Here is a 57671-nt window from a genome sequence, read left to right on the forward strand (position 1 = left end):
CTGTATGATGCAAGCCGTTTTCACGCCACAGGCGACCGGGAGGGTCACGACATGGAACAAGATCTGCTAGGGACCAGCGTTGCGCTGGCCGAGCGTCTGCGCGCGACCCTTGGCGACATCGTCCTGACCGGCGCGGAAATGGCGGAATATTGCCGCGACTGGCATGGCGATGTCCAAAGCGGCGCGGTTGCGGTGCTGCGTCCGCGCGATACTGCCGAGGTCTCGGCCGGCGTCCGCGCCTGCGCCGAACTGGGTCTGGGCATAATCCCGCAAGGCGGCCGCACGGGCCTCGTGCTGGGGGGCGTCCCCGATGCGCCGGAAGATCAGGTCGTCCTGACGCTGGAGCGCATGACCCGCATCCGCCAGATCGACGCCGATGATTTCTCGGCAGTGATCGAGGCGGGCGTCGTGCTGGAGGCTTTCAAGGACGAGGCCGCGAAACAGGGCCTGTTCTTCCCGCTGGCGCTTGGCGCGCAGGGCAGCTGCCAGATCGGTGGCAATGTCTCGACCAATGCGGGCGGGGTGAACGTCCTGCGCTATGGCATGACACGCGAACTGGTGCTGGGATTGGAAGTCGTGCTGCCCGACGGCTCGGTCTTTGACGGGCTGTCGAGCCTGCGTAAGGACAATCGCGGCATCGACCTGAAGCAGCTTTTCATCGGGGCCGAGGGGACGCTGGGCATTATCACCGCCGTCTCGGTCAAGCTGCTGCCGCAGCCCGAACACGTCGCGACCGCCCTTCTGGCGCTGAACTCGCTGCCCGACGCGATCGAGCTTTACCGCCGTGCCCGCCGCCAATGCTGCGACCTGATGTCGGCCTTTGAATTCATGCCCCCCCTCGCCTTCCAACTGGCGCAGGAGGGCATCCCCGATCTTCAGCTGCCCATCGCGCCGGAGCATCCGGCCTATGCGCTGGTCGAGATTTCCGGCTCGGGCCTTGTCGATATCGACGACCTGATGGCGCGTTTCCTTGAATCTGCGATGGAGGACGGGCTGGTCGTCGATGGCGTCATCGCCCAATCGCAAGCGCAGGCCAAGAACATCTGGCTGATCCGCGAGGGCATGAACGAAGGCCAAGCCAAACGCGGCAAGCATATGCGGACCGATATCTCGGTCCCGCTCTCGCGCCTGGCCGATTTCGTGGCCGAGGCCGAGGCAGCGGTTCTGGCCGAAATGCCTGGCGCGGTTTGCGTGTCCTACGGCCATGTCGGCGACGGCAACGTCCACCTGAATGTGCTTCCCGACCTCTCGCTGGGTGAAGACAGCGTGGACGCCCAGATCCTGAAATCGAAGAAGCTGGTGAATGCGGTATTGGACCGCTTCAACGGCTCGATCAGCGCCGAACATGGCATCGGCCGCCTCAAGAAACCCGATTTTGTCGAACGTCTGCCCGAGACGCGGCGTCAGCTATTGCTGGCGATCAAGAATGCCGTCGATCCGCTCTGGACAATGAATCCCGGTTGCCAGATCGACCGGACCTGACAAAGCTCGGGGCAAAAATTGGGGGGAGAAACCATGGTTCAGGGATTCAGGCAGATCGCGCGGAACGAGCATCTGCCCGCGCGCATCGCCGCGCAATTCGCCGAGCGCATCCATCGCGGCGACATCAAGCCCGGCGACAAGCTGCCGACCGAGCACGCTCTGTCGCAGACTTTCGGCGTCAGCCGCACGGTCATCCGCGAGGCCATCGCGCAACTGCGCAACGAAGGCCTTGTCGAAACCCGTCAGGGCATCGGGGCTTTCGTCATCGAACGTCAGGCCCGCCATATCCGGTTGGGCGATGGTGGGCAGATGGACAAGCACGCCTTCACCGATCTTTACCAATTGCGCGTGCCGCTGGAGATCGAAGCGGCAGGCCTAGCTGCATTGCATCGCTCGGACGAGCAAATGCAGATGCTTGACGCGGCGCTGGCCAAGATGAATTCCTCGATCGACTGGAACACCGAAGGGGTCGCGGCGGATCTGGAATTCCACCGCATCATCGCACTGGCGACCGGCAATCACTACTTCGACCAATTCATCAGCGCCGTCGCCGACCGCGTCGGCCATGCCATCGTGACCGCCCGCGAGGCGATCATGTTCGACGAGATCATGGCCATCACCATCGAAGAACACGGCGCGATCCGCGATGCGATTCTGACCCAGGACGCCCACGCGGCCCGCGACGCCATGCGCCGCCACCTGAAAGGATCGGCCCATCGGGTCGGGTTGGAGCTGGAATTCTTCGGCTGAATCCGCAGGTTAATTAATCAGATAATTAATTCCACCGCCCGCCGATTTGTCTGTGGACAGAAAAGTTCCCTGCCGTTAATCATCGGGTCATAATGTTGTCTGACACCATGACGTGTCGGCGCGGCGCGTGGAGGCGTCGCGAGAGAATGGGAGGTTGCATTGACTTCAACTCAACTGTTGAAGGCGGACGGTATTCTGCCCGTCGACGCCGAAAACGCAGTCCTGATCGGTCGGGTCTGGTCGAGTGCGGCAAACGGCCCCTGCCCCGTCACGCTGAAGAATGGCCGCGTTCTGGACCTCAGCCAGATCGCCGCCACGGTCTCGACCCTGCTGGAACGTGACGACCTGCTAGCTGTGCTGGCCTCAAGCGATCTCCCCGATCTGGGCGCGCTCGACGACTTCCTGAACGGCTCGGCCGGCCGCCTTCTGGCCCCGATCGACCTGCAGGCCGTCAAGGCAGCAGGCGTGACTTTCGCCGACAGCATGCTGGAGCGCGTGATCGAGGAACAGGCCCGCGGCGACAGCGCCCGCGCCAACGAAATCCGCGCCCGTCTTGCTCCGGTCATCGGGGAAAGCCTGCGCGGCGTCGCCGCCGGGTCCGAGAAGGCCGCGCAAGTAAAAGCCTTGCTGCAGGAAATGAACCTGTGGTCGCAATATCTGGAAGTAGGCATCGGCCCCGACGCCGAGATCTTCACCAAGGCGCAGCCGATGTCCTCGGTCGGCTGCGGCGACAAGGTCGGCCTGCACCCGATTTCCGAATGGAACAACCCCGAGCCGGAAGTGGTCATGGTCACCCGCTCGGACGGCACCATCCTTGGCGCGACCTTGGGCAATGACGTGAACCTGCGCGATGTCGAGGGCCGCTCGGCCCTGCTGCTGGGCAAGGCCAAGGACAACAACGCCTCGTGCTCGATCGGGCCGTTCATCCGACTGTTCGATGGCGACTTCACCCTTGCCACGGTCGAGCAGGCCGTCGTCACCCTGCTGGTGCAAGGCGAGGACGGGTTCGAGATGACAGGTGAAAGCCCCCTTGCCGCGATCAGCCGCAAGCCCGCCGATCTGGTCGGGCAGATGCGCAACCGCTCGCACCAATACCCGGACGGCGCGGTGCTGTTCCTTGGCACCATGTTCGCGCCCGTCAAGGACCGGCGCGGCGCGGGGCAAGGCTTCACCCATGAGATCGGCGACCGCGTCGAGATCGCGACCCCGAAACTCGGGCGTCTGGTGAACTGGGTCGACCGTTCCGACGTTTGTCCGGAATGGGTCTTCGGGACCCGCGAACTGCTGCGCAACCTTGTGGCGCGCGGCCTGGGAGAGAAGGTCTGACAATGGTCAAATCCGCGATCGACCTGTTCTATCGCCTGCTCGACATCGTGCTTGTCGTCTTGATCGGCGGGATGGCGGTGATGGTCTTCGTCAATGTCGTCATGCGCTACGCCATGAACTCGGGCATTCCGGTGACCGAGGAGCTGTCGCGCTTCTTCTTCGTCTGGCTGACCTTCATCGGTGCCGTCGTGGCCCATCGCCACAACCTGCATATGGGGATGGAGACCTTTGTCGCCATGCTCGGCAAGGGCGGACGCAAGCTGATGATGGGGCTGTCGGACCTGATGATCATCGGTTGCTCGGCAGTGTTGTTCATCGGCACCTGGAAGCAGCTTCCGATCAACAATTCGATGACCGCGCCGGTCTCGGGCATCCCGATGTCATGGGTCTATGGCACGGGTCTGTTCACCGCGACCTGCATCATCCTAATCACCGCCGAGCGTCTGATCCGCCTGATAACGGGCAATGTCAGCGACGCCGAGATCGCCGCCTTCGCCGGTGAGCGCCATTCCATCGAAGAACTCTCGGAGCGGGCGCTATGACCCTGATCGTCTTTATCGTCTCGCTCATCGGCGCAATGTCCATCGGCGTTCCGGTTGCCTTCGCGCTGATCTTCTGCGGCGTCATGCTGATGACCTATATGGGCATGTTCAACACCCAGATCATTGCCCAGAACATGATGATCGGCGCGGATACCTTCACGCTGCTGGCCATTCCCTTCTTCGTCCTCGCGGGCGAGCTGATGAATGCGGGTGGCCTCTCCAAGCGCATCATCGACTTCTCGATCGCTTGTGTCGGCCATATCCGTGGCGGCCTTGGCTTCGTGGCGATCTTCGCCGCAATCATCATGGCCTCGATCTCGGGTTCGGCGGCTGCTGATACCGCGGCGCTGGCCGCGATCCTGATCCCGATGATGGCCAAGGCGGGCTATAACGTGCCGCGTTCGGCGGGCCTGATCGCTGCGGGTGGCGTCATCGCGCCGGTCATTCCGCCCTCGATGGCCTTCATCGTCTTCGGCGTTGCTGCGAACGTCTCGATCTCGAAACTGTTCATGGCGGGCGTCGTACCGGGCATTCTGATGGGCGTTGTCCTGATGATCACCTGGACCATCGTCGCCGGTAAGGACAATGTCGAAACCCTACCGAAGGCCAGCTGGGCCGAGCGTGGCCGCGCCGCGTCCCGTGCGATCTGGGCGCTTGGCATGCCGGTCATCATCCTTGGCGGCATCAAGATGGGCGTCGTCACCCCCACCGAGGCCGCCGTCGTCGCCGCCTTCTACGCGCTGTTCGTGGGCCTGTTCGTGTACCGCGAACTGAAGCTGTCGCAACTGCCCGCCGTGCTGCTGTCAGCTGGCCGGACCACGGCAGCGATCATGTTCCTTGTCTGCGCGGCGCTGGTTTCGGCCTGGCTGATCACGGCGGCGAACATCCCGAACGAGATCACCAAATATATCGAGCCGCTGATCGACAATCCGAAGCTGCTGATGGCTGCGATCATGGTCCTGATCCTGATCGTGGGCACCGCGCTGGACCTGACGCCGACAATCCTGATCCTGACGCCGGTGCTGCTGCCGATCGTCGTCAAGGCCGGCATCGACCCGATCTACTTTGGCGTCATGTTCATCATGAACTGCTGCATCGGTCTGCTGACCCCGCCCGTCGGCGTGGTGCTGAACGTGGTCAGCGGCGTCGGCAAGATCCCCTTAGGCAAAGTGATCACCGGCGTCTGGCCGTTCCTGATCGCCGAAGTACTAGTCTTGTTCATCTTCGTGCTGTTCCCGGAACTCATCACCGTTCCGGCAAGCTGGCTCTACTAATCACTGCTTTTCCATCATCTGGGAGGAAACCAAATGAAAAGCTCTGCACTCAAGGCCGTGTTGCTGGTCTCGACCGTTCTCGGCGCCGCCACCCCCGCCATGGCCGAGTTCCAGGACCGCAACTTCCGCGTCTCGAACGGCATCAACGAGGACCACCCCGTCAATAACGGCATGAAGGCCATGCAGGTCTGTCTGGACGAAAAGACCGGCGGCAAGATGAAGATGACCGGTTTCTGGGGCGGCGCGCTTGGCGGCGACCTGCAAGCCACCCAAGCCCTGCGCTCGGGCGTGCAAGAGGCGGTCGTGACTTCCTCCTCGCCGCTGGTCGGCATCGTCCCGGCATTGGGCGTCTTCGACCTGCCGTTCTTGTTCCGCAGCAACGAAGAAGCCTACGAAGTCATGGACGGCGAGTTCGGTGATTTCCTGAACGAGAAACTGGACGCTGCGGGCCTCGTGAACCTCGCCTATTGGGAAAACGGCTTCCGCAACGTCTCGAACTCGAAGTTGCCGATCACCAAATGGGAAGACTTCGAAGGTCTGAAACTGCGCGTGATGCAGAACAACATCTTCCTCGACAGCTTCTCTAACTTCGGCGCGAACGCGACGCCGATGGCCTTTGGCGAGGTCTTCTCGGCGCTGGAAACCAAGGCGATCGACGCGCAGGAAAACCCCTATGTGACGCTCGACACCTCGAAATTCTACGAGGTCCAGTCCTACGTCTCCGAGACCAAGCACGCCTACACGCCGTTCCTGTTCCTGTTCTCGAAGGCGATCTTCAACACCTACTCGCCCGAGGAACAGCAAGCCCTGCGTGACTGCGCCGCCGTCGGTCGCGACGAAGAGCGCAAGGTTATTCAAGAACTGAACAAGGCCTCGTTGGCCAAGGTCGAAGCGGCTGGCCTCAAGTTCAACACGATCACGCCCGAAGAACAGGCCCGCATGCTCGAGAAGTCGCAAATCGTCTACGAAAAGCACAAGGCCGAGATCGGCGAGGACGTTGTCGACAACGTGCAAAAGAAACTGGCCGAAATCCGCGCCAAAAACTGACCCTGTCGGCCGCGCGACCCAAGGTGGCGCGGCCAATGCATCGGCGCGGTTGAATGCCGTGCGTTTGCCCCTTGTCCCTTCCCCCCGACTTGTCGGGCCGCCTTGTCGGCCCGACCTTTTTTCGGGAGCCTCCCATGAAAATCACCGCCATCCGCACGTTCCGCTGCGACGAATTCTCGAACGTGCTTTGGGTTCATGTCGAAACCGATGCGGGCATTACCGGTCTGGGAGAGACGTTCTACGGTGCCGAAGCCGTCGAGGCCCATATTCACAACACCCTGTAGATCCGGCTGCTGGGTCAGAACCCGCTGGATATCGAGCATCTGAACAAGGAAATGACCAACCTGCCGATGGCACAGGCCTCGACCGGAGTCGAGTTTCGCGCGACATCGGCAATCGACATCGCGCTTTGGGACATTCTGGGCAAGGTTTGCGGCCAGCCGGTCTGGCGTATGCTGGGCGGGCAATGTTGGGACAAGGTCCGCATCTACAACACCTGCGCCGGAACGCGCTATGTCCGCAGCAACAACATCCGTCCGGTTTCGAACTGGGATCTGAAGAGCGGCGAATGACCGTTCGAGGATCTGGACGCCTTCATGAGCAGGCCCGCCGAACTGGCCGAAAGCCTGCTTGAAAGCGGGATCTCGGCGATTAAAATCTGGCCGTTCGATCCCCATGCCGCCGAGTTTCGCGGCCAGCATATCAGCGCCGAAGGAATGCGCACCGCGCTGCGTCCATTCGAGGAAATCCGCAAGGCCGTCGGCGACCGCATGGAGATCATGCTGGAAATGCACAGCCTGTGGAGCCTGCCCGCAGCCAAGCGCATCGCCATCGAGGTCGCCGCCTTCAATCCGACATGGTTCGAAGACCCGATCCGGATGAACAACGCGCAGGCTCTGGCGGAATTCGCTTCCACGACAAATGTCTGGACCTGTGCCTCGGAAACTTTGGGCACGCGCTTTGCCTATAAGGACTATCTGGACCGCGATGCGACACATGTCGTCATGGCCGATCTTTGCTGGACTGGCGGACTGACCGAAGGTCGCAAGATCGCAGCCATGGCCGACACCTATCACCGCCCCGTCGCCCCCCATGACTGCATCGGGCCGGTCGGGTTCGCCGCCGCAATCCAGATGAGTTTCAGCCAGCCGAACACCCTGATCCAGGAGTCCGTCCGTGCATTCTATCGCGGCTGGTATCTGGAACTGGTCACCGAGCTACCCAAGATCGAAAACGGCTATGTCTATCCGACCGAGGCCCCAGGCCTAGGCCTTGAGTTGCAGAAGTCGTTTTTCGAACGCCCGGATCTTTCGATCCGGGAGAGCAGGCTGTGATCTGATCAGGCCAGCGCCATCTGCGCCTGAATGATGGCTTCCAACTCGCGCCGCTCGGTTGGGGCCAGTTTCGGGACACCCGGCAGACGAACCGCGCCGACCTCGTGGCCAAGGATCGCCAACGCCTCTTTGACCACCGTCACGTTCGAGCCGTTGCGGTAATGCGTGCGCAACTCCTCGAAACCGGCGAAACGGTCGATCAGTTCGCGGGCGGCGGGGTAATCGCCGCGGGTCAGGGCAGCATGAACCGATAGGGAAATCTGCGGGAATACGTTCACGAAGCCCGAAGTGAAGCCCTGCGCGCCAATTGCGTAAAACGCCGGAGCCCAAGCCTCGGCCAGCCCGCAGACCCAGATCGTCGGTAGGTCCTTGGTCTGCCGGATCACATCGGCGAGCAGCATCAGGTTGCCCGAGGCGAATTTCACACCGGCGATGTTCTCGTGTGCGCCAAGCCTGCGGAAATCCCCGACCGAGAATGTATCGGTGCGCACATAGGCGATCACCGGCACTGTCGCCGCATCGGCCAGTGACAGGAAGTAATCGACCTGCGCCGCAGGTCCGGCGAAAGGGTCCATCGGATGATGCGACATGATCGCCCCGCAACCGGCAGAGATGGCGTCGCGGGCCAGTGCCTTGGCCTCGACCAAAGAGCGACCGACTGCGGCGCTGACCAGCGCCCTGCCTCCGGCTGCCTCGGCCGTCACCGCGTGGACGCGGCGGATCTCATCGAGCGAGAGCGAGAAAAATTCGCCCGTATTTCCCGCCGCCATCAGGTTGTGGATTCCCGCCCCGGCTAGCCCTGCGATCAGCTTAGACAGCAGCTTTTCGTTGATTGCGCCGCTGGCGTCATAGGGGGTCACGGGCACGCCGGAGATCCCGGTCAGGGTCTGGCGGATCGACTGGATGTCCTTCGTCACGATGTCAGTCCTTATTCTTTCTGAAAACAAGATCGAGATAACTTTCGCCCGCACGCAACACATGCGCCTTCATCGCCGCCTCGGCGCTATCGGCATCCTGCGCGATCACGGCGCGACCGATGGCGGTGTGTTCCTCTAGGCCACGCTGCCGCTCGGCTGGATCCGAGTGGATCACCCGCCGCGCCCCGGAATCGTAGACATCCTGCCGGTCGTTCAGCAGTCGTAGGTAGTTCGCCCGTGCGACGGAACGGATATGGCCGTGAAATGCCTCGTTCAGCCTGACCAGATCATCGGCGCTGCTTTCGGCGGTGGCTTGTGCCATGTCGGTCAGGATCTGCGCGAGTACCGGTTTGTCCTCGGGCGCGATCCGCTGCGCGGCCAGCCGCGCGATGGTCGATTCGATGGCGGCGCGGGCAAGGATCATTTCCTCGGCCCATGCGAAATCGAAATTCACGATCACGCCGCTGCGGGGCTTGGTGCGCACCAGCCCGTCCGCTTCGAGTAGCCGTAACGCCTCTTTGACCGGAGTGGTGCTGACACCCAGTTGCTCGGCAATGGCACGTTCGTTCAAGCGCGCTCCCGGCGCGAAACTGCCCGACAGCAGCGCTTGCCGCAATGCGCGGTGAACATGCTCGCGCAGCCCCGCAACCGCCATCGCATCTAGCGGCGCAAGTGTGGCCTCGGCTGGAAACATGCGGGAATTCTCCGGTTGACTGGGATCGTTGATTGTGAAATTTGATATATCACATCTCAGATGTTGTCGACTCAAAAGACGCGTCGGATGGATGAGGGAGGAAATTCAATGCTTAGACGTCAGTTTCTGGCGAGCGTCGCGACTGCGGCGGTGGCATCGGCTTTGCCAGTCAGATTTGCCATGGCGGCCACGCCGCAGGACCAACTGGTGATCGCCACCAACATGACCACCATGCGCGGTGTCGACCCGCATGAGGCCAACCAGATCGAATCCATCGAAATTCTGGCCAACCTGTACGATCGCCTTGTCTATTTCGAACCGGACAATCTGGCCGAACCGAAGCCGCAACTGGCGACGTCATGGGAGGTTGCCGAGGACGGCAAGACCTTTACCTTCAAGATCCGTGAGGGCGTGACATTCCATTCCGGCAACCCGCTGACCGCGAAGGATGTCGAATGGTCGTTGCACCGGCTGGTCAAGCTGGGGCTGTCGCCCGCAATCGACCTGCGCCAATGGGGTTTCAACGACCAGAACGTCGAAACGCTGATCCGCATGACGGACCAGCAGACTGTCGTCATCGAAACACCCGAAGTCTGGAACAAGAACCTGATCCTCGCGTCGCTGGCCAGTTCCGGTTGTTCCATCGTTGACCGCGAGCTTGCCCTGAGCAAAGAGCAGGACAACGACATGGGCCGCAACTTCATGCAGGCCTCGGATGCCGGATCAGGCCCGTTCTCGCTGCGCAGCTTCCGCCCGAATGACGTGCTGATGGTGGATGCCAACAAGGATTACTGGAACGGCGCTCCGGCCATGCGGCGGGTCATCATGCGCCACATGCCGGAATCCTCGGTCCAGCGGCTTCAACTCGAAGCCGGAGACGTGGATGTCGCAACGCGTTTGTCCTCGACCGATCTGGCCGGATTCGAAAGCAATGGCACGGTTAACATCCAGAAGGTCCCGGGATACGGTTTCTACTACATCGCTCTGAACCAAAAGGACGATATCCTTTCCCGTCCCCAGGTGCGCGAGGCATTCCGCTACCTGATCGACTATGAAGGACTGGCCAGCACCGTGATGCGCTATTACGGCGTCATGCGGCAAACCATCATTCCGACCGGCTTGCCCGGCGTTCTCGACAGTGCGCCCTATAAGCTGGACGTCGAAAAGGCCAAGGCATTGCTGGCCGAGGCCGGATTGCCGGATGGCTTCACCAAGACCTGCTATCTGCCATCGGGGACGCCCTATTTCGAATTCGCGCAATCGTTGCAAGCGAATGCGGCCAAGGCCGGCATCAAACTGGATCTGCAGGTCGGCGACTATCTGGGTAAATTCCGCGAGCGGTCCACCGACATCTATTTCGCCCGCAGCGGCGAGCGCCTGCCCGATCCGCATTCGATCCTGCAATCCTACGCCTCGAATTCGGACAATAGCGACGGGGCGCCACTCAGCGGACTTCTGGCATGGCGTTCCGCATGGGACGTGCCTCAGGACATGCAGCAAAAGGTCTTCGCCGCCGCACGCGAGACGGACTCGACCCGCCGCGCCGAGATCTATTCGTCCCTGAACGAGGAATATCTGACCTGCTCGCCCGCGCTGGTGACTTCGTTCGAGCGGATCGACGTCAAGGCCGTGGGCAAGCGCGTCAGCGGATATACCGGCCACCCGACCTGGGTGACACGCTGGGATACCGTGACCAAGGCCTAAGCCTGCATCCAGGAGATCGAAGTGAGCGATACCGAAGTTTCGACGACCATGCAGGACAACCGGTGGCTTTGGCTGCTGGAAGCGCTGCACAAACTGGTCACATCTGTCGCCGTCATCCTGACGACCCTGTTCGGTCTCTTGGTGCTGACCTTCGTGATCGGTCGGATGGTTCCGGCCGATCCCGTTCTGGCAATCCTGGGCGATACTTTCGATCAGGCGGCCTATGATCGCGTCTATCAGGATCTGGGGTTGGACCAGCCGCTCTATGTCCAGTTCCTGCACTATGTCCAAAACATCCTGCATCTGGATTTCGGGCAGTCGAACGTCACCAAGAACGAGGTCGTCGACGATCTGGCGCGGGTGTTTCCGGCAACGCTGGAACTGGCGATCCTTGCGATCACCATCGGCACGGTTCTGGGCGTCCCACTAGGAATCATCTCGGCGGTGCGCCGCGGGACGTGGATCGACCATCTGGCCCGCATTGTCGGATTGATGGGACATTCGACCCCGATCTTCTGGCTCGGGACGATGGTCATCCTGATTTTCTATGCCGGTCTGGGCTGGATTCCGGGCGGGGGCAGGATCGACCTGTACAATGACGGTCTGGTCGAGGGACCGACCGGCATGTTGATCCTTGACGCCATGCTTGCCCGCGAATGGGAGGTGTTCTGGTCCGCGCTGCACCATATCCTCGCCCCCGCTTTGCTGCTGGGCTATGCCGCCATGGCCTATCTCAGCCGGATGAGCCGCAGCTTCATGCTGGAGCAACTGAATCAGGAATACATCCTGACCGCCCGCGCCAAGGGGCTGGCTCAGCCCTCGATCGTCTGGAAGCACGCTTTCCGCAATATCCGCGTGCAACTTCTGACCGTCGTGACGCTGGCTTTTTGCGGACTGCTGGACGGCGCGGTGCTGATCGAGACCGTCTTCGGCTGGCCCGGACTTGGGCAATACCTGACGGCGGCGCTGTTTTACGCCGACATGAACGCGGTTCTGGGCGCGGTGCTACTGATCGGCCTGATTTCGATCCTCATCAACCTGCTTTCCGACGTCGTGTACCGCTTTGTCGATCCAAGGACCCGCTGACCATGACCATGATCCACAAGAACGAGGGGCTGCGCGCGTGGTTGCTCAGCGACGACTTTTCCTCGCCGCGTCACGCCCGCGCCCATAAGGCCTATGTGTCGTGGTTGCGGTTCAGTTCCAACCCGCTGGCATTCGGAGGCCTTCTGGTCGTGGTGCTGCTGATCCTTGCAGCCAGCTTCGCGCCGATCTTTGCGACGCATGACCCCCTGGCGCAGGACTTCGCCAAGGCGCTGCAACCTCCGTCACTGGGCAACCTGTTCGGCACCGACGAATTGGGGCGGGACGTCTATTCGCGACTGGTCTACGGAGCGCGGACGACGCTATACATCACCATTCTTGTCACGGTGATCGTCGGACCCATCGGCTTTGTTGTCGGTGCGGCGGCTGGCTATCTGGGCGGCTGGGTCGATATGGTCCTGATGCGGATCACCGATATTTTCCTCGCATTCCCCAGCCTTGTTCTGGCGCTGGCCTTTTCGGCGGCGCTCGGCGCAGGCATCGAAAACGCCGTGATCGCCATCGCCCTGACCATCTGGCCGCCAGTCGCGCGTCTGGTCCGGGCCGAGACGCTGACCTTCCGCAAGGCCGATTTCGTGGTCGCGGCCGAACTGCAAGGCGCAAGCACCGCCCGCATTCTGCTGCGCTATATCGTGCCGCTTTGCGCGCCCTCGGTCATCATCCGGCTCACGCTGAACATGGCCTCGATCATCCTGACGGCAGCCGGTCTGGGCTTCCTTGGCCTTGGCGCCCAGCCTCCGCTGCCGGAATGGGGCGCGATGGCCGCGCAGGGGCGCCAATACCTGCTGGACGCGTGGTGGCTGACCGCTGTTCCGGGTATTGCCATTCTGGTGGTCAGCCTTGCCTTCAACCTGCTCGGCGACGGGCTGCGCGATGTTCTGGACCCGAAACATGCTTGATGCTCCGCTGCTTTCCGTTCGCAACCTGACGGTTGCCTTCCCGTCGCTTCAACATGTGCTGCCCGCCGTCCGCAATGTCAGCTTCGACATCGGCCGCGAAAAAGTCGGCATCATCGGCGAATCCGGCTCGGGCAAAAGCACGACCGGCCGCGCGATCATGCGGCTGCATCCGGCCAAGACGCAGATCACCGCCGACCGGATGGAGTTTCAGGGTCGCGACCTGCTTGCCCTGTCCGAGCGAGACATGCGCGCCATCCGTGGCCACCGCATTTCGATGATCCTGCAGGACCCGAAATATTCGCTGAATCCGGTGATGTCGGTCGGCGAGCAAGTGGCCGAGACCGCGATCCTGCATGAAAAGCTGTCGCGGCGGGATGCCCGTCTGCGCGCCATGGAAATGCTGGAGAAAGTTCATATCCGCGACCCCGAACGGGTCATGAGCCTTTACCCGCATGAAGTGTCGGGCGGGATGGGGCAGCGGATCATGATCTCGATGATGCTGATCGCCAAGCCCGCGCTGATCATCGCGGATGAGCCGACCTCGGCGCTGGATGTCTCGGTCCGTCAGCAGGTCCTGACCATTCTGGACGAGTTGGTGACAGGCAATGACATGGGGCTTCTGTTCATCTCGCATGACCTGAATCTTGTGCGCAGTTTCTGCGACCGCGTACTGATCATGTATGCCGGACGGGTGGTCGAGGAGTTGCGAGCATCGGAACTGGATCAGGCGCGTCATCCCTATACGCAAGGCCTGCTGGAAGCCCTGCCCAGCCTGACCGAGCCAAAGGATCGTCTGGCGGTCTTGCGACGCGATCCGGCTTGGGCGCAGGGATAAGAGGATGCTGGACATGATGATCAAAGTCTCGGGGCTGAATGTCACCTTCGGTCAGGGCACGAAGGCCAACCATGTCGTCCGAGGTGTCGATTTCGGGATCGGGACCGGCGAATGCTTCGGGTTGGTCGGTGAATCCGGCTGCGGCAAATCCACCATTCTTGGGGCGATTGCCGGTCGCGTGAAGCAATGGTCGGGCGAAATCCGGATCAACGGCGAAGCGGTCCAGCAGTCGCGTCGCGAACTCGCGCAGTTGCGCCAGCAGCAGATCGTGTTTCAGGACCCGTTCGGCTCGCTCCATCCGCGCCATACCATCGGCCGTGTGCTGTCCGAACCGCTGGAGATTCACGGCATCAGTGACCGCGACGTCAGGATCGCCAAGGTTCTGGATCAGGTCGGGCTGCCGCAGCGCTTCCGGTTCCGCTACCCTCACCAGCTATCGGGCGGACAGCGCCAGCGCGTCGCGATTGCCCGCGCGTTGATCCTTGATCCCCAGATCCTGCTGCTGGACGAGCCGACCTCGGCGCTGGACGTCTCGATACAGGCGGAAATCCTGAACCTGCTCAAGGACCTGCGCGAGGAACGCGGCCTGACCTATTTGCTGGTCAGCCACGACATGGCCGTTGTCACCCATCTTTGCGACAGGATCGCGGTGATGCAGAAGGGTAAATTTGTCGAGGTCACGACCCGCGCCGCCATGATCAAGGGCGATCTGAGCCACCCCTATACCCGCCTGCTGCGCGACGGCAGCCTTGGATACCGCCCAGTGTCCAGTACGGCTGCCGAATAACGCTCTCAACCGACCGCACTTCCAAGAGGACCAAGATGAAAATCGACCGCATGCGGGTCTTTGTGACCCGCGACAAGGACCGCCCGCGCGTGATCGTCGCGCTGGATACGGATGACGGGCTGACCGGCTGGGGCGAATGCTACAATCACGGCCCCGATCTGGCCCTGCCACCCTTGCTTGATTATCTTTACGGCTTTCTGGCCGGACAGGATCCGACGCGGGTCGAGTATCTGTACAACCTGATGATCCAGCAATGCCGCTTTCCTCCGGGGGCGCTGGGACTGGCGGCGATCTCGGGTCTTGACCATTGCCTTTGGGAACTAGCAGCCAAAGCGGCAGGCGTGCCGGTCTATAAGCTGCTGGGAGGAGAGGTCCGCGACCGGATCAAGGTCTATGCCGGTGTCTATACGGCGCCCGACGTTCCCGCCGCACGCGATGAACTAGACAGGCTGAACGAGAATTGGGGTTTCAAGGCCTTCAAGCTTAGCCCTTGGCGTCTGGAACCCAACAGCCACCGCTGGGGCGAGGTCGTCCGCGCCTCGGCCGATTATTTCCGCCAATTGCGCGAGACGGTCGATGGCAGTTACGAGATCGCCTTTGACGCCCATGCCAAGATCTTCGAACCGGCCATGGCCCGCCAGCTTGGCAACGCACTTGCACCCTATGATCCGCTGTTCTTCGAAGAACCCCTGCGCCCCGAAAATATCGAGATGTACGGCGATCTCAAGCAGGGCCTGAACTGCACTCTGGCCACCGGCGAGTCGCTTTATCACCGCAACGAATTCCTGCGGCTGCTGCAGGTTCGCGGTGCCGACATCATCCAGCCCGATATCTGCGTCGTCGGCGGGATCTCGGAAATGCGCCGCATCGCCACCCTGGCCGAGGCGCATTTCGTCAGTGTCGCACCGCATAACCCGATGGGGCCGTTGGCGACAGCCGTGAACGTGCATTTCTCGGCGGCGCAGCAGAACTTCAAGATCCTCGAATACCGGCTGCCGGTCGGTCAGGGCTATATCTATGGCGGGACCGACATCGACTCGCGCGAGCTTGAGGCGCGCTATGTCACCGACCCCTACCTGCCGCGCGACGGCTATCTCGAACTGCGTCCGGATCGGCCTGGCTGGGGTGTCGAGATGGACGAAGCCGCGATGCAAGAGGACGGGTATGTCCACTGGGAACGCCGCGTGCCAAAGCGTCCCGACGGCTCATATGCATTTGCATAAGGCAAGCGTAGGACGGCAGCCGCAGATCTGAGCGGCATTGCACCGGACTTTTGAATGACTTCCTGCAGGCGTTGACGGTGTCGCACACCCTCAGCGCCTGTTTTCAATATGTGGCACAGCAGATCCGGCGGGCTCGTCCATCGCCGTTGCACTCTCAACTTTGTACCCTCCGTAAGCGAAAAAGCTTGGCTCAAGGCAGCATCCGTCGATCTGCACCGACGATGCCGCTAAATTCGACAAGGCGCGAACTCATCGCCGCCATCCCCAAAAAATATTTGACAGCCAGATGTCATTACACAAGAAGTATACAACAAGTATTTAATTGGGCGTGGCTTGATGAACGACGACTCTGGCGCACGGCGGAACGGCTGGGCGGCGCTGACCTCTGTTTCGCAAGGTATTCTGGCAATCGAGAAGGTGGTCGCGGGTCTGCTTCTGGCGCTTCTGCTGACGCTGATCCTGCTGAATGTCGGGACACGGATGCTGCGTATGCCGATCTACTGGATCGATGAGGCTTCGGTCCTGACAATGATCTGGCTGGGCTTCATCGGAGCGTCGGTGATGATCCGGCTGCGGATCGACTTTGCCGTGACGCTGGTTCAGGACAATCTGACTGGCAGCGCGGCCCAATCGCTGCGCGCAGTCGTCTCGGGCCTGTCCTTGGCATTCGCGCTGGGGCTTCTGGTCATGTGCTGGATGTGGATGGACCCGTTGGGGATCATCGGCCACGGGTTTGATGCCGAAAGCTTCGCGGCCGAAACCTTCAACTTCCTTTACACCGAGCGCACCCAGACGCTGGAATGGCCGACCTGGCTTGTCAGCATGGTGATCCCGATCTTTGCGGCCACTTTGACCATCCACACCGCAGCCAACCTTGTCGAGGATCTGCGCCTCTGCCCCAAGCGCGAGCAAGAGCAAATGACCACTGCCGAGGAGGCCAACTGATGCTGACATTCGGCGCTTTCACCGCCCTGATGCTTGTCGGACTGCCGATCTCGATCGTGCTTTGTCTGACGGCGGTCTTCTACATCTGGAGCAGCGGCAACACCGTCCTGTTCATGTCATTCCCGACCCAGATGATGGGCGGGCTGGACAGCTATGGCCTGATCGCGATTCCGCTGTTCATCCTGATCGGCGAGGTGATGAATGGCGGCGGCATCACGAAACGCATGATCGACATGGCCATGGCGTTTGTCGGCTCTCTCAAGGGCGGTCTGGCCTATGTGAACTTGCTGGCCAATATGTTCGTGTCATCGATCCTTGGCTCTGCAGCGGCTCAGGTCGCGCTGATGTCGCAAATGGTCGTGCCGGAAATGGTACGGGCGGGCTACGACAAGACTTTTGCCGCCGGCCTGACCGCCTATTCCGGGATGCTGGGGCCGATCATTCCCCCTTCGATCATGTTCGTGGTCTATAGCGTCATGGCGCAGGTGCCCGTCGGCACCATGCTGGCGGCAGGGATCATTCCCGGAGCCATGTTGACCGTGGCATTCTGCGTCGTCATCGCAGGCATGGGATATGTCTACAACTATCCCCGAGGTCCGCGCCTGCCCTGGCGGCAGCGCGTGTTGACCGTGCTGCGCGCCGTCCCGACGCTGGCGATTCCGGTCGTGATTATCGGCTCGATCCTGACCGGTCTGGCCAACCCTACCGAGGCAGCAGCGCTCGGCGTCGTCGTTTCGGTGGCGGTCGGACGGTTCGTGACCGGCGATCTGCGGCTAGGGCAATTGCCGCGGATGTTCGTCAAAGCAGGTGTGCTGTCCGCAGGTATCCTGTTCCTGATTGCAGGAGCGGCGGTGTTCTCGTGGGTGCTGGTTTACGGCATGATCCCGCAGACGGTGGCCGCGTGGATACAGACCGTTGCGCATGATCCGCTGACCTTCATGCTGATGGTAAACGTGATCCTGCTGGTCATCGGCACCGTCATCGACGGCGCTCCGGGCCTGATCATGACCGTCCCGATCCTGCTGCCGATCGCCACCGATGTCTACGGCATCGACCCCGTGCATTTCGGCGTCGTCGCCGTCGTCAATCTGGTGCTGGGCTTTCTGACGCCGCCCGTCGGACTGAACTTCTTCGTCGCCGCAGCGGTGACCGGTGCCAAACCGGGCAAGATGTTTCTGGTGACCATGCCGTTCTTTCTGGTCGCCTGCTCGATCCTGATCCTGCTGTCGATCTTTCCGGTCCTTTCGACCTTCTTCAACTAAACCATCAATCCTACAGGGAGCCTTTCGATGACACCGACCCGCCGTACCTTCCTGAGCGCATCATTGGGCGCAGCCGCCCTTATCGGCGCGCCGACCATCCTGCGCGCGCAGGGCGCCAAAACCTATCGTCTGGGCATCACCACCCCGCCGGGCCATTCGTGGAACGTCTCGGCCGAAGCATTGGCGAAACGCCTGTCCGAGGAAACCGACGGACGTCTGGCAATTCAGGTGTTCCCGTCGAACCAGCTTGGCAACGAAGGCGCGATGCTGCAACAGATGCAATCGGGTGCGTTGGACATGGCATGGATCATGACCGCCGAACTGGGAACCCGCGTCCCCTCGATCGCCGCGATCAATGCGCCGTGGCTTGTGCCCACGACTGCGGGTGTCGCCAAGCTTGTCCGTCACGACGCCGCGCTCAAATTACTGGATGTCCTGCCCGCCAAGACGGGAACCATCGGTCTGGGTTACGGCATCACGACGCTGCGCGTGGTCTTCACCGGAGCCGAGACAAGCGGCATCGAGGACATTCGCGGCATGAAGCTGCGCATCAACACGACCCCTGCTTACCGCGACTTCTACCAGCTTCTGGGCGCAGCGCCGACACCGATCCCGACGCCGCAGGTCTTCGACGCCATGTCCAACGGACAGGTTGACGGACTTGAGGCCGATCTGGACCTGTCTTGGAACCAGCGCTTCGACAAGGTCTCGAAAACAATGTTGCGGCTGAACGCCCTGTTCATGCCCTGCGTGGCACTGGTCTCGGCGCGCAGCTGGCAAACCGTGCCCGAAGCCGACCGAGAACTGATGACCCGCCTGATCCGCGAGGAACTGGATAAACAGGTCGACTCGACCGCCGCGACTGAAACGACGATCCTGAAGAATTTCAGCGAAAGCGGTATCAAAGTGGTCGACGTCAATCTGGACAACACCGCCGATATCATCGCGGAATACGACAAGATCTGGCTGCCCAAGGCTCCCGCGATCTCGGAACTGCGCGAAGTCGGGGCAACCCTGTAAGACGGCGCTACTGCTGAAAATCGAGTACGGCCTCGATCCTGTCGCGGGCCGTACTCAAGGATCACGTCACGCGCGACCGTAGATGGCGCGGCTTATTCATTCCGCGTCGTAGCGGGCGACGACTTCTTGTGTACCGTTGCGCCGGATCAGGACCACGTCATAAGCCTCGCGATCCGTTTCCGGCCCCATACCGGGCGACCCATAGGGCATGCCGCCGACCGCGAGCCCGATGGCATCGGGCCGCTCGGCAAGCAGACGCAGGATATCCACCGCAGGAACATGGCCTTCGATCAGATAGCCATCGACCCGAGCCGTGTGACAGGAAGTCAATGTCTCGGGGATGCCGCCGTCGCGCTTGATAAGGGCCAGCCGCTCGGGATCGGCAGCCTCGACGGTGATTTCGAAGCCCTTGGTCCGCATAAGATCGACCCATTCCGAGCAGCAGCCGCAATTCGGGTCTTTCAGGACATGTATCCGACGGGTCATCGCATGTGCGGGCCCGCCGACTGCCGGTACAGCCAGCAGCGCAACTGCGCCCAGAACAAGAGCGCGGCGGGTGGGGTTCATGGCATTCATTTTGGAGCCTTTCGTTTGGGGATCGGGCCAGCGGACTGTCTCCGCCAGCCATTCAGGTCAGGAGATGGCGAATTCCGTCATCATTCCGGTCTGCAAATGGGGCATATGATGGCAATGCAGCATCCAGCGCGCAGCCTCGCCCGCGTCCAACGCGACGGTCACCTTGGCCATTGGAGGTACATGCACGGTGTCGCGCCGCGCCCCCCTGATCCGACTGCCGTTCACCGCAACCACTTGAAACACATGGCCATGCAGGTGCATGGGATGGGCCATCATGGACATGTTGTGAAAGGTGATCTCGACCCGTTCGCCGGTTCGTGTCTCGACCGGAACATGCTCGCCCCAGATCCGTTCATCAATGGTCCAGCGATAGGGTCGCATCGAACCGCCCAACATCAGCGTCACGCCACGATCCACCGCACGCTCGGCCAATGGTTCCAGCCCGACCAGCCGCGTTTCCTGCGCAAGGTCGATGTCGAATGCCGGAGCGGCCGTTGACGACAGGACCGGAACGCGCGGGATCACCGCCCCTTTCGCGGCAAGGACCAGCCCTGTCCGTTCGCGGGCCCCCTCACGCAGCGCAAGGATCGGCCAAGCCCCGGCCTGCGAGGGCAAATCAAGCTCAAGGTCCAGCCGTTGGCCCATGCTGATGCCGAAACGATGGCCGCTTGTCGCGCGAACAGGGTGTCCGTCAACCGCGACCAAGCGCGCAGGAACCGCGCCGCTGTCGATCCAGAACACCGTTGCCGAGGCCGCGTTGATGATGCGCAGCAATACCCGCCCGCCGCGTTCGACCTGAACGACGTCGGGATCATCTAGCGTCCGGTCATTCGCCAGATAGGCATCCCAGTCATGATCGTTCAGGTCCATGGCCATCTTGGGCATCTCGCCGTGACCAGCGGGATTCTGGTGCATCAACGGCACGTCCGGCGCGCCATGTGCAGAATGGTCCATGCCGCCGTGACCGCCTGCAATTTCCGCCATGACCTCTTCTGGGGCATTGAAGGCAAAATCCTGCAGGAACATCACGACCTCCTGACGGTCGGCCGACGCATCCTGAGGGCGGCGCACGATCAGCGGTGCGGCCAGCAAACGCATTTCCTGCATGGGAATATGGGCGTGCATCCAATGCGTACCGGCCTGCGGCGCAAAGTCGTAGGCGCGACTTTCGCCAAGGCGCAGCATTCGCATGGGCAGGTCCGGAACGCCGTCCTGTTCGTTGGGCGGGATCTGGCCATGCCAATGGATCAGCGTCGGCTCGTCCAGCGCATTGGTCAGGTCAACCCGAAACCGTTGGCCCGGATCAAGGACCAAACCCTGCCCCGTTGGGCCGGTCAGGCCCAGATCCGTCGCCGCGCGACCACGGATATCCAGAACCCGTGTTTCGGCTTTCAAGGATAACGCGGGGATCTTGGCCGCGCCCGCACGCGAAAATTGCGCCACCGCCGCAACGGCAACACCGGCGGCCAGAAAGCCGCGACGAGAGAGAATAGTCATTTTTGTCTCCGCAGGAGCCATCGTGGCCCCTTGTCCGAATTGGGTTCAAACGCCGTCGCTATGCGTTACCGGCGCGCACTTTCGGGTCAGACGAAGATAGGGGGGCGGTCCTTGCGCGGCGGAGCAATCCCCTCGCGCCGCAGGTCTCGCGGCAAGGCATGACGGTGCGATTTCAGCACCATTCTGCGTCCGGTTTGCGCAACGGTCCCGTCAGACATCAACCCCGAGCATATCCAGACACATGCTGCCTCGGCGGCACAGGCACCGTTTTCGCAACCGGAAACAGGCGAGGCATGGTCCTCGACCGCATGTGCTCTGGCATGGGTTGATGCCATATCTCCAGCCTGCCCCGCCGCCATATAGGGCGCGATGCTGAGCGACATGATTGCAAAAAGAACCATCAGGAACCGGATCATCCCTCAAGGCTAATCAGACCCGCGAAAGTTGTCCATGCAGCAACGCAGACGTGATCCGACCGGATGCCAACTGCCGCCGCAGGGGGACTGGACTTCGCCCCCGACACGTTCCATCGTCGCCCGCAGAACAGCGCAAGGAACTCAAGTTGACCACCATATTGGGCCTGTCCGGTAGCCTGCGCCGGGGATCGTTCAACGCGGGATTGCTGCGCGCCGCAGCCTTGACCGCACCCGAGGGCAGCCGGATCGAGATCGGCACGATCCGCGAGGTGCCATTATATGACAGCGATCTGGAAGCCGAACAGGGGCTGCCCGCCGCCGTCGTGGCCCTGCAACAAAGCCTGAAGGCCGCCGATGGGCTGTTGCTGGTCACCCCCGAATATAACAACGGCATCCCCGGCGTGTTCAAAAATGCCATCGACTGGATGTCGCGCGGCGAGGGCCTGAAGCATTTCGTCGGTAAACCCGTGGCGGTGATCGGCGCCTCGCCCGGCGGATTTGGTACGATCATGGCACAGAACCATTGGCTACCGGTTCTGCGGACCCTGCGTTGCGCTGTCTGGGCCGAGGATCGGCTGCTGGTCTCACGCGCGAGCGGTTTGTTCGACAGCGAGGGCGAGTTGACCGACGAGAAATCCCGAGCCGCGCTTTCCGGATTCATCGCTGGCTTTGTCCGCAGCACCAGCGAAAAACCCGACTGATCGCCAGCGCCGGTCGCCTTGGGCGGCGGCCTAAGGCCCGCGGGCTGTTTCGCTTGCGGTCTGGCCAGAACCGCCCCACTGTCTTATAGGCTTGCTGCATGACCGAAACGTTGCCGCCATGCCCCGAATGTTCGTCCGCCTATGCCTATCAGGTAGATGCCCTGCTGATCTGCCCCGAATGTGGCCATGAATGGTCGCCCGAGACCGTTAGTGAGGCCGCATCGGAAGTGCGTGACAGCGTGGGCAACCTGCTGCAGGACGGCGACACGGTCACGGTGATCAAAGACCTGAAGGTGAAGGGGTCGTCGCTGGTCGTGAAAGTCGGCACGAAGGTGCGCGGCATCAGACTGGTTTCGGGCGATCACGACATCGACTGCAAGATTTCCGGTATCGGCCAGATGGGGCTGAAGTCTCAGTTCGTGAAGAAGGTTCCGGATTAAAGCGGTAAGCGGGAATTGTCGGGCTTCACACATTCGGGCGTCTGACACCGGCAACTCGGCCATAGTCCGGACGCTAACCGCCGCTAGGAGGCAGACTTGCCCGACACAAGTTCCCGCATCGCCCGTCCTCGCTTGATCGAGATCATTGCCGCGCTGGCCACGGGCGGCCTTCTGACGCTGATGGTGCTCTCCAATAGCATGATGGCGGCTCACACGACGCCACTGTTTTCGTCTTTGACGGCGCATGGGGTCGGGTCGGTTGTCGCGGGCATCGCGCTTTGGGGCGTCTGGCTCTTGCGGCGTGGTCAAGCGGAACCCATAGCGAAGCGGCACATCCCGCTTTGGGCCTATCTGGGCGGCATTTCCGGCGCGCTGACAGTGATCATCACCTCATCAACGGCAAACTCGGCTTTGGCACTGACCGGCACACTGGCTCTGGGCTTGGCGGGGCAAGTGGTCCTTGCCTTGATCTTTGACGTTTTTGGTGCCATGGGGATCGAACGGCGATTGCCCCGTAAAAATGACCTGATCGCCTTGGCCGCCATCATCGCCGGAACGATCCTGATCATCTTCGCCCGAGGCGCGAGCTAATGGCGCTGATCATTCTTCTGGCATTCGGCGCGGGCATGCTGATTACCCTGTCGCGCCAGATCAACGGTCGCCTGGCGATCGAGACCTCGGCGCTGCAATCCTCATTCTGGAACCACCTCGTCGGCTTCGCCGCCTTGGCTATTGTCACCATGGTCGCGGGCAGCTTCTGGCCCGAGGGCGCTGGCGGTGCCCCTTGGTTCGCTTGGATCGGTGGCATCATGGGCGTGGCATTCGTCGGCCTTGGCAGTTGGCTGATCCCCCGTCTCGGCGCAGCAATGACCGGAGCCTTGCTGGTCGCGGGCCAGATGCTGACAGGCGTCGTCTTGGACCTTGCCCGAGGTCAAAACACGATCATCTGGATGCAGATCGGCGGCGTCATCCTGATCCTTCTTGGCGTATTCATCAGCCGCAAGAAATGAACCCCGAACAAAATCTTAAGTCGCGACCTGCCCTTTCAGGCAGATATTGCCGCTTTCCAGTGCAAACCGTCGGCAAGGTGACACTTCTCTACCCACTTAGAAGTTATAGCTGCGGTCAGTACCCGAGCATATGAAAAGACCGGCTCGGTTAACCTTGTATCGAGTATTCTTGTTTGTTTCGTCTTTTCATGTGGCGGGGTGACTTGCGTCGCCCCGCTTTGCACCCAATAATCAAGATAACATACCGCCCTTCAAGACCTCTGGAATTACGGCTTGCCATTATGTCTCGAGCAGTTCGTCGAAACCGCCCTGACGCTTTTCTCAAAGAGCAGACGTAATGGACCTGCCGTATACTGACGGGCATCTGATCGATGCCGAGTTGCTGAACGGCCTAACCGACGCACAGAAGCGGGCATTCCTGTCCGATTGCCAGATCCGTGAATTTCCGTCTCCCAAGGATATACTTCTGCAAGGCGAGACGACCGACCTTTTCTATCTGGTGGATCGCGGGCAGGTCGAAGTCACCTATATCGACAACCACGGCAATTCGATAATCGTTCATCTCGCCGGCCCGGGCGAAATATTGGGCGAAATTGAAGCCTTGTCGCACCGACCCTGCGCCGCGACATGTCGGGCACTGGCAAATTCAAGCCTTCTTGTCTGCAATACGGCCGCTGTTCTCAAGCATGTCCCGCCGCAGCAGTTGATCATCAACCTTGCAGGATTGCTGCATGATCGATTGGCGCGCGACAATCGCCAGCGCTCGGTCGATAACTATCTGACGGCTGACCAGCGGATCGACCATTACCTGCATCAATTCTCTTCGGAATTGCAGCCCGAACTGTTTATCAGCCAAGCCTATCTCGCCACGCTTGCCGGTTGCACACGCCAGACGGTGAACCGCCGCATCGGCAATTTGCGCCAACAGGGAATCGTCGAGATCAGCAGAGGCAGGATCCGCGTGTTGAAACGCGACGCCCTACAAGGAAATCCCTGATCCGCCGGGCGACACTGTAATCGCAGCCGACATAAAGCCGCTTATACCGAAGGGATAGCCGCCAAAGCGGAATGTCGCGACACACGATCCCTATTCTGCACGGGAAGGTTCCGAATCGTCGCGGCCCACGCTTAGCGCTTTCTGTCAGCGATTGGCAGAAAACTCCGGCACAACCATTTGAAACTGCAAATAATCAAGGCAATTCGATTCCGGCCATCCAGGACCAACGACGCATTCTGTGGCTGCCCCTGCTCTCTGACCAAACTGGAGAAAACGGGAAAGGACAGGGAAGCATGTTTATCAGAATTGCCCGACATCTTGCCTTTGCAGGCATGCTGTCGCTTTCGGCGGGGATTGCACAGGCCCAAGGCACGCTGCGGATTGGCATGACCGCGTCGGACATTCCGCTGACGACCGGCCAACCCGATCAGGGCGGCGAAGGCCTGCGTTTCATCGGCTATACGGTCTATGATGCGCTGATCAACTGGGATCTTTCCGCCGTCGACCATGCTGCCGGTCTTGTCCCGGGACTGGCGACCGAATGGTCGGTAGATGAAGCCGACAAAACCAAGTGGATTTTCAAGATCCGCGAGGGGGTGAAGTTCCACGATGGATCGACGCTCAAGGCTCAGGATATCGTCTGGAATTTCGACAAGCTTCTGAACGACAAAGCGCCGCAATACGATCCACGCCAGTCGGCACAGGGAAAATCCCGCATTCCCGCCGTCGCCAGCTACCGCGCCATCGACGACCAGACGCTTGAGATCATCACCAAGTCTCCGGATGCCACATTGCCGTACCAATTGGCCTGGATCATGGTGTCCTCGCCCGCGAACTGGGAGGCGCAGGGCAAAAGCTGGGAAGCCGTCGCAGCCAACCCCTCGGGGACCGGTCCATGGAAAATGACCGCCTTTGTCCCACGCGAAAAGGCCGAGATGGTCCCTAATACCGAATACTGGGACCAACCACGAGTACCCAAGCTGGACAAACTGGTCCTGATCCCACTGGCCGAACCGAATGCCCGCGCCAATGCCTTGCTGTCGGGACAGGTCGACTGGATCGAGGCCCCCGCCCCCGACATGGTTCCGATGATGCAGGGTCAGGGCTTCAACATCACGCAGAACGAATATCCGCATAACTGGACGTGGCACCTGTCTCGGTTGGAAGGTTCGCCATGGAACGATGAACGTATCCGCAAGGCCGCAAACCTTGCGGTTGATCGCGAGGGCCTTAGCGTTTTGCTGGGGGGGCTGATGGTTCCCGCCAAAGGCTTCATGCCTCCGTCCTCGCCTTGGTTCGGCAAGCCGACATTCGAGGTGAAATACGACCCCGAAGCCGCCGCCGCCCTGCTGAAAGAGGCGGGCTACGGGCCGGACAACCGGCTGAAGGTCAAGGCGCTGATTTCGCCTTCGGGCTCGGGCCAGATGCTGCCCTTGCCCATGAACGAATATATCCAGCAGAACCTTGCGGCCATCGGCATCGACGTCGAGTTCATGGTCGTCGAGTGGAACCAGATGATCAACCTGTGGCGCGCGGGTGCTGCCGATCCTTCGGTCGAAGGCTCGCAATCGATCAACTTCACCTATTCGATTCAGGATCCTTTCGTCGGATTCATCCGCCATGTCCAATGCGATCTGGTTTCGCCGAACGGCACCAACTGGGGACATTATTGCGATCAGGAAATGGAGGGGCTTTTCAAGGACATTCGCAATACCTTCGACCCCGAAGCACAAACGGCAGTGATGCAGAAGGTGCATGAGAAGTTCGTCAACGAGGCGCTGTTCCTGATGGTCGCCCATGACGTCGCGCCGCGCGCCCTTAGCCCCAAGGTCAAGGGCTACAATCAGGCGCAAAGCTGGAACCAGGACTTCTCTCCGATCACCATCGAGTAATGGTCCTCCGGCGGGGCAGCCGGTTTGCCCCGCCATCCGGAATGCGATTGCGGAGGCCCGCTTCGCCTCATCCCGCCGCGCGCGACTGCGCCAAGCCAGACGGACCGAGCCTATGTTCGCCTATGTCATTCGACGATTACTTCTCGTGCTGCCCGTGGCATTCGGTGTCAGCATCATCTGCTTCCTGCTGGTCCATATCGCCCCCGGAGACCCGTTGACCGCCATCATGGCAGTCGACGCCACCGCCGAGGAGCAAGCCGCAATGCGTGCGGCTTACGGGCTGGACCGTCCATTGCCGGTCCAGTTCCTGTTCTGGCTCGGCAACCTGTTTCAGGGCGATCTGGGCAATTCGATCGCCACGGGCCGTCCAGTCGCCGGAGAAGTCTGGCGGGCCGTCCAGAATTCGCTGCTTCTGGCTGTTACAGCATCCCTGATCGCCTTTCCCATCGGTCTGCTTCTGGGGTTTCTGGCGGGGTATTTCCGTGACAGCTGGTTGGACAAGCTGGTCACCTCGATCGCCATCGCCGGAGTCAGCGTACCGAATTACTGGCTCGGCATGGTCCTGGTCATCATCTTCGCGGTGAAGCTTGCATGGTTACCGGCAATGGGCGCAGGTCCGGCTGGCAGCGATGGATGGACCTTTGACTGGCTGCATATCCGCCACCTGATCCTGCCCGCGATTACACTGGCGGTCGTCCCGATCGGCATCGTCGCGCGTACAGTACGGGCGCTGGTGGGCGATATATTCCACATGGATTTCGTCATGGCCCTTTACGCCAAGGGCATGTCGAATTTCGACGTTCTGATCCACGTCATCCGCAATGCCGCAGCTACAGCGCTTTCCGTCATCGGTTTGCAGATGGGGGCATTGCTGGGCGGCTCGATCCTGATCGAAACCGTGTTCAACTGGCCCGGCTCGGGAATGCTGCTGTCGAATGCGATCTTCCAGCGTGACCTGCCGCTGCTGCAGGGCACGATCCTTGTTCTAGCGATGTTCTTCGTCACCGCGAACCTTGTGGTCGACATCCTGCAAGCGGCAATCGATCCCCGCATCAAAAGGAGCTAGCCCATGGCCGTCGCCGAAATCGAGCTGGCACGGACCCCGAAACGTCGCGGCTATTGGGCAGGCGTGCTGCATCGGGTCTCGGGTGATCCTGTTGCCATGGTTTGCTTCGTCGTCCTGATGGCGCTGATCCTGTCAGCGATCTTCGCCTCGTGGCTGCCGCTGCAAGACCCCTACAAGGCCTCGATGATCGCGCGGCTGAAGCCCATCGGGACCGAGGGGCATCTTCTGGGCACCGATGAGCAAGGGCGGGACATGCTGGCGCGGCTGATCTACGGGGGGCGGTTGACGCTGCTGATCGGATTGATGCCGGTCGTGGTCGCCTTTTTCATCGGCTCGGCACTGGGGATCGTCGCCGGTTATGCGGGCGGGCGGACGAACACCATCATCATGCGCACCGTGGATGTGTTCTTTGCCTTCCCCTCGGTTCTGCTCGCCATCGCGATTTCGGGGGCGCTTGGTGCGGGAATCGTGAACAGCCTCGTCTCGCTCAGCATCGTTTTCATTCCACCGATCACCCGAGTCGCCGAAAGCGTTACTTCGGGGGTCCGATCGGCGGATTATATCGAGGCGGCCCGGGCAAGCGGCGGCAATGCACTGACGGTAATGCGGGTGCATGTCATCGGAAACGTATTGGGACCGATCTTCGTCTATGCCTCGTCGCTGACATCTGTCTGCATGATCCTTGCCGCTGGCCTGTCCTTTCTGGGCGTGGGCGTGAAACCACCCGAGCCGGAATGGGGCCTAATGCTGAACACGCTGCGTTCGGCCATCTACATGAACCCTTGGGTCGCGGCTCTGCCGGGGCTGATGATCTTTATCACATCGCTTTGCCTGAACCTTCTGAGTGACGGGCTACGCAGCGCGATGAATGTCAAGGATTGACGCCATGAGCCAGCATACCGCTCCGGACCAAACCGAAACCTTGCCCGACACCCTGCCCGATATTGGCGGACCCGCCCAACCTCTGGTGGTCTGCCGAGATCTGAAAAAACACTTCCCGATCCATGGCGGGATATTGGGCCGTCAGGTCGCGACCGTGCATGCTGTGGACGGTGTCTCGTTCGAGGTCCGCAAGGGCGAGACATTGGGCGTCGTCGGCGAATCCGGTTGCGGCAAATCCACCACCGCCCGTCTGCTGATCGGCCTGATCGCGCCCGACGAGGGTAAGATCATCTTTGACGGTCAGCAATTGGGCGAGGAAATGTCGCTGCGCGAGTTACGGCGCGGCATCCAGATGGTGTTTCAGGACAGCTATGCCTCGCTGAACCCGCGGCTGACGGTCGAGGACTCCATCGCCTTCGGTCCGCGCATCAACGGTCTGGATGACCCGCGCGGCCGTGCCCGAGAGATGATGAACCGCGTTGGTCTGGAGCCGGCCCGCTTCGCCGGACGCTATCCGCACGAGATGTCGGGCGGGCAGCGTCAGCGCGTCAACATCGCCCGCGCACTGGCCATGTCTCCGCGTCTGGTGGTGCTGGACGAAGCGGTCTCGGCGCTCGACAAATCGGTCGAGGCGCAGGTGCTGAACCTGCTGAACGACCTGCGCCGTGATCTGGGTCTGACCTATGTCTTCATCAGCCATGACCTGAACGTGGTGCGCTATATCTCGGATCGGGTGCTGGTGATGTATCTGGGCGAGGTGGTCGAGGTCGGTCCGGTTGACGAGGTTTACGCCGCGCAGGCCCATCCCTACACCGCCTCGCTTTTCGCGGCGATGCCCTCGATGGATCCCGACCACCGGACCACCGTGCCGCCGCTATCAGGAGACCCGCCGAACCCGATCGACCCGCCGACAGGATGCCGCTTCCACACGCGCTGCCGCTATGCCGAGGACGTCTGCGCATCGGCCAAACCGTTGCTGCGGCCATTCGGCGACAGTACCGAACATTGCGCCGCCTGCCACATCCACGATCCGGAATCCGGACACAGTCTTGCCGGATCAGGCTTTCTACCCAAAGGAACGCCGCAATGACCGCGCTTCTGGAATTCGACCGACTGAATGTCACGTTCAAAGGCGAAAGAACAGTTTACGCCATAAACGACCTGAGCCTGAAGCTTGAGCAAGGCGAGATGCTGGTCCTGCTGGGCGAATCCGGCTCTGGAAAATCGGTGACACTCAAGACCTTGCTGCGGCTTCTACCACCCGCGCGGACGCAGATCTCTGGCGGGATCAAGGTCAATGGCACAGATATAATGACGCTGTCGGGCCGTTCCCTGCAAGACTATCGCGGCGGCGACGTGTCGATGGTGTTTCAGGAACCCGCCTTGGCACTTGATCCAGTCTATCGCATCGGCGACCAGATCTCGGAGGCGGTGCGGCGCAAAAAGCGGGTCTCGCGCGAGGAAGCGCGAAACGTCGCGCTGGATATGCTGCGTCGGGTACGCATCCCCTCGCCCGAGCGGCGAATGATGAACTTTCCGCATGAGCTTTCCGGCGGGATGCGCCAGCGGGTGATGATTGCACTGGCGCTGGCCTGTCGTCCGCGCCTGTTGTTGGCGGACGAACCGACGACCGCATTGGATGCGACAGTGCAAATCCAGATCCTGTTGCTGCTGCGCGAGTTGCAGAAGGAATTCGGCATGGGAGTCATCTTCGTCACCCATGATATCGGCGTCGCAGTCGAGATCTCGGACCGGATTGCCGTGATGTATGCGGGCCAGATCATCGAAGAAGGCAGCACGCATGAGGTGATCAACGACGCCCATCACCCCTATACACGTGGCCTTCTGGCCGCCAATCTGCATGACGTCGAGCGTGGCGAACGGCTGGAGGCGATCCCCGGTGTGCCGCCCTCGCTAGAGGAAAAACCCAAGGCCTGCTCCTTCGCGCCGCGCTGTCCGAATGCGATGCCTGAATGTCGGGACAAGCTTCCTCCGGTCATCGAGATCGGGGCAAGACGTCGGGTTGCCTGCTTTCTGGCGCAACAAGCCGTGGCGGCCGAATAACTGTCAGATTCCCAGCAATGCGCAGATCCGGCGCATCGCGGCTGGTACTGGCTCGATGATCGGAATCTCGAAACTGTCAGCCAGCTTGCGCGCGGCCATCGCCAAAGGCCCGCCACCGATAATGACCGCCTCGGCTCCGGCACCAATCGACTGCCTGATGGCTTGCGACAAGGCATCCAGCAACGTCTCGGGTTGCAAGGTTAGCGCAACCGGATCGCCCTCGGTATAGGAGCAACCGATGAATTGCCGCGCAACGGCGCTAGCGGCGACCCGATCATGGATAGCCTGATCCAGCAGAGGGGTCGTCGTGGCGATCCCGAAACGGCGACCATCCGCACCCGCCTCGAGGAAACTGGCCTCGCCGATGCCGGTGACAGGAACCGACAGGGCGCAGCGTAGATTATCGATGCCCGGATCGCCGAAAGCCGAGACAACAACCCCGCGCGTGCCCGCAGGCAAGGATTGGCCCATCGTTGCAATCGCCCGCGCACTTTCAGCCAAAGCCTGAGGTTCGGTGATCATCAACGCGCCGATCGGCGCTGTTATCCCCTGAACCGGCACATCCGGACGTGTCGCCTGTGCAATCGTCACCATAGCCTGCGTGACCCGCGCCGAGATATTGGGATTGAGGAACTGGATCATCGATGCGCGATCCCGATTGACGTTTTTTCGCGCAGGATCCGTGCCTCGGGTCGTGAAAAGCTCTGCCGTCCGGCTTTGAAACCCATGACCGGCTGGGCGATGGTTGCAAATGCCTCGGCATGTGATGTCGTGTCCAGCACGATCAGATCCGCCCGATCTCCGATCTTCAGGCCATAATCAGGCAAGCGCATGATACGGGCCGCGTTGCGTCCGATCATGTCGAAACAATCGGCAAATCCGTCGGGACCGATCCCCATCGCGTTCGCGTAAAGATTGGCAATCCGCAACAACGAGCAATCACCGTAGGGGGTGAACGGATTCATAATGTTATTGCTCGCGACCGAGACTTCGACGCCATGCTTGGCCAGCAAATGGACCGGCGCGATCCCGCGGGATGCGCGAAAGCCCTGGTTGCCGCTGTTCAAATAAAGATCGGTCGACGGTAACGCTGTCACTGCCACACCCGCCGCAGCCAGCAACTTTGCGTATCGCCTGATCTCCGCGTCATCCATGGCTGCAAGTTTCGTGACATGGCCGATATTGACCCGTCCGTGCCAACCTGTCCGCTGGGTATTGTCGCAGATCGCGTCCATATGGCTCCAACTGGGGTCCAGATCGAAATCGAGATGGAAATCCAGATCGACATCATGCGCGACCGCCATGTCAAACAGGCGCCAGATCTGTTCGACCGGATCGCTATCGGTGTAAGGACATCCTCCCAGCAGATCGGCACCGCGTTCCAATGCCTGATGGAGCAATTCCTCAGTGCCCGGATCATTGGTCAGGCCCTCCTGGGCAAAGGCGCAAATCGTGATATCCATCGCGAAACGGTAATCCTCGCGCAGCAGAAGGATCGCCTCGAGACTGCGGAGACCGGCGCGAGGATCAACCTCGACATGGCTGCGCAGATGCATCGTGCCTTGCAAAATAGCGGCTTCGACCACCTTTGCGGCGCGGTCATACACATCCTGCCGCGTAAATCCGCGCTTCATGAGCGCGACCGCCGCGACCGCATCCTGCAACGACCCGCCATGTGCGCAGCGGCATGACAACCGCGCCTTATCCAGATGGATATGGGTTTCGACCAGACCGGGGATGACCACCCTGCCCTGCAAATCAATGCGCCTGACAACCTCGACTTGCCCCGAGGCTATCGCAACGAAGCGGCCATCCGCGATGGCCAGATCCGTCGGTGCCGCTGAATCGGTCAGCCGCGCATTGCGCAAAAGCAGGTCGATCTTCTTGTGCCCCATTCGGGTCGCCTCGTTTGAATGCCATATTGCCACCAAACTGTATGCAGTTAATGCTGTAGATTACAACGTAAGGAGCCCATCTGATGGCGAGTAAAACAGAAACTGACTTACAAGCGGTTAAAGATTATCTGGATGCCTCGATGGCACCAGATCCGGTGCGCGCGGCGAGTTATGTCTCGCCCGAATTCAAATGCCGATTCACCGGGAACCGCGAATTCGACACTCCCTCGGGCCCAACCACTTTCAACGCAGCCCGCTACAAATGGGTCAAAAAGCGGATCGAGCGTTACGATGTCGTTCCAGGCACTGACGAGACCATCATCTATAGCCTCGGCTATCTGTATGGCGAATGGCCGGACGGGACGCCGTTTGACAATAACCGCTATGTCGATCGCTTTGTCGTTCGCGACGGCTTGATTCTGAACACCGATGTCTGGAACGACAGCGCCGAGTGGATTCTGGACCCGTCCTGCGCCCGGACCTAGCCGCCGATATAGGGCGACAGTATCGCTGACAGGTCGCGGGTCTGGCGACCTTCTCCACTCAGCAATGCGCGCGATGCCACGGCCTCGAGATGGTCGGCCATCATCTGGCTGGCCGCTTCGGGCGGTCCGCGGCGAATGGTGTCGATCAGCGCAAGATGCTCGCTTATCGCACATTCGGATGAATGCGGACGCCCCAACGAAGACAACGAAAGCCCCGCACGATAACAGATTTCCGTCACGTAGCGCGTCAGGATCGGCTTTCTGGTCATTTCGGCCAGTCTGATATGGAACTCTGTCGCCAAGCGGATCGAGGCGCCGTCGGGACCGTGACGCGCGTCGTGCTCGGCATCGACAATGGCCTCCAACTCGGCAACCTGTGAATCTGTCAGATTGCCCGCCAGATGCTGCACCACCTGCCGCTCTAACGCGACGCGGATGTCAAAAATATCGCGCGCATCCGCAGGCGTCGGGGCCGAGACGGTGGCGATGCGGTTACGGCGCAATTCGACCAGCCCCTCTGCGGCCAATTGACCAAGCGCATGCCGCGCAATCGTCCGGCTCACACCAAAGCTTTCGCCCAAAGCGTCCTCGGGCAAACGGTCTCCGGGCATCAAAGCGCCCTCAAGAATGGCGCGACGGATGCCCTGACAGATCATCGACAGACGATCATTCTCGGTTTTTCCGGTTTTGCTGGCGGCGCTCATCTTACCTCTCGACGTCCGAATGCTAGCCGAATTGGCAACTCCGCGCCTTTCGCCTTGATGCATGCAGTTTCAGCGCAATATTTCGGCATCCTGACAAATCCGCAAGGGGCCAAGTCTTGCACAGTTGCGAAATGCGCCTTCGCCAATTTACGCATACTTTAAGTGCATGCACTATTTCCCGACCGGATGGAGTAATTGGATGCAGAACGAGCAGGCCCAGCATAGCGCCGACCGTCAGCGCCACGCCGTTGTGCTATCAAACGCCTCCGTTGCATTCGGCCAGGGCCAGAACCGCGTTCAGGCCCTGCAACCGACAGACCTGCGCATCGCCGAAGGTGAGTTTCTGGCCCTTGTCGGCCCCTCGGGCTGCGGGAAATCTACCATCCTGAAATTGGCCAGCGGATTATTGCGCCCGAGCAGCGGCGACGTCATTGTCGGCGGCCGCGAGGTCGCGGCCAGCGCCTTGCGCATTGGAATGGCATTCCAGAACCCGACCTTGCTGCCTTGGCTGACAATCGAGAAGAACGTCATGTTGCCGCTCAAGATCGTTCGGCCTTTCAGGCAAGATTACGCACACAAGAAAAAGACCGAGTTCCGCGACCGTGTGCATGCCCTGCTGGCCGATGTCGGCCTATCGAAATTTGCCGGCCATTACCCTTGGCAACTGTCCGGCGGGATGCTGCAACGCGCGAACCTGTGCCGGGCCTTGATCCACGACCCCAGCCTGCTGTTGCTGGACGAGCCGTTCGGCGCTTTGGATCAGTTCACGCGCGAAGAACTGTGGGGCACGATGCAGGCACTCTGGATGAAGCGCCGCCCGACAGTCGTTCTGGTTACGCATGACCTGAAGGAGGCCGGATTCCTTGGCACTCGGATCTGTGTCATGAGCGCCCGCCCCGGCCGGATCATCGACGACAGCAGCGTCGATTTTCCACGCCCGCGTACCGTGGAAATGACCTTTCAGCCTGAATTCGTCACGCTGAACCAACGCCTTCGCGAACGTATCATCGCGGCACGTTCAGCCAGCGTTGAACAGGTCGCCTGAGCCATGGGTTATGCATTCCGCCGTCGCGTCTGGGCCGCCGCGCTGATCCTTGGTTTCTTTCTGCTCTGGGAGATACTGTGTCTGGCACTTGGAGTTTCCGACCTGATCCTTCCACGGCCAAGCCAGATTTTTGCGACCCTGTTCGACAGGATGGACGTATTGTGGCCCCATATCCTGCAAACGCTTTGGACGACGCTGCTGGGATTTGCGCTGGGTGTGGTTGTCGGCGTCGTCATCGGGGCGCTGATCGGCACATCACGGATTGCCTATGACACGGCCTATCCGCTTCTGATCGGGTTTTCCTCGATTCCCAAGGTCGCGGTAGTGCCGGTGCTGGTGCTCTGGTTCGGCGCGGGCCCTGTGCCTGCCGTACTGACAGCTCTTGCGATGTGCTTTTTCCCCATCGTTGTGAACATCGCGACCGGGCTTGCCTCGACCGAACCCGAGCTTGAGGATGTGCTGAAATCCCTAGGCGCAAGCAAGTTCGACCTGCTGTGGAATGTCGGCCTGCCCCGGACCATGCCGTTTTTCTTCGCCTCGCTGAAAATCGCCGCGACCTTCGCTTTCGTCGGCACTGTGCTGGCGGAAACCGTCGCCTCGAACAAGGGCATCGGCAACGTCATGATGTCGGCCTCGTCGAATTTCGATGTGCCGCTGGTCTTTGCCGGACTGTTCATCCTCGCCTTTCTCGGCGTCGCCCTTTACGCGATTTTCTCGCTGATCGAGACGCGCTTCGTGGGCTGGGCCAACCGCAAGACCGACCTCGCCTCAACCTGACCCCTGAAGGAGCTGTTCATGCTGGAAAGACTAGTTTTTGCTGCCGCGATCGGCCTTGGCCTGAGCAGTGCGGCGCTGGCCGAAACCGACATCCGTTTCACCCTTGGCTGGAAAACACAGGGTTCGGACGCGCCTTTCCTGCTGGCGCTCGACAAGGGCTACTTCAAAGAGGAGGGGCTGAACGTCACCATCGATCAGGGCGAAGGTTCCGCCGCGACAGTGACCCGCATCATGTCGGGGGCCTATGACGCGGGCTTTGGCGACATTAATGCGATCATCCAGAACGCCGCGACCCGCCCTGATGAAACTCCGGTCATGGTCTATCAACTGTGGAACAAGCCGCCCTTTACCATCGTCAGCAAAAAGGAAACCGGCATTCAGACCCCTGCCGACCTGGTGGGTAAGAAACTGGGCGGTGCGCAAGGCACGCCGACGACGCGGCTTGTCACGGTTCTGAGCCGTCTCAATCAGGTCGATATGGACAAGCTTTCCATCGACAACATGGCCCCGAACCTGCAAGAGCCCATGCTCATCAAAGGCGATATCGACGGCGCTCTGGTTTTCAACATCACCAGCTGGTTCAATCTGGTGAATAATCGGCAGGATCCGGCCAAGGATTACAACTGGTTGAATTTCGGTGATTTCGGGCTGGACCTGTACTCGAACGGAATGATGGTGTCGCAAAAGCTGATCGCCGATAACCCCGAAGCGGTAAAGGGCCTTGTCCGCGCGGTGAACCGCGCAGTAATCGAGATCGGGCAAGACCCGCAGGCTGGCGTTGACGCCGTGATTGCCTATGACAACCTTGCCAAACCGGATCTTGAGAAGGCTCGGATGCTGTTCTCCTATGACAAGCTGATCACCTCGGATGAGATGGCCCGCATCGGGCTGGGAGATGTCGATGACGCGCGCCTGACCCGTTCGATAGACATCGTCGCCGAAGGATATGGATTGGAGACCAAGCCTGAAGCCGAGCGGATCTTCACCCGCGCGTTCCTGCCCGCGCTTGCGGACCGGACACTGGTCTATACCGCGACCGAGTAGCCGCTTTTGGGGCAGGTCGGTCCGCAAAACGATCTTACGCCGACGCATTGCCACGGTGCCGCCCGTCCGAAGCCGGACAGTCTTTTGGCTAGGCGGCACAAACCGTAGCAGATAGGCTCAATCGAACTTGCCACGAGATGTCCTGAAATGACCGACACCAATATCGAGAAAGCCGACGGCCCGGAGGGCGGTCGTTACATTGCCCGGATCAGCGGGATCGAAGACGAGGGCGTCCTGATTTACACGCATGTGTCGAACGGGATCGTCAGCGCCGATCATACGATCGTCCCTGAAACGATGGCCGGGCGGGGGGTGGCCCTCGCACTGCTGGACTTCCTGCTGGAGGATGCCCGCAATTCCGGCTTTCGCATCGTGCCAGTCTGCAAGTTTGTCCGTTCGCAATATGCGCGCCATCCCGAATGGAAAGACCTGTTCGTCACGGCTCCGGGCAAAGACCCCTAGGATGATTGCGCGCGGATGGGGCCGCATCACGCGCTGTCTGCAAGATAGCGCCAGACCTCGGAAATGACGACGGAGCCCTCGCCGACTGCCGAGGCGACGCGCTTGACCGAACCGGCCCGAATGTCTCCCACTGCGAAGATGCCCGGTTGTGAGGTTTCGAATGACGCTGTTCGCCCTGCGGCTGCACCGGTCAGGATGAATCCGGCCTCGTCCAGTTTCACCAAGCCGGACAGCCAACCGCAGTTCGGTGCAGCCCCCGCCATGATGAAGACCGCACAGGCATTGATCCTTTGGCTGGTCCCGTCAGGATTTCTGGTTTCAACGGCTTGCAGGGCATCCGTTCCGTGAAGCGCCGCTATGGTCGTGTTGTAATGGATCTCGATCCGTGGATCTGCGGCAAGACGGCTGGACAGGTAATCCGACATCGACGCAGCCAGTGAATCCCCGCGCACCAGCAGATGCACATGGCTCGCGCTGCGGGACAAAAACATTGCGGCCTGACCAGCAGAATTTCCGCCTCCGACGACGATGGCGGCGGCATCACGGCAGCGGCGGGCCTCGATTTCGGTGGCCGCATGATAGACCCCGCTGCCCGCGAACCGTTCGATGCCGGGGATGGCGAGCCGCCGATACTGGACACCGGTTGCAACGATCAGGGCACGGGCGCAAATCTCGTTCGAACAGTCCAACGTGACGCAGAACAGACCGTCCTCGGCCCGCGCAAGCCGGATCACGCGGCGGGGCATCGCGAAGCTGGTTCCGAATTTCAGCGCCTGAACCTCGCCGCGCCATACCAGATCCGCGCCAGAGATTCCGGTCGGAAAGCCCATATAGTTCTCGATCCGGCTGGAGGTTCCGGCCTGCCCCCCAACGGCGATATCTTCGATGACCAAGGCGCGCAGCCCTTCTGCTCCGGCATAAACGCCCGCAGCCACACCGGCGGGGCCGCCACCGACGATGATCACATCGAAAACCTCGCCCGGATTGGCCCGCAGGTCCAGACCAAGGCGCTGCGCAACCTTCAGCGGAGTCGGAGCCTCGATCACCCCGCCCTGCCCGAAGATGACGGCGGGATGGCCCGGTTCGATGCCGCATTCCTTGGCAATGGCGACTGCTCCGGGACAGACCAGATCGAAACTGCGTACAGGAATGCGGTTGCGTCCGGCAAATTCCTCGATCTGGCGAACGCTGGCATCCCGATCCGCGCCGATCAGGGTCAGGCCGGTCGCACGTTGTTCAAGCTGCAAACGGCGACGTGCGGCATAGACCGTGATGACGATATCCGAAATCTCGGGGACTTCGGCCATCAACCGTAACATTTCGGCACGATCGACCACGATTGCGCGGGTCTTGCGCACGGCCCGCATCGGCAAGGCGTAAACGCCACCGGCCAGAAAGGCGATCTCGCCGGTGAATTGCGCCGGACCGATGGTCGAGGGCATCATCCTTTCCCGCGAATAAGCATGCAGGACTTCGATCTCACCATCCTCGACATAGACAAAGCGGTTCATCGGTTCGCCTATTTCGGCAACAGTCTCGCCTTCCGCGAAAACCTCCTCGCGACCGATCCGCCTCAGTGCCTCGACATGGGCGGCATGCAGCGGCGTCCTTTGCATCTGTCGAAGGTCATGGCCGATCGATTCCATTCCCGACTCTCCCGAAGATCAAAGAAATTCGTCATCCTCGAAGCAATAGGTCCAGCGTTCCGCCGGTTCCATCGACCCGACAATCGGATGCAGCGAGGCGCGCCAATGCTGACGCGCATGCCGATTGGGCGAACTGTCGCAACAGCCGATATGGCCACAAGTTAGACAGATCCGCAGATGCACCCAATGCGAACCCATCGCCACACATTCCCGACACACGGCATTGGATTTTTGTGCTTCGGGAGGAATTTCCATTCTGATCTGATCCGCATGCGCGCAAGCCATATCCAGCCCCCAAATCTGATCTGGAAACACTGCGCCAGCCAGTTCGAAAAGCAAGCACAATACTTGCGGCGACCCGACGGCGGCGGGCCTTGAGTCGGATCGCCACCTATTTTCGCCTTAATATTAGGCGGTTATACACTCACCCCGATCATTCCGAGGCGTGGATCGCCAACGGCTTACCCCGATGCGGAACGGCTTGATCCTGAACCAGCAATTCCCGCGCGGCCTCGGGGTCCAACGCCGCGGGACGGTCACAGGTTGTTGTCAATGTCACCCAACTGCCGGATTCGCCCGCTTGCAGGATCGCGGTCATGACTTCGATCACATGCAATGCTCGGGACTGATCGCATAAAAAGTCGCCACCCTCACAAATGGCACGGGCCATGTCGGCCAGACCGGCAGCGCGGTAATTGGCGCGCGGGGTGCCGTTTTGCGACTGGTTCGGAATGGCAAAGGGGTGGTCCCACATCTGGACCTCGGCAAGTTTCTCGCCACGTTTCGCCAGTTCAAGGCTGCCACCGAAGAAGTTCGGGTCAGGCAGGATCAGACTGCCTTCGCTGCCATAGATTTCCATATTGCCATGCTTATGGCCATGCACGTCCCACGAGGCCCCCATTGTCACCATCGCTCCCGAAGCGAATTGCAGCAATGCATGGATGGTGGTCGGGGTCTTGACGGGAATGCGCTCTCCGGCGCGCGGTTCGGAACCGATCACCCGTTCGGTCGAAGCCATTCCCGTCAATGCGGTGACACGTGCAACCGGACCAAGCAGACTCACGAAATTTGTGATATAATAGGGGCCGAGATCCAGTATCGGCCCACCGCCCGGCAGAAAGAAGAAATCCGGATTCGGATGCCAATGCTCCATGCCCGGCGACATGACATGCGCCGTCGCGCTATGGACCCGACCGATAGCGCCCGCGTCGATCAAGGCGCGGGCCTGCTGATGCGAACCGCCAAGGAACGTATCGGGAGCCGAGCCCAGACGCAGGCCCTTGGCCGACGCGATTTCGGCCAGTTCCTGCCCTTCGGCCAAGGACAGCACAAAGGGTTTCTCGGAATAGACATGCTTGCCAGCCAGCAGCGCCGCTTTCGACACCGGATAATGCGCCGCAGGAACGGTCAGGTTGACGATCAGATCAATCGACGGATCGGCTAGCATGTCTTCGGGCGTCTGTGCGATGACCTGCCATGCCTCGGCGGCTTTACGGGCCAGTGGCAAGTTCAGATCAGCGACGGAAGTAATGTTGAGCCGCTTGAACAGCGGAGAAAGCTCGAAATAGGTGGCCGAGATATTGCCCGCCCCGATGATGCCGATATTCAGCTTGTCCATACTAGCCCCCGATTCTGGCATGCAGAGTCGCGCCCGCCTTGGCAAAACGCGCGTCGTCCGACGGATTGTCATGTTCCATGACGAATAACCGCGCCCGCGTGCCCTCCAGCGCGCGACATAGCGCAGCCCAATCCAGCGTTCCCGTACCCGGATCGGACCATCCGTCCTCGTCCAGCATCTCGCCTTGCGGGGCGATGTCCTTGATATGCGCTGCGGTAATTCGGGGCGCGTAGCTGTCCAGCCATTCGAAGGGATCCGCTCCTCCGCGCACGACCCATGCCAGATCGGCTTCCCATTCCAGATCGGGGCCACCTTCCAGAATGGAGTGCATCGGGATCGAACCATCGTCCTGCGCCACGAATTCGAAATCGTGATTGTGCCAGCCAAAGCCCAAACCTTCAGCGCGCAAGGGCGCTCCGGCACGGGACAACCGCGCACCGAACTCTTTCCAACCCGCGGCGTCCGTCGGGCGTTGATCCGGCGCGATGAACGGCGCGTAATAGGTCTGGATGCCAAGCCGACCCGCCAGATCGACAAAGCGCGATGGATCACGCTCTAGTTCGGCCAGATTGATATGGGCGCTCGGGACGCGCAGGCCATTGGCCTCGACCGCGCCGATCAGGGCCTCGGGTTGGTCGAAAAGCCCGCCAAACGGTTCGACCGCCTGATAGCCCAGATCGGCAAGCATGGCGCAAGTCCGATCCAGCCCCGCGAAGTTTCGCGAGGAGTACAGCTGATAGGAAAGTAAGGGCATTGGTTGTTCCTTGCGGTTCAGAGCCGAAGTTCACTTTGAGGATCGAAAAGCGAGGCGCGAGAGATGTCCAAGGTCAGGCGAAGCCGCGTGCCTTCGGGGTAATGGGTGTCGTCGGGCGTGCGCAGGGTGAAGCGTTGACCGTCCAGTCGCAGGTGCAGCACACTTTCCGCGCCCATATGTTCCTGCATCTCGACTGTGGCATCGATGCCCGGCCCGTCGGTCCGGAAACCGGTATGTTCGGGCCGGACGCCAAGGATGGCCGGTCCGTCGCGCAGATGCCCGTCATAGCCGGCAAGATTGACCTTATGGGCGTTGAAGGCAAATTCTCTGCCCGTGATCTGCCCGTTGATGAAGTTCATCGAGGGCGACCCGATGAAGCCCGCGACATAGATATTCACAGGCTTGCTATAGATCTCGGCCGGACTGGCGAATTGCTGGATCACGCCATGACGCAGCAAAGCGATGCGGTCGGCCAGCGTCATCGCCTCGATCTGGTCGTGGGTGACATAGACCATGGTATTGCCCAACCGGTCGTGCAGGCGCTTGATTTCGACCCGCAGCTCGGCCCGCAGTTTGGCATCCAGATTGGACAGTGGTTCATCGAACAGGAAAACATCGACATCGCGGACCAACGCGCGTCCGATGGCGACCCGCTGACGCTGCCCTCCCGATAAAGCGGCTGGCTTGCGGTCAAGATAGTCCTCGATCTGCAGGATCTCGGCGGCGCGTTTGATGCGGCGGGCGATCTCGTCCTTGGGCATCCTGGCGTTCTTCAATCCGAATGCCAGATTTCCCCGCACACTCATTTGCGGATAAAGCGCGTAAGACTGGAACACCATGCCGATGCCGCGATCCTTGGGTTCCTTCCACGTGACGTTCTTGCCGTTGATAAAGATCTGACCGTCGGTGATGTCCAGAAGCCCCGCGATACAGTTCAGGATCGTCGACTTTCCGGACCCCGAGCCTCCGAGCAGGACGATGAACTCACCCTGCCCGATCTCGATATTGACGTCTTTCAGAACCTGTATCGCGCCGAAGGACAGCTGCAGTCCCTTGATGGCAAGCGAGGTTTCGGTTGTGACCAATTTGTTGTCCTTCATGGCTTATCCCTTGACTGCGCCAGCGGCGATGCCACGCACGAACAAACGCCCCGAGACGAAGTAGATAACCAGCGGCACAATGCCGGTCAGGATCGTCGCGGCCATGTTGACGTTGTATTCCTTGACCCCTGTCGTGGTATTGACGATGTTGTTCAACTGCACCGTCATCGGGTAATACTCCGGCTTGGTGAAGACGACCCCGAACAGAAAATCATTCCATATTCCCGTAACTTGCAGGATCACCGCCACCACGCATATCGGCACGGACAAAGGCAGCATGATGCGGAAATAGATGCCCCAGAAGCCGGTGCCATCAACCCGTGCTGCCTTGAACAACTCATCGGGCAGCGCGGCAAAGTAGTTGCGAAACAACAGCGTCAGGATCGGCATCCCAAAGATGGTATGCACCAGCACCAGACCGGTCAGGCTGCCGTAAAGGCCCAGTTCGCGCAGCAGGATGACGGTCGGATAGATCATCACCTGATAGGGGATGAAAGCGCCGATCATCAGCACGGCAAAGAAGAACTCGGCCCCCTTGAACTTCCAGTTCGCCAAGGCGTATCCGTTGATCGAGGCGATCAGGATCGAGATGAAGACCGAAGGCACCGTGATCCGGACCGAGTTCCAGAATCCGCGCTTCAACCCGTCGCAATTCAGGCCGGTACATGCCTGCGACCACGCTTTGACCCAAGGCTCGAACGTGATTTCGACCGGTGGCGAAAAGATGTTGCCCATCCGGACTTCCGGCAATCCCTTGAGCGACGTCACCACCATCACGTAAAGCGGCAGCAGATAATACAGGGCAACGACGATCAGCGTGCCATAGATTATCACATTGCGGCTGGATATTCGACGGCGGGGTTTCGCGCCTCGCGGGATTACAAAGGCAATGTCAGCCACGCTTCTTCCCTCCGAATTCCAGATAGGCCCAGGGGATGATGATGACCGCGACGGTCAGCAACATCATGGTCGAGGCCGCGAACCCCTGCCCCAGATTCTGGTTCAGGAACATCTGGTCATAGACATATTTTGCGGGCACCTCGGATGCGATCCCCGGTCCGCCATCGGTCTGCGCAACCACCAGATCGTAAACCTTGACGATGCCTGCCGTCACGATGACCAGCGTCGTCACAAAGACCGGACGCAGCATCGGGACGATGACGAACAGGTAGGTTTTCCATGCCGGAACCCCGTCCACCCGCGTGGCTTTCCAGATTTCATCGTCAATTCCGCGCAAGCCCGCCAACAACAGCACCATGACAAACCCCGAGCCTTGCCATAGCGCCGCGATCACCACGCCGAACATGACGATCTTGCCATTGTTCAGCGGATCGAATGCGAAGCTTTCCCACCCGATCCCCCTGACGATAGACTGGACGCCGAAATCAGGATTCAGCATCCACTGCCAGACAACGCCGGTGACCACGAAACTAAGCGCGAAGGGATACAGCAGGATCGTCCGGAACACGCCCTCATAGCGGATCTTCTGATCCAGAAGGCAGGCAAGGACAAACCCTATCACGAAGGACAGGACCAGCATACAACCTCCGAAAATGACGAGGTTCTGTATCGAAATCAGCCACTTGTCGCTGTTCCACAGCCGTTCGTACTGCAACGTCCCGACAAAATTCAGCCGCGGCAGCAATCCGGATTTGGTAAAGGAATGAACCACGGTCCAGACCGAGAAACCGACGAAAACGACCATGGCAGTCAGGATCATCGGAACTGCGGCGATCTTCGCGCTAAGGTTCCGGAACAGCCGGGACGGGCGCTCCTGGGTGTTTGAACGGGCCATATCACCTATCCGCTTATCGTCCACAAAGCCGCGATTTCCGCGACGAAGGGCAGGCGGCCTTGGGCCGCCTGCGAGGCGTTATCAGCTCGACAATTGCAGAATGCCGATCAGGCTTTCCTTGACCTTTTCGACCGGCATGTCCGGCTGGTTGAAGAACTGGATCATCAGATCGGAAAGCTGGTTGCTGGCATCGGCTGAAAGCGCCTGATCCAGCCCGTCAACCACCGTCCCATTGGCCAGAATATCCAGCCCCTTGCGCATGCAATCATTTGCCGCAGTCAGATCGACATCGCTGCGCACCGGCATCGAGCCTTTTTTCAGGTTGAACGCCACCTGCGCCTCGGGCGAGATCATCACCCGCGCCAAGGCTTCTTGCGCAGCGGCAATTTTGGGATCGTCAATCGCGGGGAAATAAAAGGCGTCCCCTCCGGTCGAGACGATATCCGAAACCCCAAGACCCGGCAGGCAGGTATAGTCCTTGCCGGCGACCTGTTCGGCGATGGCGAACTCGCCCTGCGCCCAATCACCCATGATCTGGCCAGCAGCTCCGCCCTTGATCACCATGGTCGTGGCCTGGTTCCACTCTTGCACATTCGAGCCGGTCGCCAGCTCGCGCGCCGTTACCAATGCGGCAAAGGCCTTGTCCATTTCAGGGGTGTTTACCGCATCGACATTCTTGTCGGTGATGACCTGCTTATAGACCTCGGGACCGGCAATGGCGGCGACAAGATTCTGGAACACCAGCGCGGCCTGCCACGGTTGCTGCCCGATCACCAGCGGCTGGATGCCCGCCTTACGCAAATCCGGCGCGGCGGCAACAAATTCCTCCCAATTCGTCGGCACCTTTAAACCGGCTTTTTCGAAAGCGTCGTTCGACAGCCACAGCCAAAGCTGAGAGTGGATATTGACCGGCACGCAATAGATCTCGCCGTCGATCTCGCAGCTTTGCAGGATCGAGGCCGGATGCACGATGTCGCGCCAGCCATCGGCCTTGGCGACATCCTCAAGGGAACGCATCAGTCCGGCCTCGACCAATTCCTTGGCTTGCTGACCATGGTTAAACTGTGTCGCCCCCATCGGATCGCCGCCGGTGATGCGGCTGACCATGACCGGACGCGCAACGCCGCCAGATCCCGCAATCGCACCATCGACCCATTTGTTGCCCGTCGCGTCAAAGGCCTTGGCGAATTCGGCAACCGCCGCCGCCTCGCTGCCCGACGTCCACCAATGTGTGACCTCGATATCTTCGGCATGAGCCACACCGGCGGCGCAAACCGCCACCGTAGCCCCAAGCAGGAACCGTATTCTCATATTGCCTCCCCCCTTCTTGCAGACCTGTTCAATCGAATCAGCGCGTAGGTGTAACGTTAATCCCAAGAACCAGTTCGACCAACAGGATTTAAGACATCACTCCTGCCATATATTTGCCTATCATTGATATTTATTGGCGGCGACGCGCGATAGTGGACAGATGAATCCAGATGGTGCATCGTTGCACCATTCGCATTGGAAGTCAGAGAAACACACCGATGGACATGCTGCCGAGAGCGGAAATGACAGGGATTTCGTTGGACGCGGGCTGGAGCCTGACGCGCGCGGACGGTGGCGCCATCTGGCCTATGGATTTTCCTAACGACATCCATTCGGTCCTGTTGAAACAGGGCGTCATTCCCGATCCGTATTGGCGCGACCGTGAGACCGAACTGGATTGGGTCCATGACAGCGAGTGGCTCGCCTCGCGCGAGTTCGACTTTTCAGGAACGTCGGGCCGCTACACGTTGACACTCGAAGGCGTCGACTGCCACGTCAACGTCGTCCTGAACGGCACCGAGATCGCTCAGTTGGGCAATCGCTTCATGCGCCATGATCTGGACGTGACCCAAGCGCTGCTTCAAGGAGCGAACCGGATCGAACTTCGCTTCCGGTCGAATTCACGGATCGCACAGGCAAAGGCGCAGGCATTCCCATTTCCGGTGCCCCATATCCATTGGAACAACCGACTGCCGCATTACAATTTCTTGCGTAAGCCGCAATGCGATGCGGGCTGGGACTGGAACATCGCACTTAGTCCCATCGGCGTGCATGGCGGCATCCGGTTGCGACGCAGCGAAGCAATCCGGCTGGATGACGTCATGCTGCGGCAGATCCACAAGAATGGTCATGTTCGTCTTGAGGTCGATTTCCTGACCGATGTCTCCCATCCCATTGAGGCCGAGGCCGTTCTACAGGTCTGCGGCCAGACCCAACGCAAGACCGTGCAACTCTGGCCGGGCCAGAACCGCAGTACCCTGTCGGTCGGAATCGAAAACCCCCGGCTATGGTGGCCTGCCGGACATGGACCACAGGATATGCACGATCTGGAGATCCGCATCGGAGATCAGGCGCGCCGCTATCGCATCGGCCTGCGCCAGATCGAACTGCTGACCGGTCCCGATACCATCGGCAACCGGTTCGCCTTCCGCGTGAACGGTCGCGAGATATTTATGCGAGGCGCGAACTGGATACCTGCCGATGCCCTGCCGACCCGAGCCACCCGCGAGGTCGTGGCAGATCTGCTGGATAGCGCAGCGCTGGCGAACATGAGCATGTTGCGCGTCTGGGGTGGCGGCACCTACGAGCCGGATTTCTTTTACGAGATGTGTTCCGAACGCGGGTTGCTGGTTTGGCAGGACTTCATGTTCGCCTGCAACCTTTATCCGGCGGCAGACCGGAAATGGCTGGACGGCGTGCGTATTGAGGCCCGCCAGAACGTGCGCAGGCTCTCGGTCCATCCCTGTATGGCGCTGTGGTGCGGCGACAATGAACTGGTCGGCGCGCTCGGCTGGTTTCCCGAAAGTAAGGCAGATCGCGACCGCTATCTTGCCATGTATGACCGCTTGAACCACGCGCTTGAGGAAATCGTGCAGGACGAGGCGCCGGATATCCCGTGGTGGCCCTCGTCTCCTTCGGTCGGCCCGCTGAATTTCGGCGACGGCTGGCACGACGACACCCGCGGAGACATGCATTTCTGGGACGTCTGGCATTCGGCGAAGGATTTCGCACATTATCGCAGCGTGAAACCGCGTTTCTGCTCGGAGTTCGGGTTTCAGTCATTCCCGTCCGCGCGCGTGATCGAAAGCTTTACCGAGCCGGCGGACCGCAATGTCTCGTCTCGGGTCATGGACGTTCACCAGCGCAATCCCGGCGGCAATAGCCGCATTGTCGAGACTCTGGCCCGCTATTGCACCTTTCCGGACAGTTTCGACGACATGATCTGGCTGAGCCAGATCGCGCAGGGACTGGCGATGAAAACCGCAATCGAAAACTGGCGCTCGACCAAGCCCCGCTGCATGGGCACGTTATACTGGCAGTTGAACGACACCTGGCCGGTCGCAAGCTGGTCCAGTCTGGAATATGGTGGCGGTTGGAAAGCGGTTCACTACATGGCGCGCCGCTTCTACGCTCCGGTCATGGTGACCGCCCAGCCCGACGCCGGAACGGGCGGCATTACCCTTGTCGCGATCAACGACACGGATCAACCCGTCAGGCTAGATGTTTCCGTCCGTACGGTTCGCATCGACGGAGAAATGCGGCCGCTGGGACAGTGGAGCCTGTCCACCCCACCCGACCGCGCTGTCGAGATCATGCGCCTGCCCGCGAACACCGTGCCCGATGGTTCCTTTTTGCATTTCGAATGGACCGATAACGGCCTGCATCATGGCGAGAATGAATACCTGCCGAAGCGGCCCAAGGATTACGACTTCGGCAATGCTTCCATCATGGCGCAAACAAGTGTTTCGGCGGACGGCGTGCCGCAAGTCCTGTTGACCACCGACCGTCCGGCCCTATGGGTGACATGGGATCTTGGCGGCGATAGGATCTGGTCCGACAATTGCATCACCCTGCTTCCTGATCGCCCCCGCCTGTTGACGGTTATGCGCGAAAGACAGGCCAAGCTTCCGATCCGGCCTCCCGAGGTGCGGGCAATGAAAGGTCGATAATGGAGCGGTCCGCCTCAAGCACCCCTTCGGTCACGCTGAAGACGATTGCAAACGAATTGGGCGTTTCGGTGACAACCGTCGCGCGGGCGATGAAGGACGGCCACAAGGTCGGCGCCGACATGATCGTCAAGGTACGCGAAACCGCTGACCGCTTGGGCTATGTCCGCAACCTAGAAGGAGCCAAGCTGCGCACGGGCAAAACATTGATCGCGATGGCTTTCCTGAACTTCACCGAAGAGGAAGAGATCGGCGATTCCGGCGCGGTCGGGCTGCTGAACGGATTTCACAAATGCTTTGCCGGAACCGATTACGCGGTGCGCGCGGTGCCCGCCGCCCGCGACGGGATGGCGGTGGACCGACTGCGTGAACTGGTGCGCGGCAGGCTTGCGGACGGGGTGATCCTCGACCTGATCGAGCTTCAGGATGCACGGGTCCGCTACCTGCTAGAGGCGGATTTTCCCTTTGTAACCTATGGCCGGACCGAGCTTTTCTCGGAACATGCATGGTTCGATATCGACAACGAATTTGCCGCTTGGCAAAGCACCGACGCGCTGTTGCGCGACGGCTTCAAACGCATCGCCCTGATCGACGGAGATACGCGCTATACCTTCGTCCGCCAGCGGGTACGCGGCTATGAGCGGGCGTTGCGCGAACACGGGATCGAGCCGGACCCCGGCCTGCGCCACCATTCCGAGCTGGCAGCCGATCTGGCCCGCGGCTCGGTCGGTCCGCTGCTTGATCGCCGAGCAGACGGATTTGTCTGCGCGAACGAACTGACTTTTCTTGGCGCCCGTGCCGGTGTTCGGGACCGCATCGGCGACGAGGTTCGCCATATCGGCTTTGCCCTGCGTTCCGGCACCCAGATCGGCAAATACGTCTCGACCAAGGTCCATGCCTCGCATTATTCGCATATCGCGACCGGGCGGGCATTGGCCGAACTGCTGCTTAAGCAGATCGACGGGGCCGATCCGCGCGAGTGTCAGCAACTGGCAAAGACGACGTTGATCACCACAGAAAACAGCAGCGAGGCACTTATCGCGTAGGGTCAGTCGGCGGCGGACGACACCCTGCGCACGACCCGCAAGGTGGCGCTTTTCCCTCCACCGCAGAAGAAGCGGTCCGCCCCATCCGATTCAAGGCCAGAAACTCCGATATCCTCGGGCATTTCCAGACAATCCAGCAACTCGCCCGAGTCCGGATCGACGCGGCGGATGTCGCTATGACCTTCCTCCCATGTGCCATGCCACAATTCCCCCTCGACCCAGGTCACGCCGGTGACAAAGCGGTCCGATTGCAGCGTGCGAAGTACTGCGCCGGTTTCCGGATCGATCTGGTGGATCGTCCGGTTGCGGTATTGACCGACCCAAAGCGTCCCTTCGGACCAAGCCAGCCCCGAAGCTTCCTCCGCACCCGGAGCAGGTATTTTCGCCAGAATTGCACCCGTTTGAGGGTCGATCTTGTGGATCACGGATTTGGCTATCTGGAACAGATGCGTGCCATCAAAGGCAGTCCCCGCATCTGCGGCGACATCCAGCACGCGCAGCACCTTGCCGCTGTCGGGATCGACAGCATTCAACCGCTCGCCCGTCGCGACCCAGACATGGCGTCCATCAAAGCTGACACCATGCACGGCCTCGGCATCCGGAAACGGTCCGAACACGTCGATGATTTCGGCTGCATGTTTCATTGGTCCTGCCTATTCGGATGGAAGCGGCGACGAGAGCAAAAGGTTTATCGGGAAACCCGGCACCTTCGAGATAATCCAGCGGCGGGCACGGCCACGACCGAACCATTCGACCTTACCCTGCCGGTGCAATGTTTCAAGGGCGCGCTGGGTGGTTCGTGGACTGACATCCAGTGCCAGCGCCAGTCCGGAACTGCTCCATGCCTCGCCATCCGCCATAAGCCCCAATAGGTCGGCGTGTTCTTCTTCGACCGGCGGGGCCAATACGGCGGGACAAAGCTGATCATGCGGTGCAAGCACGAACCCTCTGCCCGTCGCGGTGATATTCGCGAAAGGCGAGATTTCCTTTCGTAACCGTGCCATTTCGACCCGCAATCTCGCACGGTGGGATTCGTCGCTGTGGCGGGCACGAAAGACGCGCTTCAAAAGCTCGTCGCGTGGAACATCATGGGGCCATGCCTCGGCCAAAACCCGCAGCAATCCGAACAGGATCGGACGCCTCCCCAAAGAAATGATGGTCCGGTCCCTTCGAACAACATTCCGGCTGGCGTCAACGATCAGCCTGCCCGAGGCAAACCATGCCTCGACCTCGGCCAAGCTCAGCATGCGATCACACCCGTCGGCGACCAGGCAGGCAGCCGGAGCGTCGAACTTCCGGATCGCAGCGTCAACTTCGGTGCTTAGCGAAGGGATGCTCAGGCGACGCGCGACATCAAGCGCGTGATCAAAGGCAGCCCGCGCCGCATCCGCCTGTATCCTGCGGATCGCGATGCCAGCGACCACCAGCCAGTAACCTCCGCGCGAAACCTGTGGCAAGGCGGCAAGATCGACCATCCCAAGGCAGCTTTCCGCCTCGTCAATCCGACCCAGCAGCAGCGCCAGTCGTGCCTGAAGATAGGCCGAATGCGCCGCGTTTCTCTGGTCCCCATGCGCGATGAAACTGGCCCGCGCCTTGGCCAAAGCCTCGGACGTTCCGCCAAGATCGCGCGAGACCAGCGCAATTTCGGCCGCGGCCAACCTGCAGCGGGCGACTGACAGGGGCTTTCCCGAACCAAAGGCGCGGGCGGCAGCGCGAAGCAATTCGCGCGACCTGTCCAGATCACCCAACTGGGCCATCGCAATACCGCGCAACGCCAGCGCCGGAGCATCATTGCGCAAAGCAACCCGCTTCAGCGCCACCAACGCCTTGCCGCCGGCAAGTTCCCTCGATGCCGCGTCGATCACACTGTCCATCGAAATCCCGTCACGCTTGTTACTCTCACCCGCGCCGCGACCTGCCGTAAATTCCACAAGATCGGTACGACCATCGAACAGGAGCCTTGGAATGGCAACGTATCCGGACAGCATTGGATGGCTTGCCCATGCCGCCTCACCGACATTCGCGCTGATGGCGGGAATATCAACTGCCGATAATCCGGCATTTTGCATGACCGTATCCGGTTCGTGGCCGGTGAACAGCATGACCACGATGTACCTGCTGATGAGCGCCTTCCACTTGCCGCCATGGCTGCGGTTGATCCGCGCCCATGGACTCAACAAACCGAACTTGAAAGGAGAATGATCATGAAACCTGCAATCGCATCACGCGGAGAATGGCTGGACGCACGCAAAGCGCTGCTGGCCAAGGAACGTGCCCTGACGCATGAACTGGACAGTTTGAGGGCCGAGCGGCGCAAGCTGCCTTGGGTCCGTCTGGATAAGGCCTATGTCTTCGACGGTCCGAACGGCTCACGCTCGCTGGATGACCTGTTCGAAGATCGCAGCCAGCTAGCGATCTATCACTTCATGCTTACGCCGGGTTCGGACCATATCTGCGAAGGCTGCTCGTTTATCGCGGATCATATCGACGCGGCACGGCAGCATTTCGAACATGCCGACCTGTCCTTCGCTGCCGTCTCTCGTGTTCCGGTGGAGCGGATCGAGGCGGTCAAGGCCCGCATGGGCTGGGCTTTCCCATGGCTTTCGTCAGCGCGGAACGACTTCAATTTCGATTTCTCGGTGTCGTTCACCCCCGAGGATCGTGAAGCCGGTCGCGCGATCTACAACTACGGCACGGTGATCCGGAACAGTCCGGATATGTTCGGCACAAGCATCTTCGCCAAAGACGAAGCAGGCGAGATCTACCACACCTACTCGACCTATCACCGCGGCAACGAACTGCAGATCGGCGCGTTCAACTGGCTTGATCTGACCCCCAAGGGCCGCAACGAAACCGGCACGATGAGTTGGGTCCGTCTTCACGACGAATATTGATCGGACGATGGCGGGTAACGCTGTCTGGTTATTCGCCATCGTTAAACGAACGCTAGTCGGCACGGGCACCGAACGGGAACCGGGCTGCACAATAAGGCAAAGCTTGGTGCAATTCAGGAACCGCTCAGCCAGCTGATTCAAAATACATTACTTCGGAAATTTGTAATCCACGAGTATATGACAACCGCAGGAGGAATGCCGCACAAACCCCTTGCATGAATTGCAAGAATCATGGTTCGCTTTGGGCACTTTGACATTGGACAGCATGCGCAATGAAGAGTGCCGAAGTACGATTGCGCCTTGAAGGAGAGCGTCGGCAGGTCACGGCCCTGTTCTACGACATTGTCGGATCGACCGAGATCCTCATGCGAAGCGACCCCGAGCAATATTTGCGGTCCGTCACGGCCCTGAACGCGGCTGCCGAAACGATCGTCACCAATTTCGGAGGATTTCTGTACCAGAAACTGGGTGACGGGGGGTGCTGCTTCTTCGGCTATCCAAAGCAGTCAGAGGATGCCGCCGAGAATGCGATTGACGCGGCACTGGAATTGCTGCGGAAGGTCTCTCGGCGGACACGAAAGGCAGCGGATAACTTTGATCTGCGGATCGGGATCGCGACCGGTGTGGTGGTGTTTTCGTCGAATAGCGACGAAATCGTTGGAACGGCTCCGGTTCTTGCCGCGCGGCTACAGGCCGAGGCCGAGGCTAACTCGGTTCTGGTTGCAGAAACCACGTTCGAACTGACCCGCAGCAAGTTCGTTTACAACCGCATTGGCGAGGTGAAGCTGAAAGGGTTCGCGACGCCCAATATCCTGTGGCAACCCGAAGCAAAGCGTCAGGGCCCAAGCCAGCAGGCAGGCAATATCAACCGCGCGATGGTGGGGCGCGCGCAAGAGCTGGCTACCTTGCATAGCGCTTGGAAAGCAGCACGGGCTGGCAACGGTCAGGCATTCGCGATCATCGGTGAGGCGGGGATCGGGAAATCGAGACTCGTCTCGGAACTTCTTGGCAGCGTTGAGGGAAAAGGCGTTGTTCTGCAGTGCAACAAGCGTTTCGAAGGCCAGCCGCTTTACCCGTTGGTCACATTTCTGGACAATTTGATCGACTTCAGCGCGTTGAAAGCCGCTGGATCTGATGCATTGGGTGATGCATTTCGCGCCGCAGGAATCGACATCGACCTCGCTGCGGTCGAAACCATGCGCGGCTTCGCGGTCGCGCGATCAGGTGCCTCGGCTAGGAATATCCGCGTGACCGACATGACCGGCAGCGTCTTTCGCAACAGTGTGATCGATGCGGCAATCCAAGTCCTATGTCCATGTATGTCAGCTGGCCCCATCCTGATCGTCATGGAAGACGTCAACTGGGCCGACGAGATGACGCTGGAATTGCTGGACCGGCTCAATGCGATGGCCGCCACCTTGCCGATCCTTGTCGTCGCGACCTCGCGCCATGCACGTGCCGATGACACGGCAACAGGGTTATCGCTGGGCGGCCTTCCTCCGACGGAAATGCGCGATCTGATCGCCGCTGTCTGGGAGAGTAAACCACCGGCAGGCCTATCGGATTTCGTTCTGAAGCAATGCGATGGCATGCCTCTTTATGCCGAGCAACTCACCGATTTTCTGCGCGCCAAGTACAATGCGGATCAGCATGTCACGGCATGGAAAGATCTGTTGGCCGAGGGCGGGGTATCGTCGCTGAATGACCTGCTCTCCTCGAGACTTGCCAGTGCTGGCGAGGCGCGGCGTGTCGCGCAGTTTGCAAGCGTGATTGGCCGGAATTTCACCAGCGATCTGCTTGCCAAGCTTCTGCCGCAACCGGATCGCGACGGATTGGCAAGCCATATGCAGGTCCTGTCAGCCCTTGGCATCATCGAGCATTCACCCAATCAGGCCGAGGGATACCAATTCCGGCAAGCACTTCTGCAAGAAGCCGCTTACAACAGCCTGCTGAAAAGCGACCGCCGCAAGATCCACGAGCGCATCGCGAACCTTCTGGTCGATAAGACCGTGCCGCCCCTGCCTGCGGCAATCGCGGCATGGCAATGCGCCGAGGCCGGCAGGCATGCCGATGCCGTCCAGTTTGCTTTGAAAGCTGCCGAGGCCTGCGTGCTTCAGTCTGCGATGAAGGAAGCCTCGCTCTCGCTCGACCTCTGCGGCAGGGAAATCACCCGAATGTCGCGGCGCCACCCCGAGCGCCATGAGTTTTTTCTGACCATGCTTGAACTTCAGGCCGTGGTCGCGACTGCTCTGGAAGGGGAAGGATCGGATAAGGCCCGCAGGATCTATTCGCGGACCATGCAACTTGCGCGTCTACGACCGCCATCGACGCGGCAAGGGCATTTTCCGGCCTATTGGGGCTGGTGGTTCACCGCGCCAAACGTTCGTACCCAGCAGCAGCGCGCCCGCATCCTTGTCGATGACATGAGAATGGTCAACGATGGCGAGGTCAGGATGCAATCCTTTCACTGCGCATGGGCGACAAGCTTTCACGCGGGCGATCATGCGTTCTGTCTTGATTGCGTGGAACAGGGCCTAGAACTTTATGACCCGGATCTCGCGGTCCGAAATCGGGCCTTTTTTGGCGGCCATGACGCCAAGATCTGCGGTCTGGGAGAGCGCGCGCTGTCGCAACTCCTAACTGATCGGGTTGAGGCGAGCGAAGACGCGATCAGCCAATCCCTAGACTATGCCGCTTCGATCGACCATGTCGGCAGCCTTGTTCACGCGATCTATTACGCGCTTGTCCATCGCCACTGTCAGGGCCGCTACGAGGAAGTCCATGTCCTTGGCGAGCAGATGTTGATGCTGGCCGAAAAGCATGGTCTGGCGGCAAGCAAGGCGCGCGCCGAGATGTATTGCGGCTGGGCCGAACTTATCGGTGCGAAAGACAAGCGCGGCGCAATCCGGTTCCGCGAGGCCCTTTTGCTGCACCAACGCACGGCCACGGACGACAATCTTTCGATCCACAGCGACATGCATTCGCAGGTGCTGGAAATGACCGGCCATCCAAGCGAGGCCCTGTCGGTGATAGAAGCCGCGATCAATCTGGGCCGGAAAAGCGGTCAGACCTTCTGGCTGGCCGAGCTGTATCGTAGAAAGGCGCAACTGCGGCAAAGTCTGGGAGATCGCCCTACCAGCCTTCGGCGCGATCTGGCACATGCCGTCAAAATCGCAAATTCTCAGGGGGCGGCATGGCTTCTCAAGCGCGCTGAAGCCGATCTGGGGCGCATTGGTTAGCAGATGATCCAAGGGCCGACGCCATTGACCGGAGAGCAGCTGGAATTGGCACTGGCGAGTCCGGTTCGACCGGAACCCGACCCGATGCAGACCGTTCACCGGATACTTGCGCGGCGACGAGAATTCGGGATCACACGTCTGGGCACGGTAACACGGCTGGATCGCATCGACATCCCCGTGGCGCAGACGGTGCGGCCGTTATCGCTGTCCGTGAGCGTCAATCAGGGGAAAGGGCTGACCTACCCGCAAGCTGCGATTTCGGCGCTGATGGAATCGCTCGAAGGCTGGGCGTCCGAGCGAATTGCCCCTGAGCGGGTCGAGATGGGCGATATCCGTTCGATGGACACAAGCGACCTTTGGTCCCACCTTCCGACAGATCGCCAAGGTGACGTGCCAATTGGATGGGTCAAGGGCTGGGATATTTTCTCGTCCCACGAGGTTTTTGTGCCTTTGGCGCTGGTGGATACGGCCTATACGGTCCCCTCACCTCATCCCGCCTGGTTGCCGCGAAATACGTCCGGACTTGCCGCAGGAACAAGCCTGCTTGGCGCCATTCAGCACGCCTGTTTCGAGTTGCTCGAGCGGCACTCTCGCTGCGCCGCCATGAGAATACCGCATTTTTTTGACCGGTTTCAGGTGGACAGCCGCTCTGTCGTCACTGGCAGTTCCGGAGCAATCCTCAGCATGCTGCGTGCCGCTGGCTGCGCGGTCGGAATTTGGTCGATCCCGACAGGAAATGGGCCGCCTGTCTACTGGTCCCATGTGATGGAGAGTGACCGCCACGCCCCCTTGGCCCCTTGGCCAGCCGAGGGGTTCGGCTGCGATTTCTCGCATGACCGCGCGCTCGCCAAGTCGTTGCTTGAGGCCTGTCAATCCCGCCTCGGGATCATCTCGGCCGCGCGCGAAGATGTCACCGCGCAGAACTACAACTACCAAGACGTCGCCGACCTTTCGGCTTGGCGGCAACAACTTGCGATTTCCGCTCGGCCATTTCAGGCGGTTGACGCACCACTAACGCATTCCACCCCATTGCCGCATCTCGCCGAGTCACTCCGCCATGCCGGAGCAAGGGCGATGATTGTCGTCGTACTACATTCGGATGAAAGCATACCGTTGCATGTGGTCAGGGTTCTGACCCCACCGCTAGAGACCGATCCGGAGTATCAACGTGGCGCATGACACACTCGTATTCCTTGGTCCGACGCTAAACGTTGCCACTGCAACGCAATATCTGAATGCCCTATATCTGCCACCGGCGGGAAACGGCGATATGATCCGCGCGGTGATCGAGCACACCCCCAAAACAATCGCACTGATTGACGGTGTGTTCGCCCAGTCACCTGCGGTTCGCCATAAGGAAATCCTTTGGGCAATGTCGCGCGGTGTTCATGTCTATGGAGCCGCCAGCATGGGGGCAATCAGGGCTGCCGAGTTGGAGGATTTCGGCATGATCGGATATGGCAAGATCTTCCGTTGGTATCGCCGGACCCCGTTTGCAGATGATGCGGATGTCGCGGTCGCAATGGCGCCTGCCCAATTGGGCTCATTTCCCCTTGGTGTTGCTCTGATTGATGTAAGGCTGACCCTGAAAAAGGCGGCCCGTTTGCGTATTATCGATTCAAGGCTTCAACTAGCGTTAGAAACCTTGGCCAGATCAATCCACTATACAGAGATGACTTATCAGAAACTTTTATCGAACGCCGTAATTAACGGGATACGGCCATCAGATTTGGACAGAATCACGAATTGGCTTACAGACGGAAGGATCCAGCAAAAATCCGCAGATGCCATCGCCCTGTTCAAGCATCTGGCACAGCAACGACACCTGACAAAAGCGCATAATAATCCCCGTCCCTTTGAAGCCACAGAAGCCTTTGCTCACGACATGGCTTATTACGATTTGGCCGACGAAGTTATGGATGCGCGAAATCGTTGATAAGTCGTTATGTTTAGTCTATGGTCTGATTAGACCACCACAAAAAGCGGGCGACGGGGGACGGCATTGGATGCCATGGGAAGTTCCGTGGAAGTGGGCCGTCGGTCGGATTCTTCATCCGTCCTTGGAACACGTTTCCTGATTTATCCGCAGCCTCCATTTGTCAACGGTTACGATAAGCCCGAGATGGTCTGGATTGGCCGCTCTGCCGGACCTATTCTTGCTGGGCCATCAGATGATCGAATGTATATCGCAAATCCCATCGACCCAAAGCGCCCATATGGGCTGCCTTTTCTTCCGCCTTATCTGGGGCCTCTCCGCCCTCCGGTCCGACCCGGGCCGGACGGACATTTTGACCAGATCCTGCCCGGGTCTCCGGACTTCCTATCCGTGCACAGCTATGCCTGCTGTCGTCGTGTTCTGGACATCTGCGAGGGATATGTCGGGCGCAGAATAGATTGGTTCTTCGACGACACATTCGAAAGGCTGGAAATCGTGCCCCATATTCCGGATTGGGACAACGCTCAGTCTGGTTATGGCTTTCTCGAACTCGGCGATTGCGTACCTC

58 protein-coding genes (1 of these 58 cut by a window edge) are annotated in these 57671 nt (G+C 60.3%); 40 read left to right on the plus strand and 18 right to left on the minus strand.

Annotated elements, in window-relative coordinates; translation table 11 throughout:
* The first annotated feature begins 51 nt into the window (after window positions 1-51).
* From GL286_RS09945 to GL286_RS22495, 9 genes are all read left to right on the plus strand, one after another.
* Complete coding sequence (locus tag GL286_RS09945) at window positions 52-1482, plus strand: FAD-binding oxidoreductase (RefSeq protein WP_155095400.1); 1431 nt, start codon at window positions 52-54, stop codon at window positions 1480-1482.
* A 33-nt stretch (window positions 1483-1515) separates the two neighbouring features.
* On the plus strand, window positions 1516-2232 hold the full coding sequence (locus tag GL286_RS09950; protein ID WP_155095401.1) for a FadR/GntR family transcriptional regulator: 717 nt from the start codon (window positions 1516-1518) through the stop codon (window positions 2230-2232).
* A 159-nt stretch (window positions 2233-2391) separates the two neighbouring features.
* Window positions 2392-3558, plus strand: coding sequence for a fumarylacetoacetate hydrolase family protein (locus GL286_RS09955; RefSeq protein WP_155095402.1), 1167 nt, complete (start codon window positions 2392-2394; stop codon window positions 3556-3558).
* A gap of 2 nt (window positions 3559-3560) precedes the next feature.
* Complete coding sequence (locus GL286_RS09960) at window positions 3561-4100, plus strand: TRAP transporter small permease (RefSeq protein WP_155095403.1); 540 nt, start codon at window positions 3561-3563, stop codon at window positions 4098-4100.
* Entirely contained in the window at window positions 4097-5374 is a 1278-nt protein-coding gene (locus GL286_RS09965; protein ID WP_155095404.1) for a TRAP transporter large permease, read from the plus strand. The genes GL286_RS09960 and GL286_RS09965 overlap by 4 nt, the downstream gene beginning before the upstream one ends.
* A gap of 33 nt (window positions 5375-5407) precedes the next feature.
* Window positions 5408-6421: a DctP family TRAP transporter solute-binding subunit gene (locus tag GL286_RS09970; RefSeq protein ID WP_155095405.1), complete on the plus strand. Its 1014-nt coding sequence runs from the start codon at window positions 5408-5410 to the stop codon at window positions 6419-6421.
* A gap of 134 nt (window positions 6422-6555) precedes the next feature.
* Window positions 6556-6705, plus strand: a complete 150-nt coding sequence (locus GL286_RS22485; protein ID WP_246184898.1) for a hypothetical protein — start codon at window positions 6556-6558, stop codon at window positions 6703-6705.
* A gap of 9 nt (window positions 6706-6714) precedes the next feature.
* Window positions 6715-6993 (plus strand): enolase-like domain-containing protein, encoded by a 279-nt coding sequence (locus GL286_RS22490; protein WP_281352111.1) that lies wholly within the window; start codon window positions 6715-6717, stop codon window positions 6991-6993.
* Window positions 6994-7017: 24 nt separating this feature from the next.
* Window positions 7018-7755: a mandelate racemase/muconate lactonizing enzyme family protein gene (locus GL286_RS22495; protein ID WP_246184900.1), complete on the plus strand. Its 738-nt coding sequence runs from the start codon at window positions 7018-7020 to the stop codon at window positions 7753-7755.
* 5 nt (window positions 7756-7760) lie between these two features.
* Here GL286_RS22495 and GL286_RS09980 read toward each other — a convergent pair whose 3' ends face one another.
* Window positions 7761-8672 (minus strand): dihydrodipicolinate synthase family protein, encoded by a 912-nt coding sequence (locus tag GL286_RS09980; RefSeq protein ID WP_211596254.1) that lies wholly within the window; start codon window positions 8670-8672, stop codon window positions 7761-7763.
* A 4-nt stretch (window positions 8673-8676) separates the two neighbouring features.
* Window positions 8677-9366 (minus strand): GntR family transcriptional regulator, encoded by a 690-nt coding sequence (locus GL286_RS09985; protein WP_155095407.1) that lies wholly within the window; start codon window positions 9364-9366, stop codon window positions 8677-8679.
* A gap of 108 nt (window positions 9367-9474) precedes the next feature.
* Between GL286_RS09985 and GL286_RS09990 the strand changes: the two genes are divergently transcribed.
* The 9 genes from GL286_RS09990 (at window position 9475) to GL286_RS10030 (ending at window position 19145) form a co-directional block, all read left to right on the plus strand.
* The gene (locus GL286_RS09990) at window positions 9475-11070 is read left to right on the plus strand and encodes an ABC transporter substrate-binding protein (protein ID WP_155095408.1); all 1596 of its coding nucleotides are present in this window, start codon (window positions 9475-9477) and stop codon (window positions 11068-11070) included.
* 21 nt (window positions 11071-11091) lie between these two features.
* On the plus strand, window positions 11092-12156 hold the full coding sequence (locus GL286_RS09995; RefSeq protein ID WP_343038871.1) for an ABC transporter permease: 1065 nt from the start codon (window positions 11092-11094) through the stop codon (window positions 12154-12156).
* Window positions 12157-12158: 2 nt separating this feature from the next.
* On the plus strand, window positions 12159-13073 hold the full coding sequence (locus tag GL286_RS10000; protein WP_155095409.1) for an ABC transporter permease: 915 nt from the start codon (window positions 12159-12161) through the stop codon (window positions 13071-13073).
* Window positions 13066-13908, plus strand: coding sequence for an ABC transporter ATP-binding protein (locus GL286_RS10005; protein WP_155095410.1), 843 nt, complete (start codon window positions 13066-13068; stop codon window positions 13906-13908). The genes GL286_RS10000 and GL286_RS10005 overlap by 8 nt, the downstream gene beginning before the upstream one ends.
* Window positions 13909-13924: 16 nt before the next feature.
* Window positions 13925-14695, plus strand: coding sequence for an ABC transporter ATP-binding protein (locus GL286_RS10010; protein ID WP_170295135.1), 771 nt, complete (start codon window positions 13925-13927; stop codon window positions 14693-14695).
* A 35-nt stretch (window positions 14696-14730) separates the two neighbouring features.
* Window positions 14731-15918, plus strand: coding sequence for a galactarate dehydratase (locus GL286_RS10015; protein WP_155095412.1), 1188 nt, complete (start codon window positions 14731-14733; stop codon window positions 15916-15918).
* Between the two features lie 336 nt (window positions 15919-16254).
* Window positions 16255-16863: a TRAP transporter small permease gene (locus tag GL286_RS10020; protein ID WP_155095413.1), complete on the plus strand. Its 609-nt coding sequence runs from the start codon at window positions 16255-16257 to the stop codon at window positions 16861-16863.
* Entirely contained in the window at window positions 16863-18125 is a 1263-nt protein-coding gene (locus GL286_RS10025) for a TRAP transporter large permease (RefSeq protein ID WP_155095414.1), read from the plus strand. The genes GL286_RS10020 and GL286_RS10025 overlap by 1 nt, the downstream gene beginning before the upstream one ends.
* A gap of 27 nt (window positions 18126-18152) precedes the next feature.
* Window positions 18153-19145 (plus strand): TRAP transporter substrate-binding protein, encoded by a 993-nt coding sequence (locus GL286_RS10030; RefSeq protein WP_155095415.1) that lies wholly within the window; start codon window positions 18153-18155, stop codon window positions 19143-19145.
* A 96-nt stretch (window positions 19146-19241) separates the two neighbouring features.
* On the opposite strand, the gene GL286_RS10035 is transcribed toward GL286_RS10030, so the two are convergent.
* From GL286_RS10035 to GL286_RS10045, 3 genes are all read right to left on the minus strand, one after another.
* Window positions 19242-19712, minus strand: coding sequence for a DUF411 domain-containing protein (locus GL286_RS10035; RefSeq protein WP_155095416.1), 471 nt, complete (start codon window positions 19710-19712; stop codon window positions 19242-19244).
* A gap of 66 nt (window positions 19713-19778) precedes the next feature.
* Window positions 19779-21218 (minus strand): multicopper oxidase family protein, encoded by a 1440-nt coding sequence (locus GL286_RS10040; protein ID WP_155095417.1) that lies wholly within the window; start codon window positions 21216-21218, stop codon window positions 19779-19781.
* Between the two features lie 86 nt (window positions 21219-21304).
* Entirely contained in the window at window positions 21305-21619 is a 315-nt protein-coding gene (locus GL286_RS10045; RefSeq protein WP_155095418.1) for a hypothetical protein, read from the minus strand.
* Between the two features lie 161 nt (window positions 21620-21780).
* Here GL286_RS10045 and GL286_RS10050 point away from each other — a divergent pair, with 161 nt between their 5' ends.
* The 10 genes from GL286_RS10050 (at window position 21781) to GL286_RS10095 (ending at window position 30686) form a co-directional block, all read left to right on the plus strand.
* Window positions 21781-22335, plus strand: a complete 555-nt coding sequence (locus GL286_RS10050) for an NADPH-dependent FMN reductase (RefSeq protein WP_155095419.1) — start codon at window positions 21781-21783, stop codon at window positions 22333-22335.
* A gap of 98 nt (window positions 22336-22433) precedes the next feature.
* Window positions 22434-22775 (plus strand): zinc ribbon domain-containing protein YjdM, encoded by a 342-nt coding sequence (locus GL286_RS10055; protein ID WP_155095420.1) that lies wholly within the window; start codon window positions 22434-22436, stop codon window positions 22773-22775.
* A gap of 96 nt (window positions 22776-22871) precedes the next feature.
* Window positions 22872-23366 (plus strand): DMT family transporter, encoded by a 495-nt coding sequence (locus GL286_RS10060; RefSeq protein ID WP_211596258.1) that lies wholly within the window; start codon window positions 22872-22874, stop codon window positions 23364-23366.
* Window positions 23366-23785 (plus strand): DMT family transporter, encoded by a 420-nt coding sequence (locus GL286_RS10065; protein ID WP_155095421.1) that lies wholly within the window; start codon window positions 23366-23368, stop codon window positions 23783-23785. The genes GL286_RS10060 and GL286_RS10065 overlap by 1 nt, the downstream gene beginning before the upstream one ends.
* A 337-nt stretch (window positions 23786-24122) precedes the next feature.
* Window positions 24123-24782 (plus strand): Crp/Fnr family transcriptional regulator, encoded by a 660-nt coding sequence (locus tag GL286_RS10070; protein ID WP_155095422.1) that lies wholly within the window; start codon window positions 24123-24125, stop codon window positions 24780-24782.
* 293 nt (window positions 24783-25075) lie between these two features.
* Window positions 25076-26674 carry an ABC transporter substrate-binding protein gene (locus tag GL286_RS10075; protein WP_155095423.1) on the plus strand — a complete coding sequence of 533 codons (1599 nt, stop codon included), beginning with the start codon at window positions 25076-25078 and terminating at the stop codon, window positions 26672-26674.
* Window positions 26675-26786: 112 nt separating this feature from the next.
* Window positions 26787-27740 (plus strand): ABC transporter permease, encoded by a 954-nt coding sequence (locus tag GL286_RS10080; RefSeq protein ID WP_155095424.1) that lies wholly within the window; start codon window positions 26787-26789, stop codon window positions 27738-27740.
* 3 nt (window positions 27741-27743) lie between these two features.
* Window positions 27744-28622: an ABC transporter permease gene (locus GL286_RS10085; RefSeq protein WP_155095425.1), complete on the plus strand. Its 879-nt coding sequence runs from the start codon at window positions 27744-27746 to the stop codon at window positions 28620-28622.
* Between the two features lie 4 nt (window positions 28623-28626).
* Window positions 28627-29712, plus strand: coding sequence for an ABC transporter ATP-binding protein (locus tag GL286_RS10090; protein ID WP_155095426.1), 1086 nt, complete (start codon window positions 28627-28629; stop codon window positions 29710-29712).
* The gene (locus tag GL286_RS10095) at window positions 29709-30686 is read left to right on the plus strand and encodes an ABC transporter ATP-binding protein (protein ID WP_155095427.1); all 978 of its coding nucleotides are present in this window, start codon (window positions 29709-29711) and stop codon (window positions 30684-30686) included. The genes GL286_RS10090 and GL286_RS10095 overlap by 4 nt, the downstream gene beginning before the upstream one ends.
* Window positions 30687-30689: 3 nt before the next feature.
* Here the strand turns inward: GL286_RS10095 and GL286_RS10100 are convergent, their stop codons facing one another.
* Window positions 30690-31328, minus strand: coding sequence for an aspartate/glutamate racemase family protein (locus tag GL286_RS10100; RefSeq protein ID WP_155095428.1), 639 nt, complete (start codon window positions 31326-31328; stop codon window positions 30690-30692).
* The gene (locus GL286_RS10105; RefSeq protein WP_155095429.1) at window positions 31325-32581 is read right to left on the minus strand and encodes an amidohydrolase family protein; all 1257 of its coding nucleotides are present in this window, start codon (window positions 32579-32581) and stop codon (window positions 31325-31327) included. Before GL286_RS10105 ends, GL286_RS10100 begins: the two co-directional genes overlap by 4 nt.
* 140 nt (window positions 32582-32721) lie before the next feature.
* Here GL286_RS10105 and GL286_RS10110 point away from each other — a divergent pair, with 140 nt between their 5' ends.
* Entirely contained in the window at window positions 32722-33066 is a 345-nt protein-coding gene (locus GL286_RS10110; RefSeq protein WP_246184901.1) for a nuclear transport factor 2 family protein, read from the plus strand.
* On the opposite strand, the gene GL286_RS10115 is transcribed toward GL286_RS10110, so the two are convergent.
* Window positions 33063-33770, minus strand: a complete 708-nt coding sequence (locus GL286_RS10115) for a GntR family transcriptional regulator (RefSeq protein ID WP_155095431.1) — start codon at window positions 33768-33770, stop codon at window positions 33063-33065. The genes GL286_RS10110 and GL286_RS10115 overlap by 4 nt on opposite strands.
* 199 nt (window positions 33771-33969) lie before the next feature.
* Here GL286_RS10115 and GL286_RS10120 point away from each other — a divergent pair, with 199 nt between their 5' ends.
* The 4 genes from GL286_RS10120 (at window position 33970) to GL286_RS10135 (ending at window position 37098) form a co-directional block, all read left to right on the plus strand.
* Window positions 33970-34815, plus strand: a complete 846-nt coding sequence (locus tag GL286_RS10120) for an ABC transporter ATP-binding protein (RefSeq protein WP_155095432.1) — start codon at window positions 33970-33972, stop codon at window positions 34813-34815.
* Between the two features lie 3 nt (window positions 34816-34818).
* Window positions 34819-35592: an ABC transporter permease gene (locus tag GL286_RS10125; protein ID WP_155095433.1), complete on the plus strand. Its 774-nt coding sequence runs from the start codon at window positions 34819-34821 to the stop codon at window positions 35590-35592.
* Between the two features lie 18 nt (window positions 35593-35610).
* Complete coding sequence (locus GL286_RS10130; protein WP_211596260.1) at window positions 35611-36636, plus strand: ABC transporter substrate-binding protein; 1026 nt, start codon at window positions 35611-35613, stop codon at window positions 36634-36636.
* A gap of 147 nt (window positions 36637-36783) precedes the next feature.
* Complete coding sequence (locus tag GL286_RS10135; protein WP_155095434.1) at window positions 36784-37098, plus strand: GNAT family N-acetyltransferase; 315 nt, start codon at window positions 36784-36786, stop codon at window positions 37096-37098.
* A 26-nt stretch (window positions 37099-37124) separates the two neighbouring features.
* On the opposite strand, the gene GL286_RS10140 is transcribed toward GL286_RS10135, so the two are convergent.
* The 8 genes from GL286_RS10140 to GL286_RS10175 all read right to left on the minus strand — a co-directional run bounded on the left by GL286_RS10140 (window position 37125) and on the right by GL286_RS10175 (window position 45322).
* A complete protein-coding gene (locus GL286_RS10140) occupies window positions 37125-38744 on the minus strand; it encodes an FAD-dependent oxidoreductase (protein ID WP_155095435.1) in 1620 nt (539 codons plus the stop codon).
* A gap of 18 nt (window positions 38745-38762) precedes the next feature.
* A complete protein-coding gene (locus tag GL286_RS10145; RefSeq protein ID WP_211596262.1) occupies window positions 38763-38999 on the minus strand; it encodes a UBP-type zinc finger domain-containing protein in 237 nt (78 codons plus the stop codon).
* A gap of 178 nt (window positions 39000-39177) precedes the next feature.
* Window positions 39178-40362, minus strand: coding sequence for a Gfo/Idh/MocA family protein (locus tag GL286_RS10150; protein ID WP_155095437.1), 1185 nt, complete (start codon window positions 40360-40362; stop codon window positions 39178-39180).
* Between the two features lies 1 nt (window position 40363).
* On the minus strand, window positions 40364-41116 hold the full coding sequence (locus tag GL286_RS10155) for a sugar phosphate isomerase/epimerase family protein (protein WP_155095438.1): 753 nt from the start codon (window positions 41114-41116) through the stop codon (window positions 40364-40366).
* A gap of 17 nt (window positions 41117-41133) precedes the next feature.
* The gene (locus tag GL286_RS10160; RefSeq protein ID WP_155095439.1) at window positions 41134-42216 is read right to left on the minus strand and encodes an ABC transporter ATP-binding protein; all 1083 of its coding nucleotides are present in this window, start codon (window positions 42214-42216) and stop codon (window positions 41134-41136) included.
* A gap of 3 nt (window positions 42217-42219) precedes the next feature.
* Window positions 42220-43116, minus strand: a complete 897-nt coding sequence (locus GL286_RS10165) for a carbohydrate ABC transporter permease (RefSeq protein ID WP_425496093.1) — start codon at window positions 43114-43116, stop codon at window positions 42220-42222.
* Window positions 43109-44011: a carbohydrate ABC transporter permease gene (locus GL286_RS10170; RefSeq protein WP_155095440.1), complete on the minus strand. Its 903-nt coding sequence runs from the start codon at window positions 44009-44011 to the stop codon at window positions 43109-43111. Before GL286_RS10170 ends, GL286_RS10165 begins: the two co-directional genes overlap by 8 nt.
* A gap of 81 nt (window positions 44012-44092) precedes the next feature.
* A complete protein-coding gene (locus GL286_RS10175) occupies window positions 44093-45322 on the minus strand; it encodes an ABC transporter substrate-binding protein (protein WP_155095441.1) in 1230 nt (409 codons plus the stop codon).
* A gap of 242 nt (window positions 45323-45564) precedes the next feature.
* On the opposite strand from GL286_RS10175, the gene GL286_RS10180 reads away from it, so the two are divergent.
* Together GL286_RS10180 and GL286_RS10185 are read left to right on the plus strand one after the other, a co-directional pair.
* Entirely contained in the window at window positions 45565-47991 is a 2427-nt protein-coding gene (locus GL286_RS10180) for a beta-mannosidase (RefSeq protein ID WP_155095442.1), read from the plus strand.
* Complete coding sequence (locus GL286_RS10185) at window positions 47991-49034, plus strand: LacI family DNA-binding transcriptional regulator (protein ID WP_155095443.1); 1044 nt, start codon at window positions 47991-47993, stop codon at window positions 49032-49034. Before GL286_RS10180 ends, GL286_RS10185 begins: the two co-directional genes overlap by 1 nt.
* 2 nt (window positions 49035-49036) lie before the next feature.
* Here the strand turns inward: GL286_RS10185 and GL286_RS10190 are convergent, their stop codons facing one another.
* Window positions 49037-49678 carry an NHL repeat-containing protein gene (locus GL286_RS10190; RefSeq protein ID WP_155095444.1) on the minus strand — a complete coding sequence of 214 codons (642 nt, stop codon included), beginning with the start codon at window positions 49676-49678 and terminating at the stop codon, window positions 49037-49039.
* Window positions 49679-49687: 9 nt separating this feature from the next.
* The gene (locus GL286_RS10195) at window positions 49688-51211 is read right to left on the minus strand and encodes a winged helix-turn-helix domain-containing protein (protein WP_246184902.1); all 1524 of its coding nucleotides are present in this window, start codon (window positions 51209-51211) and stop codon (window positions 49688-49690) included.
* Window positions 51212-51238: 27 nt separating this feature from the next.
* On the opposite strand from GL286_RS10195, the gene GL286_RS10200 reads away from it, so the two are divergent.
* From GL286_RS10200 to GL286_RS10220, 5 genes are all read left to right on the plus strand, one after another.
* Window positions 51239-51928, plus strand: a complete 690-nt coding sequence (locus tag GL286_RS10200; RefSeq protein WP_155095445.1) for a DUF899 domain-containing protein — start codon at window positions 51239-51241, stop codon at window positions 51926-51928.
* A gap of 272 nt (window positions 51929-52200) precedes the next feature.
* Entirely contained in the window at window positions 52201-55167 is a 2967-nt protein-coding gene (locus tag GL286_RS10205) for an ATP-binding protein (RefSeq protein ID WP_155095446.1), read from the plus strand.
* A 3-nt stretch (window positions 55168-55170) separates the two neighbouring features.
* Window positions 55171-56346 carry a YcaO-like family protein gene (locus GL286_RS10210; RefSeq protein WP_155095447.1) on the plus strand — a complete coding sequence of 392 codons (1176 nt, stop codon included), beginning with the start codon at window positions 55171-55173 and terminating at the stop codon, window positions 56344-56346.
* The gene (locus GL286_RS10215; RefSeq protein ID WP_170295131.1) at window positions 56336-57103 is read left to right on the plus strand and encodes a TfuA-like protein; all 768 of its coding nucleotides are present in this window, start codon (window positions 56336-56338) and stop codon (window positions 57101-57103) included. The genes GL286_RS10210 and GL286_RS10215 overlap by 11 nt, the downstream gene beginning before the upstream one ends.
* A gap of 66 nt (window positions 57104-57169) precedes the next feature.
* Window positions 57170-57671, plus strand: the beginning of a protein-coding gene (locus GL286_RS10220) for a gluzincin family metallopeptidase (protein ID WP_211596264.1). 707 nt of this gene lie beyond the right edge of the window; only the first 502 of its 1209 coding nucleotides appear in the window; its start codon is at window positions 57170-57172; the stop codon falls past the right edge of the window.

The sequence above is a fragment of the Paracoccus aestuariivivens genome, from assembly GCF_009711225.1.
Classification (GTDB): Bacteria; Pseudomonadota; Alphaproteobacteria; order Rhodobacterales; family Rhodobacteraceae; genus Paracoccus; species Paracoccus aestuariivivens.

Bases quoted from the DNA above. Each gene is read 5' to 3' on its own strand.
- GL286_RS09950 (WP_155095401.1), top strand. From the start codon at position 1,516: ATGGTTCAGGGATTCAGGCAGATCGCGCGGAACGAGCATCTGCCCGCG.
- GL286_RS09960 (WP_155095403.1), top strand. From the start codon at position 3,561: ATGGTCAAATCCGCGATCGACCTGTTCTATCGCCTGCTCGACATCGTG.
- GL286_RS10160 (WP_155095439.1), bottom strand. From the start codon at position 42,216: ATGAAGGACAACAAATTGGTCACAACCGAAACCTCGCTTGCCATCAAG.
- GL286_RS10200 (WP_155095445.1), top strand. From the start codon at position 51,239: ATGAAACCTGCAATCGCATCACGCGGAGAATGGCTGGACGCACGCAAA.
- GL286_RS10055 (WP_155095420.1), top strand. From the start codon at position 22,434: ATGACCGAAACGTTGCCGCCATGCCCCGAATGTTCGTCCGCCTATGCC.
- GL286_RS10105 (WP_155095429.1), bottom strand. From the start codon at position 32,581: ATGGGGCACAAGAAGATCGACCTGCTTTTGCGCAATGCGCGGCTGACC.
- GL286_RS10155 (WP_155095438.1), bottom strand. From the start codon at position 41,116: ATGCCCTTACTTTCCTATCAGCTGTACTCCTCGCGAAACTTCGCGGGG.
- GL286_RS10175 (WP_155095441.1), bottom strand. From the start codon at position 45,322: ATGAGAATACGGTTCCTGCTTGGGGCTACGGTGGCGGTTTGCGCCGCC.
- GL286_RS10115 (WP_155095431.1), bottom strand. From the start codon at position 33,770: ATGAGCGCCGCCAGCAAAACCGGAAAAACCGAGAATGATCGTCTGTCG.
- GL286_RS10095 (WP_155095427.1), top strand. From the start codon at position 29,709: ATGACCGCGCTTCTGGAATTCGACCGACTGAATGTCACGTTCAAAGGC.
- GL286_RS10125 (WP_155095433.1), top strand. From the start codon at position 34,819: ATGGGTTATGCATTCCGCCGTCGCGTCTGGGCCGCCGCGCTGATCCTT.
- GL286_RS09965 (WP_155095404.1), top strand. From the start codon at position 4,097: ATGACCCTGATCGTCTTTATCGTCTCGCTCATCGGCGCAATGTCCATC.
- GL286_RS10145 (WP_211596262.1), bottom strand. From the start codon at position 38,999: ATGGAAATTCCTCCCGAAGCACAAAAATCCAATGCCGTGTGTCGGGAA.
- GL286_RS10170 (WP_155095440.1), bottom strand. From the start codon at position 44,011: ATGGCCCGTTCAAACACCCAGGAGCGCCCGTCCCGGCTGTTCCGGAAC.
- GL286_RS10005 (WP_155095410.1), top strand. From the start codon at position 13,066: ATGCTTGATGCTCCGCTGCTTTCCGTTCGCAACCTGACGGTTGCCTTC.
- GL286_RS10040 (WP_155095417.1), bottom strand. From the start codon at position 21,218: ATGACTATTCTCTCTCGTCGCGGCTTTCTGGCCGCCGGTGTTGCCGTT.
- GL286_RS10120 (WP_155095432.1), top strand. From the start codon at position 33,970: ATGCAGAACGAGCAGGCCCAGCATAGCGCCGACCGTCAGCGCCACGCC.
- GL286_RS10135 (WP_155095434.1), top strand. From the start codon at position 36,784: ATGACCGACACCAATATCGAGAAAGCCGACGGCCCGGAGGGCGGTCGT.
- GL286_RS22485 (WP_246184898.1), top strand. From the start codon at position 6,556: ATGAAAATCACCGCCATCCGCACGTTCCGCTGCGACGAATTCTCGAAC.
- GL286_RS10180 (WP_155095442.1), top strand. From the start codon at position 45,565: ATGACAGGGATTTCGTTGGACGCGGGCTGGAGCCTGACGCGCGCGGAC.
- GL286_RS10025 (WP_155095414.1), top strand. From the start codon at position 16,863: ATGCTGACATTCGGCGCTTTCACCGCCCTGATGCTTGTCGGACTGCCG.
- GL286_RS10045 (WP_155095418.1), bottom strand. From the start codon at position 21,619: ATGGTTCTTTTTGCAATCATGTCGCTCAGCATCGCGCCCTATATGGCG.
- GL286_RS09970 (WP_155095405.1), top strand. From the start codon at position 5,408: ATGAAAAGCTCTGCACTCAAGGCCGTGTTGCTGGTCTCGACCGTTCTC.
- GL286_RS09985 (WP_155095407.1), bottom strand. From the start codon at position 9,366: ATGTTTCCAGCCGAGGCCACACTTGCGCCGCTAGATGCGATGGCGGTT.
- GL286_RS09945 (WP_155095400.1), top strand. From the start codon at position 52: ATGGAACAAGATCTGCTAGGGACCAGCGTTGCGCTGGCCGAGCGTCTG.
- GL286_RS10100 (WP_155095428.1), bottom strand. From the start codon at position 31,328: ATGATCCAGTTCCTCAATCCCAATATCTCGGCGCGGGTCACGCAGGCT.
- GL286_RS10015 (WP_155095412.1), top strand. From the start codon at position 14,731: ATGAAAATCGACCGCATGCGGGTCTTTGTGACCCGCGACAAGGACCGC.
- GL286_RS10020 (WP_155095413.1), top strand. From the start codon at position 16,255: ATGAACGACGACTCTGGCGCACGGCGGAACGGCTGGGCGGCGCTGACC.
- GL286_RS22495 (WP_246184900.1), top strand. From the start codon at position 7,018: ATGAGCAGGCCCGCCGAACTGGCCGAAAGCCTGCTTGAAAGCGGGATC.
- GL286_RS10185 (WP_155095443.1), top strand. From the start codon at position 47,991: ATGGAGCGGTCCGCCTCAAGCACCCCTTCGGTCACGCTGAAGACGATT.
- GL286_RS10210 (WP_155095447.1), top strand. From the start codon at position 55,171: ATGATCCAAGGGCCGACGCCATTGACCGGAGAGCAGCTGGAATTGGCA.
- GL286_RS10190 (WP_155095444.1), bottom strand. From the start codon at position 49,678: ATGAAACATGCAGCCGAAATCATCGACGTGTTCGGACCGTTTCCGGAT.
- GL286_RS10110 (WP_246184901.1), top strand. From the start codon at position 32,722: ATGGCACCAGATCCGGTGCGCGCGGCGAGTTATGTCTCGCCCGAATTC.
- GL286_RS10065 (WP_155095421.1), top strand. From the start codon at position 23,366: ATGGCGCTGATCATTCTTCTGGCATTCGGCGCGGGCATGCTGATTACC.
- GL286_RS10090 (WP_155095426.1), top strand. From the start codon at position 28,627: ATGAGCCAGCATACCGCTCCGGACCAAACCGAAACCTTGCCCGACACC.
- GL286_RS10150 (WP_155095437.1), bottom strand. From the start codon at position 40,362: ATGGACAAGCTGAATATCGGCATCATCGGGGCGGGCAATATCTCGGCC.
- GL286_RS10085 (WP_155095425.1), top strand. From the start codon at position 27,744: ATGGCCGTCGCCGAAATCGAGCTGGCACGGACCCCGAAACGTCGCGGC.
- GL286_RS09990 (WP_155095408.1), top strand. From the start codon at position 9,475: ATGCTTAGACGTCAGTTTCTGGCGAGCGTCGCGACTGCGGCGGTGGCA.
- GL286_RS10000 (WP_155095409.1), top strand. From the start codon at position 12,159: ATGACCATGATCCACAAGAACGAGGGGCTGCGCGCGTGGTTGCTCAGC.
- GL286_RS10070 (WP_155095422.1), top strand. From the start codon at position 24,123: ATGGACCTGCCGTATACTGACGGGCATCTGATCGATGCCGAGTTGCTG.
- GL286_RS10030 (WP_155095415.1), top strand. From the start codon at position 18,153: ATGACACCGACCCGCCGTACCTTCCTGAGCGCATCATTGGGCGCAGCC.
- GL286_RS10080 (WP_155095424.1), top strand. From the start codon at position 26,787: ATGTTCGCCTATGTCATTCGACGATTACTTCTCGTGCTGCCCGTGGCA.
- GL286_RS10140 (WP_155095435.1), bottom strand. From the start codon at position 38,744: ATGGAATCGATCGGCCATGACCTTCGACAGATGCAAAGGACGCCGCTG.
- GL286_RS10130 (WP_211596260.1), top strand. From the start codon at position 35,611: ATGCTGGAAAGACTAGTTTTTGCTGCCGCGATCGGCCTTGGCCTGAGC.
- GL286_RS10075 (WP_155095423.1), top strand. From the start codon at position 25,076: ATGTTTATCAGAATTGCCCGACATCTTGCCTTTGCAGGCATGCTGTCG.
- GL286_RS10205 (WP_155095446.1), top strand. From the start codon at position 52,201: ATGAAGAGTGCCGAAGTACGATTGCGCCTTGAAGGAGAGCGTCGGCAG.
- GL286_RS10010 (WP_170295135.1), top strand. From the start codon at position 13,925: ATGATCAAAGTCTCGGGGCTGAATGTCACCTTCGGTCAGGGCACGAAG.
- GL286_RS10035 (WP_155095416.1), bottom strand. From the start codon at position 19,712: ATGAACCCCACCCGCCGCGCTCTTGTTCTGGGCGCAGTTGCGCTGCTG.